The sequence below is a fragment of the Marinobacter denitrificans genome, from assembly GCF_008795955.1.
Classification (GTDB): Bacteria; Pseudomonadota; Gammaproteobacteria; order Pseudomonadales; family Oleiphilaceae; genus Marinobacter; species Marinobacter denitrificans.
This window is the reverse complement of sequence record NZ_VMHN01000002.1, coordinates 690,643-748,313: the sequence shown is the minus strand read 5'-3', so window position 1 is coordinate 748,313 and position 57,671 is coordinate 690,643. Positions and strand designations below refer to the sequence as shown.

At 56.7% G+C, this 57,671-nt stretch carries 50 protein-coding genes and 1 pseudogene (2 of these 51 only partly in view); 23 read left to right on the top strand and 28 right to left on the bottom strand.

The window, feature by feature from the left end; translation table 11 throughout:
• The 4 genes from FO268_RS11325 to FO268_RS11310 all read right to left on the bottom strand — a co-directional run.
• Nucleotides 1-463, bottom strand: partial view of a glycosyltransferase family 2 protein gene (locus FO268_RS11325; RefSeq protein ID WP_150992982.1) — the 5' portion only. 452 nt of this gene lie to the left of the window's left edge; only the first 463 of its 915 coding nucleotides appear in the window; its start codon is at nucleotides 461-463; its stop codon lies off the left edge, out of view.
• On the bottom strand, nucleotides 453-1,697 hold the full coding sequence (locus FO268_RS11320) for a hypothetical protein (RefSeq protein WP_202336611.1): 1,245 nt from the start codon (nucleotides 1,695-1,697) through the stop codon (nucleotides 453-455). Before FO268_RS11320 ends, FO268_RS11325 begins: the two co-directional genes overlap by 11 nt.
• Before the next feature lies 1 nt (nucleotide 1,698).
• Nucleotides 1,699-4,026 (bottom strand): HAD family hydrolase, encoded by a 2,328-nt coding sequence (locus FO268_RS11315; protein ID WP_150992980.1) that lies wholly within the window; start codon nucleotides 4,024-4,026, stop codon nucleotides 1,699-1,701.
• A 68-nt stretch (nucleotides 4,027-4,094) separates the two neighbouring features.
• Nucleotides 4,095-4,883, bottom strand: a complete 789-nt coding sequence (locus FO268_RS11310; protein ID WP_150992978.1) for a PIG-L deacetylase family protein — start codon at nucleotides 4,881-4,883, stop codon at nucleotides 4,095-4,097.
• A 372-nt stretch (nucleotides 4,884-5,255) separates the two neighbouring features.
• On the opposite strand from FO268_RS11310, the gene FO268_RS11305 reads away from it, so the two are divergent.
• Nucleotides 5,256-7,169: an alpha/beta fold hydrolase gene (locus FO268_RS11305; RefSeq protein ID WP_150992976.1), complete on the top strand. Its 1,914-nt coding sequence runs from the start codon at nucleotides 5,256-5,258 to the stop codon at nucleotides 7,167-7,169.
• 33 nt (nucleotides 7,170-7,202) lie between these two features.
• Here FO268_RS11305 and FO268_RS11300 read toward each other — a convergent pair whose 3' ends face one another.
• From FO268_RS11300 to FO268_RS11270, 7 genes are all read right to left on the bottom strand, one after another.
• The gene (locus tag FO268_RS11300; RefSeq protein ID WP_150992974.1) at nucleotides 7,203-7,826 is read right to left on the bottom strand and encodes an SCO family protein; all 624 of its coding nucleotides are present in this window, start codon (nucleotides 7,824-7,826) and stop codon (nucleotides 7,203-7,205) included.
• Nucleotides 7,823-8,665: a cytochrome c oxidase assembly protein gene (locus FO268_RS11295; RefSeq protein ID WP_150992972.1), complete on the bottom strand. Its 843-nt coding sequence runs from the start codon at nucleotides 8,663-8,665 to the stop codon at nucleotides 7,823-7,825. Before FO268_RS11295 ends, FO268_RS11300 begins: the two co-directional genes overlap by 4 nt.
• A gap of 107 nt (nucleotides 8,666-8,772) precedes the next feature.
• Entirely contained in the window at nucleotides 8,773-10,335 is a 1,563-nt protein-coding gene (locus tag FO268_RS11290) for an FGGY-family carbohydrate kinase (protein ID WP_150992970.1), read from the bottom strand.
• Nucleotides 10,332-11,939 (bottom strand): glycerol-3-phosphate dehydrogenase/oxidase, encoded by a 1,608-nt coding sequence (locus tag FO268_RS11285; protein WP_150992968.1) that lies wholly within the window; start codon nucleotides 11,937-11,939, stop codon nucleotides 10,332-10,334. The genes FO268_RS11290 and FO268_RS11285 overlap by 4 nt, the downstream gene beginning before the upstream one ends.
• Nucleotides 11,940-11,941: 2 nt before the next feature.
• On the bottom strand, nucleotides 11,942-13,534 hold the full coding sequence (locus FO268_RS11280) for an FAD-binding oxidoreductase (RefSeq protein WP_150992966.1): 1,593 nt from the start codon (nucleotides 13,532-13,534) through the stop codon (nucleotides 11,942-11,944).
• 100 nt (nucleotides 13,535-13,634) lie between these two features.
• Nucleotides 13,635-14,306, bottom strand: a complete 672-nt coding sequence (locus tag FO268_RS11275; RefSeq protein ID WP_150992964.1) for a transglutaminase-like cysteine peptidase — start codon at nucleotides 14,304-14,306, stop codon at nucleotides 13,635-13,637.
• 8 nt (nucleotides 14,307-14,314) lie between these two features.
• On the bottom strand, nucleotides 14,315-14,968 hold the full coding sequence (locus FO268_RS11270; RefSeq protein WP_150992962.1) for a type II secretion system protein N: 654 nt from the start codon (nucleotides 14,966-14,968) through the stop codon (nucleotides 14,315-14,317).
• 194 nt (nucleotides 14,969-15,162) lie between these two features.
• On the opposite strand from FO268_RS11270, the gene gspE reads away from it, so the two are divergent.
• The 11 genes from gspE (at nucleotide 15,163) to gorA (ending at nucleotide 25,105) form a co-directional block, all read left to right on the top strand.
• Nucleotides 15,163-16,671, top strand: a complete 1,509-nt coding sequence (gene gspE, locus FO268_RS11265; protein ID WP_150992960.1) for a type II secretion system ATPase GspE — start codon at nucleotides 15,163-15,165, stop codon at nucleotides 16,669-16,671.
• 4 nt (nucleotides 16,672-16,675) lie between these two features.
• Complete coding sequence (gspF, locus tag FO268_RS11260; RefSeq protein ID WP_150992958.1) at nucleotides 16,676-17,887, top strand: type II secretion system inner membrane protein GspF; 1,212 nt, start codon at nucleotides 16,676-16,678, stop codon at nucleotides 17,885-17,887.
• Between the two features lie 69 nt (nucleotides 17,888-17,956).
• A complete protein-coding gene (gspG, locus tag FO268_RS11255; RefSeq protein WP_225316628.1) occupies nucleotides 17,957-18,394 on the top strand; it encodes a type II secretion system major pseudopilin GspG in 438 nt (145 codons plus the stop codon).
• A 2-nt stretch (nucleotides 18,395-18,396) separates the two neighbouring features.
• A complete protein-coding gene (gspH, locus tag FO268_RS11250; protein ID WP_191966947.1) occupies nucleotides 18,397-18,930 on the top strand; it encodes a type II secretion system minor pseudopilin GspH in 534 nt (177 codons plus the stop codon).
• Nucleotides 18,927-19,301 (top strand): type II secretion system minor pseudopilin GspI, encoded by a 375-nt coding sequence (gene gspI / locus FO268_RS11245; protein WP_150992952.1) that lies wholly within the window; start codon nucleotides 18,927-18,929, stop codon nucleotides 19,299-19,301. The genes gspH and gspI overlap by 4 nt, the downstream gene beginning before the upstream one ends.
• Nucleotides 19,301-20,083, top strand: a complete 783-nt coding sequence (gene gspJ / locus FO268_RS11240; RefSeq protein WP_150992950.1) for a type II secretion system minor pseudopilin GspJ — start codon at nucleotides 19,301-19,303, stop codon at nucleotides 20,081-20,083. The genes gspI and gspJ overlap by 1 nt, the downstream gene beginning before the upstream one ends.
• Nucleotides 20,080-21,102, top strand: coding sequence for a type II secretion system minor pseudopilin GspK (gene gspK, locus FO268_RS11235; protein WP_225316625.1), 1,023 nt, complete (start codon nucleotides 20,080-20,082; stop codon nucleotides 21,100-21,102). The genes gspJ and gspK overlap by 4 nt, the downstream gene beginning before the upstream one ends.
• Nucleotides 21,103-21,171: 69 nt before the next feature.
• Nucleotides 21,172-22,488 carry a type II secretion system protein GspL gene (gspL, locus tag FO268_RS11230; RefSeq protein WP_150992948.1) on the top strand — a complete coding sequence of 439 codons (1,317 nt, stop codon included), beginning with the start codon at nucleotides 21,172-21,174 and terminating at the stop codon, nucleotides 22,486-22,488.
• Between the two features lie 4 nt (nucleotides 22,489-22,492).
• Nucleotides 22,493-23,023: a type II secretion system protein GspM gene (gene gspM / locus FO268_RS11225; protein WP_150992946.1), complete on the top strand. Its 531-nt coding sequence runs from the start codon at nucleotides 22,493-22,495 to the stop codon at nucleotides 23,021-23,023.
• A gap of 22 nt (nucleotides 23,024-23,045) precedes the next feature.
• Nucleotides 23,046-23,711, top strand: a complete 666-nt coding sequence (locus FO268_RS11220) for a GNAT family N-acetyltransferase (protein WP_150992944.1) — start codon at nucleotides 23,046-23,048, stop codon at nucleotides 23,709-23,711.
• Between the two features lie 32 nt (nucleotides 23,712-23,743).
• A complete protein-coding gene (gorA, locus tag FO268_RS11215) occupies nucleotides 23,744-25,105 on the top strand; it encodes a glutathione-disulfide reductase (protein ID WP_150992942.1) in 1,362 nt (453 codons plus the stop codon).
• A 19-nt stretch (nucleotides 25,106-25,124) separates the two neighbouring features.
• Here gorA and FO268_RS11210 read toward each other — a convergent pair whose 3' ends face one another.
• Genes FO268_RS11210 through FO268_RS11200 form a run of 3 tightly spaced genes read right to left on the bottom strand, consistent with a single transcriptional unit; the run spans nucleotide 25,125 to nucleotide 30,212 of the window.
• Complete coding sequence (locus FO268_RS11210; protein ID WP_150992940.1) at nucleotides 25,125-27,068, bottom strand: ATP-binding protein; 1,944 nt, start codon at nucleotides 27,066-27,068, stop codon at nucleotides 25,125-25,127.
• Entirely contained in the window at nucleotides 27,061-28,041 is a 981-nt protein-coding gene (locus FO268_RS11205) for an ABC transporter substrate-binding protein (RefSeq protein ID WP_150992938.1), read from the bottom strand. The genes FO268_RS11210 and FO268_RS11205 overlap by 8 nt, the downstream gene beginning before the upstream one ends.
• A 32-nt stretch (nucleotides 28,042-28,073) precedes the next feature.
• Entirely contained in the window at nucleotides 28,074-30,212 is a 2,139-nt protein-coding gene (locus FO268_RS11200) for a TonB-dependent receptor plug domain-containing protein (RefSeq protein ID WP_150992936.1), read from the bottom strand.
• 182 nt (nucleotides 30,213-30,394) lie between these two features.
• Here FO268_RS11200 and FO268_RS11195 point away from each other — a divergent pair, with 182 nt between their 5' ends.
• Nucleotides 30,395-31,060, top strand: a complete 666-nt coding sequence (locus FO268_RS11195; RefSeq protein ID WP_150992934.1) for a J domain-containing protein — start codon at nucleotides 30,395-30,397, stop codon at nucleotides 31,058-31,060.
• On the opposite strand, the gene FO268_RS11190 is transcribed toward FO268_RS11195, so the two are convergent.
• From FO268_RS11190 to FO268_RS11175, 4 genes are all read right to left on the bottom strand, one after another.
• On the bottom strand, nucleotides 31,031-32,035 hold the full coding sequence (locus FO268_RS11190) for a bile acid:sodium symporter family protein (protein ID WP_150992932.1): 1,005 nt from the start codon (nucleotides 32,033-32,035) through the stop codon (nucleotides 31,031-31,033). The two genes, FO268_RS11195 and FO268_RS11190, sit on opposite strands and share 30 nt — an antisense overlap.
• A complete protein-coding gene (locus FO268_RS11185) occupies nucleotides 32,032-32,712 on the bottom strand; it encodes a FadR/GntR family transcriptional regulator (RefSeq protein ID WP_150992930.1) in 681 nt (226 codons plus the stop codon). The genes FO268_RS11190 and FO268_RS11185 overlap by 4 nt, the downstream gene beginning before the upstream one ends.
• Nucleotides 32,713-32,790: 78 nt before the next feature.
• A complete protein-coding gene (locus FO268_RS11180) occupies nucleotides 32,791-34,272 on the bottom strand; it encodes a flavin-containing monooxygenase (protein ID WP_150992928.1) in 1,482 nt (493 codons plus the stop codon).
• 105 nt (nucleotides 34,273-34,377) lie between these two features.
• Nucleotides 34,378-35,346 carry a beta-ketoacyl-ACP synthase III gene (locus tag FO268_RS11175; protein WP_150992926.1) on the bottom strand — a complete coding sequence of 323 codons (969 nt, stop codon included), beginning with the start codon at nucleotides 35,344-35,346 and terminating at the stop codon, nucleotides 34,378-34,380.
• Nucleotides 35,347-35,533: 187 nt separating this feature from the next.
• Between FO268_RS11175 and FO268_RS11170 the strand changes: the two genes are divergently transcribed.
• On the top strand, nucleotides 35,534-36,316 hold the full coding sequence (locus FO268_RS11170) for a hypothetical protein (protein ID WP_150992924.1): 783 nt from the start codon (nucleotides 35,534-35,536) through the stop codon (nucleotides 36,314-36,316).
• A gap of 59 nt (nucleotides 36,317-36,375) precedes the next feature.
• Nucleotides 36,376-36,630, top strand: coding sequence for a YdcH family protein (locus tag FO268_RS11165; RefSeq protein ID WP_150992922.1), 255 nt, complete (start codon nucleotides 36,376-36,378; stop codon nucleotides 36,628-36,630).
• Between the two features lie 321 nt (nucleotides 36,631-36,951).
• On the opposite strand, the gene FO268_RS11160 is transcribed toward FO268_RS11165, so the two are convergent.
• Nucleotides 36,952-38,334 (bottom strand): aminotransferase-like domain-containing protein, encoded by a 1,383-nt coding sequence (locus tag FO268_RS11160; protein WP_150992920.1) that lies wholly within the window; start codon nucleotides 38,332-38,334, stop codon nucleotides 36,952-36,954.
• A 199-nt stretch (nucleotides 38,335-38,533) separates the two neighbouring features.
• Between FO268_RS11160 and dctP the strand changes: the two genes are divergently transcribed.
• From dctP to FO268_RS11140, 4 genes are all read left to right on the top strand, one after another.
• Entirely contained in the window at nucleotides 38,534-39,589 is a 1,056-nt protein-coding gene (gene dctP / locus FO268_RS11155) for a TRAP transporter substrate-binding protein DctP (protein WP_150992918.1), read from the top strand.
• A gap of 67 nt (nucleotides 39,590-39,656) precedes the next feature.
• Nucleotides 39,657-40,172 carry a TRAP transporter small permease subunit gene (locus tag FO268_RS11150; RefSeq protein WP_150992916.1) on the top strand — a complete coding sequence of 172 codons (516 nt, stop codon included), beginning with the start codon at nucleotides 39,657-39,659 and terminating at the stop codon, nucleotides 40,170-40,172.
• Entirely contained in the window at nucleotides 40,169-41,491 is a 1,323-nt protein-coding gene (locus FO268_RS11145; RefSeq protein ID WP_150992914.1) for a TRAP transporter large permease, read from the top strand. Before FO268_RS11150 ends, FO268_RS11145 begins: the two co-directional genes overlap by 4 nt.
• A gap of 22 nt (nucleotides 41,492-41,513) precedes the next feature.
• Nucleotides 41,514-42,785, top strand: a complete 1,272-nt coding sequence (locus FO268_RS11140; protein ID WP_150992912.1) for a hydroxymethylglutaryl-CoA reductase, degradative — start codon at nucleotides 41,514-41,516, stop codon at nucleotides 42,783-42,785.
• A 7-nt stretch (nucleotides 42,786-42,792) separates the two neighbouring features.
• Here the strand turns inward: FO268_RS11140 and FO268_RS11135 are convergent, their stop codons facing one another.
• Complete coding sequence (locus tag FO268_RS11135; protein WP_150992910.1) at nucleotides 42,793-43,680, bottom strand: LysR family transcriptional regulator; 888 nt, start codon at nucleotides 43,678-43,680, stop codon at nucleotides 42,793-42,795.
• An 89-nt stretch (nucleotides 43,681-43,769) separates the two neighbouring features.
• Nucleotides 43,770-44,402, bottom strand: a complete 633-nt coding sequence (locus FO268_RS11130) for a nitroreductase family protein (RefSeq protein WP_150992908.1) — start codon at nucleotides 44,400-44,402, stop codon at nucleotides 43,770-43,772.
• 163 nt (nucleotides 44,403-44,565) lie between these two features.
• On the opposite strand from FO268_RS11130, the gene FO268_RS11125 reads away from it, so the two are divergent.
• On the top strand, nucleotides 44,566-45,495 hold the full coding sequence (locus tag FO268_RS11125; RefSeq protein WP_150992906.1) for a DMT family transporter: 930 nt from the start codon (nucleotides 44,566-44,568) through the stop codon (nucleotides 45,493-45,495).
• On the opposite strand, the gene FO268_RS11120 is transcribed toward FO268_RS11125, so the two are convergent.
• From FO268_RS11120 to FO268_RS11105, 4 genes are all read right to left on the bottom strand, one after another.
• A complete protein-coding gene (locus FO268_RS11120; RefSeq protein ID WP_150992904.1) occupies nucleotides 45,492-46,712 on the bottom strand; it encodes an MFS transporter in 1,221 nt (406 codons plus the stop codon). The two genes, FO268_RS11125 and FO268_RS11120, sit on opposite strands and share 4 nt — an antisense overlap.
• A 125-nt stretch (nucleotides 46,713-46,837) precedes the next feature.
• A complete protein-coding gene (locus FO268_RS11115) occupies nucleotides 46,838-47,743 on the bottom strand; it encodes a peptidoglycan-binding domain-containing protein (RefSeq protein WP_150992902.1) in 906 nt (301 codons plus the stop codon).
• 106 nt (nucleotides 47,744-47,849) lie between these two features.
• Nucleotides 47,850-49,853, bottom strand: a complete 2,004-nt coding sequence (locus FO268_RS11110; protein ID WP_225316613.1) for a methyl-accepting chemotaxis protein — start codon at nucleotides 49,851-49,853, stop codon at nucleotides 47,850-47,852.
• Between the two features lie 77 nt (nucleotides 49,854-49,930).
• A complete protein-coding gene (locus tag FO268_RS11105; RefSeq protein WP_150992900.1) occupies nucleotides 49,931-50,896 on the bottom strand; it encodes an ABC transporter substrate-binding protein in 966 nt (321 codons plus the stop codon).
• A 508-nt stretch (nucleotides 50,897-51,404) separates the two neighbouring features.
• On the opposite strand from FO268_RS11105, the gene FO268_RS11100 reads away from it, so the two are divergent.
• Together FO268_RS11100 and FO268_RS11095 are read left to right on the top strand one after the other, a co-directional pair.
• Complete coding sequence (locus FO268_RS11100; RefSeq protein ID WP_150992898.1) at nucleotides 51,405-52,868, top strand: malate:quinone oxidoreductase; 1,464 nt, start codon at nucleotides 51,405-51,407, stop codon at nucleotides 52,866-52,868.
• Between the two features lie 80 nt (nucleotides 52,869-52,948).
• Nucleotides 52,949-55,057: a putative bifunctional diguanylate cyclase/phosphodiesterase gene (locus FO268_RS11095; protein WP_150992896.1), complete on the top strand. Its 2,109-nt coding sequence runs from the start codon at nucleotides 52,949-52,951 to the stop codon at nucleotides 55,055-55,057.
• A gap of 57 nt (nucleotides 55,058-55,114) precedes the next feature.
• Here the strand turns inward: FO268_RS11095 and FO268_RS11090 are convergent, their stop codons facing one another.
• Nucleotides 55,115-55,735, bottom strand: a complete 621-nt coding sequence (locus FO268_RS11090) for a LysR substrate-binding domain-containing protein (protein WP_225316661.1) — start codon at nucleotides 55,733-55,735, stop codon at nucleotides 55,115-55,117.
• Between the two features lie 116 nt (nucleotides 55,736-55,851).
• On the opposite strand from FO268_RS11090, the pseudogene FO268_RS11085 reads away from it, so the two are divergent.
• Nucleotides 55,852-56,766 (top strand): annotated as a pseudogene (locus FO268_RS11085) (LysR family transcriptional regulator).
• Between the two features lie 15 nt (nucleotides 56,767-56,781).
• On the opposite strand, the gene FO268_RS11080 reads toward FO268_RS11085, so the two are convergent.
• Entirely contained in the window at nucleotides 56,782-57,516 is a 735-nt protein-coding gene (locus FO268_RS11080; RefSeq protein ID WP_150992892.1) for a response regulator, read from the bottom strand.
• Nucleotides 57,513-57,671: the final stretch of a sensor histidine kinase gene (locus FO268_RS11075; protein ID WP_202336607.1), read on the bottom strand. It continues 2,493 nt past the right edge of the window; 159 of the gene's 2,652 nt are visible here — the last part of the coding sequence; the start codon falls outside the window, past its right edge; it ends in the stop codon at nucleotides 57,513-57,515. Before FO268_RS11075 ends, FO268_RS11080 begins: the two co-directional genes overlap by 4 nt.

The window sequence follows — 57,671 nt, the reverse complement described above, 5'->3', positions numbered from 1 at the left end:
GATGCTGTCTGGCATGCGTCACCAACTCGCTGAACGCGGCACTGGCTATCTGGGCGCGTGTGAGGGTTCCGGGCAGGTACCGTACTTCGCCGAGGAGGCAGCGCCCCGAGGCGTCCAGTTGCTCGACGAACTTTTCCACAAGGGTGGGCGACGGGATGCAGTCCACATCCAGAAATATGAGTCGCTCCGCCCGGGCGTTTGCGGCCGCGGCATTTCGTGCGGCGGCCAGCGGCAGTCTCGCGCCGGGTACCTCTACCACGGTCACTGGAAAAGGCACACGCTCCGAAATATGAGGGGGCTCCGGTTGCATGCTGGCTACGACCAGTTCGAAGTCCTGTCGGGTCTGGCGGGTCAGCCCCTCTACAAGCGCATCAAGATGTGCCTGGCGACCACGCACCAGGGTCAGTACGCTCGCCCTGGGTTCTGAACGGTCCCGGACTTTGGAAGAGCGGTCAGTCGGCATCGGGAAGCGGTTCCTCAACCTGGCTCTCAGGAAGCGCCACCGAGGCGGGTACGGACTGATATTTCCCGGTGTACCGTTCCCCGATCAGCTCATCCGGCGCACTTGTCTGCCACAGGTTCTGGATCAACCCTTCGAGGCATTCGGCTGCGCGTTTCGCTGCCTGGTTATCGACCAACTCGCGCTGGGCTGCGACATCGCACTGATAGGCCCTGTCCACCAGGGCGCGCCACTGGGCGAAGCTGGCCGGCCACCTGGGGGAGTAGACGGCCAGATTATGAGCGGCTAAAGCCTCGGCCTTGCACGCCTGTTCGTCGTAATAACACCACTCAGGAATGCAAATAAGGGGGCGGCCCACCCGGGCAATTTCATGGGTCAGCGTATCGCCGGGGGTGGCTATGACCACATCCGCAGCAGCGAGGTAGTCAGCGACATTGTCGACCCAGCCGATGTCTAACAGATTCGCAAAGTCTGTCTCGTGGCCGTACCGCACCGTTTTACCCACTGTTAGCCAGAGCGCATCCGGATAAGCACGAGCGGCGAGGGTAACGGGGGCTATGGGAACGCCAACCCCTCCGTTACCGGCTACCGCTACGAATATCTGCTGATCCTCTGGCAGCCCCAGCTGTTTTCGGGCGGCGGCCTTGTCTGGAACCGGTTTGCGCGTATCGATCAGCCCCCCGGTATAGAAAGTGCGCTTGCGGAAGTGTTCTGGCCAGTCCTGTTGTTCCAGTACCTCGCTATACGGTGCCAACATGGCGGCGCAGGCAGAGTAGGCAGCCTGATGGGCGGCGTCTTCACGATCCCCGTGCATACGGATCTTCACCACAGGGACGCTGCAGATACGGCCGAGCAACGCCAGCTCTGCCGACACATCGACAATGAAAAGCACCGGGTCTTCGCGCGCCAGCCAGGAAGCGATGATGCCTCCGCTGCCACGGATTGCCGACACCCCCACCGGTGCGCAATCCAGGGCCAGGCAGGCGGGTTCCTTATGCAGCTGTTCGGACCGCGCCTGTTTGCCATGGAAGTCCGGTAGCTGCACCACCTCGGCGTTATCGGGGAGATCGCGGAATATTTCCGGTTTGGCGCAGAAAATGGTGACCGGGCGCGGGTGCATTTCCTGTGCGATTGCCAGACAGCGTTTCGCATGGCCATGTCCGTGGTGGTGCACGAAGTATCCCACCGGTCGCCTGGAGAGCTCGGTGTCGTTCGCCAAAGTTTGCAGTGAAGACATGTCAGGCTCCTGCTTCTATTTCTGTTGGCCCATCCTTTAACGAAGCTCCGGACGGAGGATGTTGTGTGTAAGCATGAGCAGGGTGGCCTTGCAGGGGCTCCGCCAGCTCAGCTCCGGGCTGGGACTCGAAAATACGGTTACGGTAATACAGGCCTTCCAGGATGCCCGCTGCGCTCTCAGCCCGGGCCCAGTAAATATTGCTGCGACCGCGCAGGGGGGCCAGTTCCGCCGTATGGTTTGCAACGGCAATGCCGAAGGCAGCGTTGCGCAGGAGGTCAAGATCGTTACCTGAATCTCCGGCGCTCACGACACGGGAAGGTTCGATACCGTACTTCCTGCGAAGGAAGTTCACTGCCCGGGCTTTACCTCCCTTAGAGGGAAGCACATCAAGCAGGTTGCCGTGAGAGCAAACCACTCGGGCTGAAAGGCCCGCCGCTGAAAGGGCCTGCTCGAGTTCTTTTACCAGTGACCAGGTATCCAGCCCTGATTTTGCAAGAAGGCGTTCGCTGATGAAGTAGCTCAGCTTGTACGTTGACTGCGCAGGGCGTCCCTGGGGAACCAGAGCCCAGTGCGCGTCAAGCAACCGCTGGCATTGTGCCCGTTGCCAGCCTTCCTGAAGCATCGGGTGCCAGTCTTCCACCAGCCGGGGCGCGCCACGAGGGTCAAACTCGTACACCGAGGACCCCACATCCGCGATCAGGACATCGGGCCGCGGGGCGCCCCAGCTGTCCAGCTCACAGAGCGCATCGTGTACTGACCGGCCAGTGGCGATAACGAACAGGCATTGGCGATTGCGGTGGATCCAGCTTTTCAACTGTGCCAGTCCGTGATGGTGGCCCAGTAAAGTGCCGTCCATATCGGTGGCAAGCAATTGGTTGAAGCTTGTGGTTTTCCGAACGTTTGAGGGAGTTTGGGGGGGAGAAAACCCGTTATTCTCCACGTACTGGCGGGCGTGGCGCGTCCAGCTGTAGAAGTTGACGTTTCTGCGGCCCCGGGCGCTAAGGCGCTTCCACGCCAGGTCGTCCTCAAGCAGGTGGTGGCAGGCATCGGCTATGGCCTGAGTGTCGGTGGGTGGCACCAGCAGCCCGTGCTGACACCGGCGAACGATGTCGACCGGTCCGCCTTCCTGGGTCGCAACCACAGGTAGCCCAGCCGCTGCCGCTTCCAGCAGGGTAAGGCCAAAGGGCTCATTGAGCGCCGGATTTACAAAGACCCCGTGGCGCTGGGCAGCCCACTGGTAGATCGCCGGAACGTGCGACAAGTCATGGTGTTTGGGATAGGCGACGTCCCCATACAGGTCGTACTTGTCAATCAATCGGAGCAGTTGGTTCCAGACCTGGCGCGATTCCGCTTCCCCGCTGTCGATGTCTTTACGAGTGCCGGCATAGATCACCAGGTTGGCCTGTTCGCGGAGCCTGGGGTTTTCGCCGTAAGCTTTGACCAGCGCGCATAAGTTTTTCTTTTCCACCGGCCGCGCGATGGCGAGGAGGCAGGGCAGGTGGGGGCGACGCAGGAAGCGTTGCAGTTCGGCATCGACCTGTCGGCAGACCTCTGCCGGAGCCGGTGCGCTGAAAGCCTCCAGGTCGCATCCCGGCGGGTTAACCCGGGTTTTACGAAGGTTATGATGAAGGTACAGGCCATACTGGAACCTGGCTTCGTGTTCCGAACTGGCAATGACGCTATCAGCCCCTTTCAATGCAACCTCTTCCAGTCGCCGCCTGCGTCTCAGCTCTTTGTTGGCGCCGCCCCGGCTTGGCATGTGCTGTGCTTTGGTGGCTCCAAGGGAATGTGCCGTAAAAACGTAAGGGATTCCGAGAGCGCTCTTTAAGCGCATCGCCATGACGCCGGCATCGGCGTAATGGGCGTGGATCAGAGCCGGGCGTACGCCTTGCTGTCTCATCCGCTCCATCAGCGAATCCACCATCTGCGGCACCTCTCGCCACAGGGCTTCCTTCGGTAAATAATCCGATGTTGCCCCCTGGCAGCGCCAAAGGGTGACCTCCGGGCTGAGCTGCTCTTCAAGGCGCCGGTATTCGTCACCCAGGTGGGGCGCGTCGAACGCACGGGTAACAATAATCTGATGCGAGACTTCAGGGCGCCGGGCGAGCGCTTCTACGAGCTCCAGAAGATACCGGATATGGCCCCCGGTATCGGCGGTCAGGCCGTAGGGAATGGGGCCGGCCTTCAGGCACCCCTGAAGCGCAATGTGCATGATCACGCCGTTGGGTGCTGGTTCACTCCTATGGCGCCCGTCCCGGGGCCAGGCCCTGTTCAATACCTTGTGGTCGAGCGCTCCGTCGTATTCGGTACCCGTCTGGGGCATTCCCATTCGTCAGACTCCTTTCGTCGAGAGGGGCCGATTGCCCATGAGTGGTTCATATTATTGGTGCTGAGAATTTACTGACTCCATTCGGCGATATCCCGGATCCGGGCGAACGATTCCTGGTTCTTCAGCTTGGCCTCGAGCAATGCCTCGGGCATCTTGAAGCCCTCGCTGTGCGCCGGATCAATGGCGTTCAATTGCGAGCGATGCTGATACAGGGCATCACGCTTAAGGTTGACCAGGTCCGCAATGTCATTGAGATATTCGTCCTCACTGGCCACGACCCAGGGGGAGCGTTCTTCTGGAGGCCAGATCTGGTAACTGAAAAAATGATCGACAGGGCGCTTTAGTGCCACCGCAGCCAGCAGTCTTGCCGTCATGCGGTGGTCGGAATGGCAGTCGTCGACCGCTGGCACAAAAACCGTGCGGATTCCCCGGGCCTGCATCACCTCCCAAATTCGGGCCTCGATCAGCTCACACTGCTCCTTGCCAAGCCGTTCCAGCCCGCCGTCCGGAAGCCCCAGGGAGACAACATCAGGCTCTGCCAGGCCAAGGGCCTTCAATGCGCTGTATTGTTCGTTTTTTCGTATGTCGCCGAGCTTTTCCTGCCAGGCACGGTCGCCCGGATGGGAGGCCTCTCCATTGGTCATTGCAAGCACGGTGATGGAGCTGCCCAACATAGCGCAGCGCGCGATCAACCCGCCGCAGCCTAGGGTTTCATCATCTGGGTGGGGAGAGGCAATGAGGATGGGCCCCAATGACGTAAAGGGAATAGCCTCGCCGTGGCTGTGGGATCTGGCCAGCGCCAGAGTGGCATGACGAGTAAGCTGGTTCCTCTGCTGTGCGTATGCAATCCGTTCCATTGACGCTTCCTCCCTTCTTGCAGAACCATACGCTGGCGCTAAACCTTTCAAGAATCACATAAGTTAATTAGCTATTGGATATTAACCCTCCCTTGAACGGGATTAACAATCGGACACGTTCATAAAGGCTGCGTACCAGCACGTACGTGAGTTTCCGTAGCTCTTGTAAGAGAAAAAGCGGAGCAGGGCATTACGAATGCTTAATTAACCCAATTCCTGCCGCACAGCGCTTCTTTATGGCATGGCTGTTCGCACTTAATCACTGCCTTTTATGTCTTTTCAGGCCTGTTCGTGGTCAATTTGGAACAGATTCTCGTCTCATTACGTCGTTTTCCTTGAATTGCATAGACCCAATAACAAGGAGAACAACCCATGCCTTATCCCTTCCGAGCAGGCCCCTGTCGCTGGCGCCTGATTGCGTTTTTCCTAACTCTGTTTGTTGCAGGGTGTGGTGGTAGTGGTTCCGAGGAATCGGAATCAGATCAGGCCACCGCAAGTGCCAACTCCGCCCCGGAGCAAGCTTGTGATAACCCCGGCAGAGGTGCCTCTCCCAGGTGTGTCGAACCGGTCTCATGCACGGAAGGCACTCTCACTGAAGGCGCGCGCAGCTACGCTGTTGAGTTGCAATCCGCCAGCGGTGAAGTGATCGTTTTCCAGGTGCTCGAACCCATGGGCGGCATCAACTGCGCGACGGGCCACCCGTTGGTGTTACATGGTCATGGCTTCGGCGGCGCCCGTTCCACGGAAGGCTTCGCAAACTACCGTGAATCAGGATTCGTCGTCATTTCAATTGACCAACGGGGCTTCGGGGAAAGCACCGGTACGGTACGGGTAATGGACCCCGAGTTTGAGGGGCAGGATCTGGTACAGATTCTGGACTGGGCTGAGGACAACCTTGAGTACCTTCAGTACCGCAATGAACCCTCGCTTCCGAAGGAACTGAACCCGAACCTGGTGGTTGGTTCTATTGGCGGAAGCTACGGAGGCGGGTTTCAGCTTCTGTTGCACGGCCAGGATCCGCAACAGAGACTTGACGCCCTTGTGCCGGATATCACCTGGTACGACCTGCGCTATAGCCTTAACCCGGGCAACGTAATCAAGACCGGATGGGACCTGGTGCTTGTGGCCGGAGGTGAAGTCGGCTCGACCGGCAATGGTAATGACGGGCTGGACCCGATTATCCGCGAAATTCTAGCCCAGGGAGCAACGCTGAACCACTTTCCCGAAGAGGGGCTGGATTTTTTCTATTATCACAGCCCGGCTTATCGGTGCAGTGGAGAGCCTGTATCCGTCTCTGACGACACGGACCTTTTGAGTTACCAGATCAATCCGCCGGCGTTCGATGTCCAGCCGACGCCTTACCCCGAGGTTGATGTGCTGCTGACTCAGGGCATGAAGGACACCCTGTTCAACTTCAACGAAGCCTGGCGCAATTTTGAATGCCTGAAATCCCGTGGCGGTGACGTTCGTCTGCTGACCCATCAGAGCGGACATATCCTGCCTGTGGAAGCACCGGATGAGCTCCAGCCGGGGGAATATCTGGACCCGACGGCCGGGTTGCTTGAGGTGCCCGGTTTCCAGGGAGGGGCTGGTGAATTTGGCTGCGGTAATACTTCGATCGCCGATGCCACCTTGGACTGGCTGCGGCATCATTTGCACGGTGAGCCGCTGCCCCGGTATTTTGACGGCACCGACTCAGAGGTCTGTCTTTCTCTGGATACCGGAGAGTCCATAACGGTACCGGTTGAGTCATTTCCAGCCCCAGACCTTGAGGGAGGTACTCTGGAGGGCGACTACGCGGTGGAACGCATGGTGGCCACCGAGCTGCCGGTAGCTAATGGTTATGAAGCCGTGGCAGCCGCCCCGCAGCCGCCGGCGGCACTGCCACTTGGGCGTGCAGGGGAAGCCGGTGCAATACTGGGTGGTATTCCCACCGCCCGGTTGACCATTTCAGACCTGACCGGCCGTGCCTCGTGCGGCGAGGAGACCGATCCCTATGCTCCGGGCTGCGATTCCATCGTGTTTGTAGGCTTGGGTAAGCGCGCAGAAGGCGAAAGCCGGTGGCATCTGATTGACGATCAGATCAAGCCTGTACGTGGTTTGCAGGATCAGCAGATTGTCGAGCTGGTAGGGGTGGCTGAAGCACTGAAGGCTGGTGATGAGTTGGCGCTGTTGGTCTATGGATTCCACCCGCAATACCCGGCCAGCTGGTCAAGAGACGCTCTGATTCCGTATGTGAACTTGGAGGGCTCCGTGCAGTTACCCTTGCTGGAGGGGCAGCTGTAGCTCAGAGGCAAGCGCAATGGCAGGGCCTCTGAGTCAGGTCCTGCTCTCTTCGGCGAGGGTTACAAGATCTGCCCGGATGTCTTCAACACTCAGTTCCGGCCTGAACAGCAGGCGAGCATCGCCCTCGCGGTCGAACACATACACGGCTCCGCTGTGGGAGACGTTGTAGTTGCCCTCTTCATCAGGGTCGTCATAGCCGAAGGTAGTGCGGTAGCGTTTGCTCAGTTTCCGCAGCGCCTGTTCTTCGCCGGTCAGCCCTATGGCCCTTTCACTGAAGAAATCCACATAACTCCTGATGCGTTCAGGTGTATCCCTGCCGGGGTCGACGCTGATGAAGACAATCCGGGTTTCTTCCTGAAATTCTGCGGGCATATCTTTCACGGCACGGGACAGCTTCTGCAGCGTAGTAGGGCACACGTCCGGGCAGTGGGTGAAGCCGAAGAACACCATCCGGATTTCGCCGTCGGTTTCATCAGCGGTGATCGTCTCGCCCGAGGTGTCCGTCAGCTCGAACGCCAGCTCCGGCATCAGCCCGCTGATGTCCTTGCTGCGCCAGGACTGGTCATCACTGAAGCAGCCAGTCATTAGCACCGCCACCGCGATCAGGGTGGTAACGGGCAATAATATGGGCAAGGGGAGCCTGAATCTGTTGCTCATGAATGGGTTGCCTTCAGTTCTTCGGAATAGGGGGTTATTTTGCCGTCCTCGCGCATCGCGCGGCGAAGGATGATCAGTATGCCGAGAATGCTCATCATCGCTGGCGGAATCCAGGTGAGCAGTCCGCCCAGCAGCTGGTCGGTCTCCGGCGCCATTGGCCAGGCCCGGCCACACACCTCGTAAACGTCGTAGACCATGCCGCGCGAGAAAACGATGGTGGCGCCAAGGACCATCTGGGGTATGGCCACCAGCGCCAGCAACAGGATACGTTTGCCATAGCCCAGGGCATTGCTGTTCATCGGTGAACGGGGATCGAAGATCAGCCCCCAGAACAGCAGACCATCCAGCAGCATGCTCCAGTTCATGATCCAGTAAAGGTCACGGCTGAGCATGGCGTCGAAATGGATGGGCGGCCAGAGCCAGAAGTAGATCAACCCCACGAACAGGAACGAGGCGATGGCCGGGTGCTGCAGGAACCGGTATATCCATCCTAACGGTACCAGTGCCCGCCGGATACCGGGTTTGATGCGGCCATGGAGGAAACGCATGACCGGCAGGGGGTTGGACAGTGCAATCAGGAAGGGGCCGAGATGGTGAAGAATCAGGTGCTGGCCCCGGTGAACGAAGAACATGTACTGGGAGTAGTAATCAAAGCGGGTCTGCATAACGGCATAACACATCATCACACCGACCATGAAGACTAGTATGCGGCCACTGCCGGGTCGATCTTCCTCGGGCATGTTTAGCAGCCCATAGCCGTAAAACCCCAGCACGAGCATAAAACCCGCTATCGTCACGGGCGAGAAATCATAAGGTATCAGGTACTCTGCGACGGACATGGGGTGTGCCTTAATGCGCTGTGGCGAAACCAGGGAATTATTGTTGTGGCAGGTTCAGAGTTTTACCGGACTGGCGGCTAAATTCAAGCGATTGTTGGGGTGGGGTATTATCGGGGGTAGCCGGTGATCTCCCGTATTTTTTGGTACAGGGGCTGGAGTTGCGGGTACATCTTCAGATACACCTCGCGGTAGAGGCGCTCGTACAGCTGTCGGGTGTCGTCAGCGGGATAAAAGACATCGCCAACGCGGGTCATGGCGGTGACTGCGGTTTCAAAGTCCGGGTGAAGTCCCAGCCCCACGGCAGCATCGATAGCAGCGCCCAGACCAGAGGTTTCGTAGGTATGGGGCCGCTCGGCGGGTAATCCGAAAACGTCGGCGGTCAACTGCATGGCCGCGTCGCTCTGCGAGCCACCGCCAGCCACCCGTAACCGGCGGATAGGCACACCGCTGCGTTTCTCGATGCGCTCCTTGCCTTCCCGAAGCGCGTAGGCCAGCCCTTCCAGAATGGCACGATAGATGTGGGACCGGGTGTGTACATCCCCAAAACCGATGATGGACCCTTTTGCCTCCGGCCCTGGCTGGCGCACTCCGGGTGACCAATAGGGTTGAAGCATCAGGCCCATGGAGCCTGGCGGTACGGCACGGACCAGCTCATCGAACAGGGCCTCCGGTTCGATGCCTTTCTGTTCTGCCAGTTTCTGTTCCCGCAGGCCGAACTCCCGTTTGAACCAGCTCACCATCCAGAACCCGCGGTAGATCATGACTTCTGTGGAATAGTGTCCGGGCAGGGCAGAGGGATAGGGCGGCATCATGCGAACCGGTTCAATATAGCGCTTGCTGGTGGTGTTGATGGTGGCCGTGGTGCCGTAGCTCATGCAGCCGGTGTCCGGGCTGAGGCCGCCGGAACCCAGAATCTCACAGGCTTTGTCCGAGGCTGCCGCAATGACAGGCACGGATGATGGGAGACCAAGGTGGGCAGCGGCATCGCCCGTCAGTTCGCCAATGCGATCACCCGGCTTGACCAGCTCCGGCAGCATCTCCGGTTTGACCGGCATGGTCTGCCATTTGAAATCCCGTTTGCCGGCCCAGCGGTGGCGCTTGTAATCAAAAGGGATGTAGCCCACCTGGCTGCCCACAGAATCCCGGAACTGGCCGGTGAGGCGGTAATTCAGGTAACCGGAAAGCAACAGGAAATGCCGCGTTTCAGCCCAGATCTCCGGCTGGTTCTGTGCAATCCAGTTGGCCTGGGTTTTCTCCCGGAAGCGGTCGACCGTGGGTTCCAGGCGCAGCAGTTTGAACAGCCAGCCCCAGGGGCCGGAAACCGGCCCTTCTACTTTGGCATGGCGCTGGTCGAGCCAGATGATGGCCGGTCGCAGGGGGGCGCCATGTTGATCGAGATTGATGACCGTTCCACGCTGGGTGGTCACCGTAACGCCTGCAACCTGCCCAGGATTGGCTGTCGTGTTCTGCCACAGCAGGTCACACGCCTTGCCAAGAGCCTCCCAGAAGTACTCCGGGTGCTGTTCGGCCCAGCCGGGTTGCTCGGAGAAGTAGGGTTCTATGTCCTGTTTCCCTTTGCCCACCAGGTTTCCCCGGGTGTCAAAAAGCAGGGCGCGAACACTCTGGGTGCCGTTGTCGATGGCCAGAATCAGCGGGTCTTTGGTATTCATGCAGCATCCCCGCCACCGGCCGGCAGGGAATAGCTGGATTGCCATATGCCAAGATAGCGGTTCTGCTCATGTTCCCAGGTGTCATCATTCCAGCCAAGGATGGGCTGGCATACCTTGCGGATGTCCGGCAGAACCTCACTGGCCCCGGACGGCAACGTCAGCCCCAATCGGGTCCGGCGAAGCAACAGATCATCCAGGTGAACAACGCCCGTGTTGGCCGCGGCCCAGGCCAGTTCCGCCCAAAGGGTTTCCGAGTGGGGCACCGTCTCATGGGTGCCGGCGTTCAGAACACTGGCCAGCGCGGGCCCATAGAAGCCCTGAAGGCGTTTCCAGTTGCGATGGCTGATGCTATCCGGCCGTTCTACGTCTGCAACTGGGGAAAATACGCGGGCGGCGTTATCCCTGAGTGAGAAATCCGGCATCAAATGCTGTGCTTTTTCAAGCACTTCCCGGGCTATAAGCCGGAAGGTCGTCAGCTTGCCACCGGCAATACTGATCAGCCCGCTGTCGTACCAGATCACATGCTCCCGGTTTTCCTTGGAGGGTTTTATAGGCTTTCCGCTTGAGCTCTGTTCGGTGACCACTGGCCGCACTCCCGCCCAGGTTGCGATGATGTCGCTCTCGGTGATACCGCTGGCCGGGAACAGCGTTTGTGAGATTTGCAGCAGGTAATCAAGCTCTTCCCTGGTAATTGCAGGTTCACAAGAAAGCGCGTTCTCATGGTCAAGATCTGTGGTGCCCAGCACGGTTGTGCCCTGCCAGGGAAACGCGAAAACCGGGCGGCGGTCTTGTGGATGAAACAGTGAAACCGAGCACGATACCGGGAGCCTGCTGAATGGCAGAACCAGATGGCTCCCACGAAGTGGCCGGATGCGGCTACCATCCTTCTCCGTCTTTTGAAGGGCCTGAGCCCATGCCCCGGTGGCGTTGGCTACCAGCCGGGTATTGACGGTGAATGCCTGCCCGCCAGTTACGTTGTCACGAAGCTGGACGCCGGTTACCGCGGAGCTGTCTTCGTCCCAAACGATCGCATCCGCCTGCAGGTAATTCAGGCACAGGGCGCCGTCTGCTTCGGCTTCTTCAATCACCCGCTGGACCAGCCGAGAATCGTCGGTGACAGCATCGGTAAACCCACTGGCTGCTACCAGGTTGTCGGTCGCCAGCCCGGGCACCCATTGGAGGGTTTCAGCAGGAGTCAGCCGTTGTCTCGACGGGTTCCGGGCTATCCGGTCGTATACCTGTAACAGGATCTGGAACAAACGGGGGCCGGGGAACTGTTTTCGGTAATGGGGCATGATGAAGCGCAGAGGGTCGATCAGCCCCGGAGCCTCTGCCATCAAACGCTCCCGCTCCCGTACGGCGTCTCTTGTCAGGTTGAACTGGCCACTGCCCAGATAACGAAGGCCACCGTGAACCATTTTTGAGGAGCGGCTGGAAGTGCCCCAGGAGAAGTCACTCTGTTCCACCAGCAATGTGCGCAGGCCGCTGCCTGCCGCCTCCCGGGCAACACCGGCACCGGTGATACCGCCCCCAATCACCACAATGTCAAACTCCTGGTGGCCGTTCCTGAGCGGGTCCAGTTTCTGTGCGCGGGTCTGTGGCATTGTTATTCAACCAGTGTTTTGGGATTCAGCAGCCCTGCCGGGTCGAAGGTATGGCACAGCGTGCCAATCGCCAGCATGCCCAGCTCACCTTTCTCGACCGGGAGGTAGGGGGCATGATCTTTACCGACGCCGTGCTGGTGGCTGATGGTGCCGCGATTATTGACGATAACGGCAGACGTACTGTCTTTGAGGGCCTTCCAGCGGGCCAGGGTCTTGTCATAGCTGTCAGCAACCCGGAACACGTAGGTGGTGTAGATGCTGCAGCCCTGGGGGTAAAAATGCGAAAGGTGAGTGAATACGTGGACTGACTCTTTCTCTTCATTCAATTGGTTACGCAGGTTTTCTTCAATTCGGCTCAAGAGATGATCAACGTTATCCCAGTCGGTGGCCGTCTCCAGGGTGTCGACGGCATAGCCTAACTGCCACAGAGCTTCTCTCAGGTAGGGCATGGTGAAGCGTTTGGCGGCCCATTTGTCCCCCAGCTTTCTGCCGGTGTAAATGCCGTCGTATTCGCTGCAGATGGAACGGGTTTCTTTCAGGGCATTGCTGCACTGGCGTTTACTGCCGGTGATGCCGAAGGTCATCATGCACTTGCCGTCTTTTGTTCCGCGCAGGGAGAGGTAGGATTCGAGCATGCCGATCAGAGCGGGATGCCCTGCGAGTGCAAGCTGGGTTTCGGTCTCGGTGGCGTTACTCAGTCGCAGCATGGAAAGCTGGGTGCGGTTCTGGACCAGCTTACGGCAGGCCGTCCTGGCTTTGTCCCAGGAGGGGAAAAACACCACGTGAAAGCTCTCATGGGCGGGCAGGGGTGTAACCCTTACCTTTACTTCCGTGATCAGACCTATGCGGCCCTCGGAGCCCAGAATCAATTCGCGGATATCGGGGCCAGCACTGGAGGCAGGGAAGGTAGGGATCTGCAGTGTGCCCTTGAGTGTTTCAATGCGTCCTCCCGCGAATAACTGCTCAATACGCCCATAGCGCAGCGACTGTTGGCCGCTGGAACGGCTGGCTACCCAGCCTCCGATAGTGGACAGCTCGAACGACTGGGGGAAGTGACCGAGGGTATAGCCCTGCGCCCGTAGCTGGGATTCCACCAGCGGGCCGGGAGTGCCGGCCCCAAAGGTGGCAATCTGGCTTTCGCGGTCCAGATCTATCAGCCGGTTCATGCGGCCCATATCGACGGTCAACACCGGTTTCTCGCCCTCAACCGGGTTGATATGCCCGGCAACGCTGGTTCCGCCGCCGTAGGGAATCACGGCAAGACCATGTTCCCCGGCGTAGCGAAGCAGCGTTGCGACAGCCTGGGATGATTCGGGGTAAGCCACCCCATCCGGGAAAACACCGAAGTCACCACTGCGCATGGCAAGCCAGTCAGCCAGGCTCTGGCCACGGGCGTGGCGTACCCGGTCTTCCGGCGTTGTGACCACCTCAGGATGCTCTGGCAAACGGCTGGCCGGCACCTGTGCACAGGCAGCGTCAAGGGAAGTGTCACTGAGTGGGGTGGCAGTACCGATGCGATCTTCAAGGAACTGGCGCCCGCCATCCGGTAATTCGAGGTTGAACTGGTCGTCGCCCCAGCCGTTCCAGCGTCGCATATTGGTCATCCTTCCACAGTGGTTTCAGTATGCCCTGGATTGTACCGGCAATTTTTGCGGCGGCTATGTCACTTGGCGACAAGTGTTGTGTCTTATGACGTCACCGGAGGCTGTCCATAAGCCGTGAGTTCAGATCCTGCCAGTGGGAGAGTTTCTCGGCTTCGCCAATGCGCTTGTTGTCACCGCCGGATTGATTCAGCCACAGGCCATCGCCGTTGAAGCTGTAGACCGGCTCAAGGTCCGGGCGCTGGGATGCGGGTTTGATAGCGTTGATGAGGTTATCGAGTATCAGCGGGTCCGCGTCGGGCTCTGGATACCATGCCAGCACCATATGGGCCTGGTTGAGCTCCAGGGCTTTGACATACACGATGCGCAGCTGTTCATCCGGCACCCCCATGGATTTCAGTGTCAGGTACTTGGCGATGGAGAAATCCTCACAGTCGCCACCGTTGGTAGTGAGCAATTCTACGGGCGTGGCCCAGTAGTCTTCCTCGCCCCAGTGTTCCATGTCGGTTACAAAACGGGCGCGGTTGAAGAAGGAGTTGACCAGCCGGAGCTGCCGGTCGACGGGGGCATTTGAGGCCATGTTGTGGAGGTTTTGCCAGGTTTTGAGGCGGCCGTGGGCTTCATCACCGAATTCGGAGCGGACATAGTCCATCAGTTTCTCGCCCAGCTCGAAAGCGGCCACCGTCAGTGTGGTAACCATCATGAACACCGAGATCAAAGAGAGTAGGGAGCAGCGGCGTGGGGGTATCAGTATGGCCGTCTCCATGGATGTCCTCAGTTGTTGGTTCTCAGGCGTTCACGAAGTTGCTCCAGTCGCCGGCGGATTTCTTCCCGGCGTTGCTCACTGTTGTCACCGGCGTTGGAGGACGACTGATCTGTATTGGCTGGTCGGGCCTGGGCCTGCGGCTCCTGCTGATCATCGGCGGTTTGAGTGGATGCCAGGGATACGCCCGACCGGTCTTCATCTTCCGGGAAATACAGATTTTCGAGTTTGCCACCTCTCTCAATGATGACCCGGTTTGACCGCACGGAACGAAGCGTGGCGTTTCCGGGCAGCTCGTCACCAACAAGATAGGCTTCGGTTTTGCTTTTGTCGTCTTCGATCAGCGCACTGCCCGGAAAATCTCCGGAAGCGGCCAATACACCCCGGAGGAATAGCCGCAGATTGGTTTCCGGCAGATTCTCGGTGTCTGCTTCTGCCTCAGTCGCTACCTCGCCGGGTTTGCCAAACAGGTCAAGAGAGGCCAGATTGATGTTCGGCTCCTGCGGGACATTGGTCGTTGTCTGCGTAGGCATGGCCGGGGTGGAGGTGGTGGTATCGGTTTCGTTCTGCCAGAAACGATATCCCTGCCAGGCTGTCACAGTGATCATGGTAATGCCTGCGACGGTGGCGAGTAACAGTGGTAACCTCGAGCTGGTTAAAAGCATGGATTGTCCCGAAAAGCGCTGATGAGAGCCGGCAAAAGGCTCACAGGTTATCAGACTGAAACGTTTTATTGGCAGTATAGTGTATAGAGTTATTCAGCGGTTCCATATCCTATGGTAGCCTTTCTGAATTAATTGAATAAAAAGGGATTCTGGAACTCTCGCCTTCCGGCCCCGGCAACAAAACGAGGACGATCGTGGACACAGACACAGAACTTCAGCCGCAGGATGCTCCGCTGGGCCGTCTTCCATTTACGTTCGCCAAGCGCAACGGCGTGATTCTGACCCGCGACGACCACGGCGAGCCCGTTATCCTGGTGCGCCCGGGTGCCGGTCATTCTGCACTGGCCGAAGCCAATCGCATCAGTGGTGGCCGGGCCAGATTTTCCACCATTGAGCCGGCGAGATTTGATGCGGCCCTGAACGCGGCCTATCAGAACGACTCCGCCGAGGCCATGCAAATGGTGGAAGGTATCGGCGATGACATGGATCTGGCCTCGTTGGCAGACTCGGTACCGGAAACGGAAGATCTGCTGGAACAGGAAGACGACGCCCCGATAATCCGGCTGATCAATGCAATTCTCACAGAGGCGGTCAAATCCAGCGCCTCCGATGTTCATATTGAAACCTACGAAACCCGCCTCGTTGTCCGCTTCCGGGTAGATGGTGTGTTGCGGGAAGTGGTTCAGCCGAAAAGGGCCCTGGCACCGTTGCTGGTATCCCGTATCAAGGTTATGGCCAAGCTGGACATTGCTGAAAAGCGTGTACCACAGGACGGCCGTATCGCCCTTCGTGTCGCCGGCCGGGAAGTGGATATCCGGGTCTCGACCATGCCGTCCTCCAGTGGTGAACGGGTGGTGCTGCGTCTGCTCGACAAGCAGGCTGGCAGTATCCGCCTGGAATCTCTGGGCATGGCCGGCAACGACCTGAAGATACTGCGCAAGCTGATTTACCGTCCTTACGGCATCCTGCTGGTAACCGGCCCGACCGGCTCCGGTAAGTCCACAACCCTGTACGCATCGCTGCAGGAGATTAACGACCGCAGCCGCAACATCCTGACGGTTGAGGATCCTATCGAGTACAATCTGCCCGGTATCGGCCAGACCCAGGTGAACACCAAGGTGGACATGACCTTTGCCCGGGGCCTGAGGGCGATTTTGCGCCAGGATCCGGACGTGGTGATGATTGGTGAGATCCGGGATCTTGAAACGGCTGAAATAGCAGTCCAGGCCAGCCTGACGGGCCACCTTGTACTGTCCACCCTGCACACCAACACGGCCGTAGGCGCCATCACTCGCCTTATGGATATGGGCATCGAGCCATTCCTGATTTCTTCCAGTCTGGTGGGCATTGTTGCCCAGAGGCTGGTGCGGGTGCTCTGCAAGGACTGCCGCGAGCCCTACGAGCCCAGTGAGGAACATTGCGAGTTTCTGCAGCAGGATCCGTCCCGGCCGCCAACCATCTATCGGGCCAAAGGATGCGAGCACTGCAACCAGTTGGGCTACCGCGGCCGTATAGGTATCTATGAAGTGGTTGAAGTGAACGAAGAGATCAGCTCTCTGATCCACAAACGGGCAGGGGAGCTGGATCTCGAACATGAAGCCCGGCTCCATGGCCCGAGTATCCACTCCGATGGCGTTCAGAAGATCCTGGATGGGGTGACCACGGTTGAAGAGGTCCTTCGTGTGACCCACCGGAGCAGGTAGATTCATGCCAGCGTTCGAATACAAAGCTCTCGATAGTCGTGGCAAGCAGAAACAGGGTGTGGTTGAAGCGGATGCACCCCGTGCAGTACGCCAGCAACTGCGTGAAAGGGGCCTGACGCCCCTGGCGGTTGAGCCGGCCACCGAAAAGCAGACCCGCAGCAACCCACTGAGCAGTCGGGGTGGTCTTGCAACCGCCGATCTTGCGCTTGTCACCCGACAACTGGCGACACTGATACAATCCGGCATCCCCATCGAGCAGGCGCTCTCTGCGGCAGCCCAGCAGTCATCGAGTCCGCGGATTCGCAGCATGCTGATTGCTATACGCGCGAAAGTCATGGAAGGGTATAGCCTGGCGGACAGTCTTGGTGAATTTCCCCGGGCTTTCCCCCGCTTGTATCGTTCCACCGTCGCAGCCGGTGAACACGCAGGGCACCTTGATCTGGTGCTCAACCGTCTGGCGGACTACACCGAAGCCCGGCAGGAGTCACGCCAGAAGATCCAGCTGGCAGCCATTTACCCGATTATCCTCAGTGTGGTGGCCATCGCCATCGTGGTTTTCCTGCTGACCTACGTGGTGCCGGATATCATCGAAGTATTTGTGAAGCAGGGCCAGGAATTACCCGCACTGACATCCGCCATGCTGGCGGTATCGGATTTCCTGGGAGATTACGGTATCTATCTTCTGATACTGATTATTCTCGGTATCGCGGCATTTCGTTGGTCCCTGCGCAAGCCGGCATTCAGGCTGCAGTTTCACAAAAGCTTGCTGAATATGCCGCTGTTCGCCGGCATGGTTCGTGGCGTTAACACCGCCCGATATGCAAGCACACTCAGCATCCTGACCACCAGTGGCGTTCCCCTGGTGGATGCCATGCGAATTGCAGGCGAGGTATTATCCAATGACTACCTGCGCCAGGAACTGAGGGACGCAGCAAGGAAAGTGAGCGAGGGCGGTTCACTGCATCGCTCACTGGACCAGACCGGGTATTTCCCGCCGATGATGCTGCACATGATTGCCAGCGGTGAGGCCAGCGGCGAACTGGACAGTATGCTGGAGCGGACCGCCTCCATGCAGGAGAACACCCTGCAGTCGAAAATCGCGGCCATCGTGGGTTTGTTTGAGCCCATGATGTTGCTGGTAATGGGCGTAGTGGTGCTGATAATTGTGTTGGCCATCATGCTCCCGATTCTGAATATGAGTAACCTGGTTGGATAGCCCGTATAGCGGCTATTGACGCCGGCCCATTTCGAAACCCAGAGACATGGAACGATGAAGAGCAAGACAATGAAAAACCAGACTGAACAACGGGGTTTTACCCTGATCGAGATCATGGTGGTGATGGTCATCCTGGGCCTGCTGGTAGCCATCGTGGCGCCAAACATCATGGGGCGAAGCGACCAGGCCAGGGTAACGGTTGCCGAGACCCAAATGAGCAATATTGCCAACGCTCTTGACCTTTACCGTCTGGACAACAGTAACTATCCCTCCACCCAGCAGGGGCTTGAAGCACTCGTTTCCAAACCCAGTGGCAGCCCCGAGCCTCGGAACTGGAACCCCGAGGGTTACCTGAACAGTGTTCCTGAAGACCCATGGGGCAACGAGTATCAATACATCAGTCCCGGTACTGAAGGTCCGTATGACCTCTTTTCTTACGGTGCCGATGGCCGCGAAGGCGGTGACGGCGACGACGCTGACATCAGTGTGTGGAACGTCAGGGACTGATTGTGCAAACCAGGGCGCGACATTCAGGCTTTACGCTGATCGAGATTCTCGTTGTCCTGGTAGTGGTAGGGTTACTGGCCTCCCTGGCTGTGATGACGATGGGGGGCAGTTCCCGGGATCGCGAAATGGAGAACGAGGTACGCGAACTGTATCTGTTGATGCAGACCGCCTCAGAGCAGGCAGTGCTTAACAACACCGAACTGGGCCTGATCCTCGATGATGAAGGGTATCGCTTTGTGGCCTGGGAGGATCGCAGCGGTGAGTGGAAGGAGCCGGGCGAGCCGATGTTCCGGTTACGGGGCTTTCCGGAGTGGATAACAGTCACTGAATACATCGAGAATGATACGCCCAGGCTGGCCTCCGAAGAGGATCGCCTGCGCCCGGATGTCGTGTTCTTTTCCAGTGGCGAAACAACGCCGTTCGAACTGGAGTTCACTCTCGGCCGGGATGATTCCAGAATGCACACCATCGCCTCGGACGGCTTTTCTCCGATGGAGTGGCGCTACCCGGGAAGTGAAGTAGGCGACGAGGCATGAATACCCAGCGCGGCTTTACACTGATAGAGGTTCTGGTTGCGCTGCTGGTGTTTGGCCTGATTGCAACGGCCGCGGCGGAAGTGGGTAGCCAATACATTTCCAGTTACGAGCGCATACGGGATAAAACCCTTGCCGGCTGGATTGCGGACAACCGGATCAATGAGCTCCGGTTGCAGGAAAACGCTCCCGAGATTTCTGAGAATACCGACGACCTGGATTACGGCCCCTCCCGCTGGCAAGTCACAACGGCCGTCCTTGGCACGGAGGACCCGGCCATTTTGCGAGTGGAGGTGACCGTTGCACGCTTTCGTGGCAATGAATCCGATCCGCCGCCGATACACACACTGTCTGCCTTTATGGGTGGCAATTGATGCCGGTCTCCGTGCGTAAGCGATTCCGAAGCGGGCCGCCCGTTGCGCGCAACGGCTTCACGCTGATGGAAATGCTGATTGCGGTCACCATCACTGCGGTCATTGGCCTTGGTGTCTGGCAGGTACTGGGTAGCGTGGTGGCGTCAAGGGACCGGGTAAACGAAGTCGCTGAACAGTTTGACTCAATTCAACGCACCATGCTCCTGCTCGAGCGGGATATCACCCAGATTGTCAATCGCCCCGGCCGCGATGTCTACGGCGACTTCAAGCCGGCATTGACCAGTCGCGAGGATGACTTTGCCTTGATGCTTACTCGCCAGGGGTGGCGTAATCCGCTGGGTACGCGTCGCAGCACCATGCAACGGGTTGCCTGGGAATACACCGGTGATGAACTGCATCGTCGCTACTGGGTTTCTGTCGATCAGGGCCAGGAAGACAACAGCCAGGACATGATGCTGCTGGCGGATGTGACGGACTTCGCGGTCCGCTTTCTGGACGACCAGCGTAACTGGCGTGACGACTGGCCCGACGAAGCCAGTATGGCAAACATGAATCCCGGTACCCGTCCGAACGTTCCCTTGCCGCTGGGGATCGAAATTACCCTGGAGCATGAGCGGTTTGGTGAGCTGGTGCGGACGTTCGCGCTGCCGGATTTCGATACCAGCCAGGCCCAGGGAATTATTAATGCCGCCAACGAAGCGCAAGCTGATCAGGATGACACTGATACCCAGCAGCAGGATGACGATGCCCCGCAGGATAACTCCCAGACCGGGGGCCAATGATGCCTGAGAATCAGCCCCTGATACTTCGCTCGCCCGCCCATCGCCAGAGCGGGGTGGCACTGATCATGGTGTTGCTGGCCATGGCGCTGGTGGTCATGCTTGCCAGTGGGATGACACAGCAACAAAGTGTGCGGGTGTTTCGTGCCAGCCACTACCTGGCGCAACAGCAGGGCCATAGCGTTGCCCTGGGGGCAGAAGCCTTTGCGCGGCAGATCCTTGTACGGGATTTCGAGGAGGATAAAAAAAATAACACCATGGTGGATAGCCCCGACGAGTTCTGGGCCCAGAACGCCGCGATCCTGCCCCTGGACGATAATGGTGTGGCGGAAGTTCAGATTGATGACCTGGGCGGAAAGATCAATCTGAATGATCTGGTAAGCGGTAACGGCCAGGTTAATCCGCTGGTTCGGGACCGGGTAACACGGCTGTTCCAGGTGCTGGAAATCACGGCATTGAATGTCGACGCCCTGATTGACTGGATTGACCCGGATGACCAGACAATTAGTGCCTACGGCGCCGAAGACGGCCAGTATCTGATGCAGGAGCCTGCCTACCGGGCAGGGAACCAGCCCTTTGTCACGGTCTCGGAGCTGCGACTGATCGATGGAATGACCGAAGAGGCTTACCAGGCATTGCGGCCTCATGTAACAACCTTGCCGGTGGCGGGTCTGGGTATTAACGTCAATACCGCTTCGGCGGCTGTGCTGCGGTCTCTGCATGAAGAACTGACACAGGCTCAGGCAGACGCTATTCTGGAGAGGCGTCAGGAAGAGCGTTTCGAGACCGTTCAGGACTTCCTCGCCTTGCCAGAATTCGCAGGCCTGGGTCTGAAATCGACAGGGCTGGGGGTTCAAACACGTTTTTTTGAAGTGGTATCCCGGATTACCTACGATGAGCGGGTTGCCAATCTGGTAAGCACTGTTTACCGCAGTCCCGAGGGCGAAATGCAGACAGTGCACCGGGACACCGGCCAGAAACACCGGATAACCAAAGAACCATTCAGCGTCTCCGAAGAATAGCGGGAGCCCTGGAACACAATCAGTACCGACAATAAACGCCCGGAAGGGTTGAAAAGGAAACTGCTCAGAATGTCATATCGCCTTTATGTCAGGCCCCTGCCGCCCTTTGAGGCACCTGATCCCGGTCTCGATATCACCGGGGGAACCCAGTTATACAACTGGGTTCTGCTCGATGCCAGCGGGGATGCCCAGGCCCGCGGCACGGCGGACCCGAAAGAAGATATCGAACAGACGCTGGCACAGAATAATCTCGAAAACGTTCTGATGGTGGGCCTGCTCCCGGGCGAAGAGGCACTTTTCTGTATAGCGGACATCCCGGCGAAGCAGACGCGGTTCGTGTACCAGGCGTTGCCTTATGCGGTGGAAGAACAGATAGCCCAGGATATTGAGAGCGTTCATCTTGCCCTCGGTAACCGCACTGAAAAAGGCTTCCGGGTAGCTGCAGTCGACCGTCGCCGCATGGCGGAGTGGGTTGCGATGTTCAGTGGGTGGGAACATCTGAAACTGGAAGCGATTTACCCCGACGCAGGCCTGCTTCCAGTCACCGAAGGAGGTTGGTCGATCTGCCTGGACGGCGAGACGGCCATGTTGCTGAGCGATCATGGGGAGTGGCTCAGTGTTCAGGCACGCAACCTTGCCATGTTTGCCCAGACCCTTGCGCTACCACCATCCGATGAAGTTGTCGCGGAAGTGCCGGTTACAGTTTACGGGATCGAACAGGAATTTGAGCATCAGCAGGCCGATCTCGCCGAGCTCAAGTCCTCCGGTCGCCTGACTGTCAGGGAAGAGACTCTGGAACTGATGCCGCTGGAATTGCTGGCTCACGCTCATCATCACCATCTCTGCCAGCCGATCAATCTGTGCCAGGGTGAGTACGCCATCCGTTCCCGTAAATCCAGTGCGCTGGCGGCGTGGAAACCATTGATTGCGGTTGCCAGTGTCTGGTTCGTTATCCAGATCGGTGTTGAGGTTGGTATGGGCCTTTATCACCAGCAAAAGGCAGACGAACTTCAGGATCAGGCCATGACTGTTTATCGTCAGGCGTTTCCGGACGATGCAAGAACCGATGCGCGTAATGTGCGCCGGGTGGTTGAAGGCCAGTTGCGCCAGCTGCAGGCAAATGGCCCGGCTACCGGGTTTATCACTCTTATGAAGTACACCGGCGAACAGTATTCAAAAATTCCGGAGACGGGTTCGGTGGTCTTCAACTCAGTCAATTACAGCCGCAATCGGGGAGAGCTGGCGGTGGATGTCAGGGCGGACAGCTACAACAAACTGAGCGCCCTGCGCAATGGCCTCACCAACCAGGGGCTGAAGGCAGAAATCGGTTCAGTGGTGAACGAATCCGACGGCGCCCGCGGTCGGTTGACGGTCTCAGGAGGATAACGTCATGTTGAACAGAATCAGGGAACAGCCAGCGGTGGGCAAACTGATTGCCCAGTATGACCAGTTACCCCGCAGGGACCAGCAGGCTTTGACCGTCCTGGCGATTGCCGTGTTGCTGGGTATTCTTTATTTTGCGGTCTGGACACCTGCAGTAAGTTTCCACGACGACGCCCTCAGTGAGCGGGAACGGTCGGCTGAGCTATTGGCCTGGATGGAAGCCAATAACGATGCCCTGAAGAGGCTGTCTGGCGCCAGCGGCAGTCAGGGCAACTCCCCGGTTGATGCCCCGGAAGACGGCCGTGAGCTGATGTCACTGGTTACCCGCAGTGCTGGCGAAGCAGGGTTGTCGCTGCAGCGTTTTGAACCCAGCGGCGACAGTGCTATACGGGTCTGGCTTGATGGCGCTCCGTTTACCGAGGTGGCCAGCTGGCTTGAACAGCTGAATACCGGGCACGGTGTTCAGATAGACCAGGCCTCGATGGATCGACAGAACGATCCGGGCATGGTATCCGTACGTCTTACTTTAACAATCTGAGACCAATGCTGGAGAACACAGGATGACTGACGGCACAGACAACAGGACCAGCTCGGAACCGGCTATTGTCCGTCTCGACACAAGTGCCCGTAACGAGGCCATATCGATACTGGTCAGCGCCTATCGGAACGAACCTACGTTCCAGTATCTGTTTGACCATCGTCGCCCGGGGTACGAACAGCGGGTAAGAGCCACAGTGCGGGAACTGATTGACCTGTATTTCGAGCTGGATCAGGACGCCATTGGGGTGATGGCAGATGATACCCTGGTAGCCGTCGCATTTATTGGCGAACCTGAACTCCGCCTGAACCTGGCAGAGCAGATCAGCTGGCGGATTCGCATGGTCCTTACCGCCGGCTTTGCCTGTACCCGTCGTTATCTCGATTACCACGAAAAAATCAAGGAAATGCTGCCGCAACCCCTGGCGCATCAGTTGCCATTGATGGGGGTCAATCCCAAATACCAGAACAAGGGCTATGGTCGGATGCTGCTCTCCACGGTGGAAAAACTGTGCGCAGAGAACCCTCGCGGCAGTGGGCTGGTGCTGGATACCGGTAATAGCCGATATCTGCCGTTCTATGAATCCGAAGGCTTTCGCAGCCTTGGTACCATCCGGCTGGGTGATTTTGAAGACCACATACTGTTTCGCGAGGTCCGTGCCGGAGAGGCCGCAATGGCCCCCGGATAAGCGAGCAGGTTTTTTGCATTACAGGAGACGCTGTGTCTGACAAACAGGATTTCGATCTGATCATTATTGGTGCCGGTTCCGGCGGTGTGCGGCTGGCGCGGATGTCCGCCGCCAAGGGCGCCCGCGTAGCGGTAGTCGAGTCACGTTACCTCGGCGGCACCTGCGTGAACGTGGGCTGTGTACCGAAAAAACTGTTCGTCTATGGCTCTCATGCTGGCGAGGACATCGAGGATGCCGCCGGTTATGGCTGGAGCGTACCTCACGACCAGGTCACCTTTGACTGGACCCGGCTGGTGGCTAACAAGAATGCCGAGATAGAACGGCTCAACGGCATTTACGGGCGCATGCTGGAGAACGCCGGTGTCACCGTGATCGAGGGCACTGCCTCGCTGGCAGATGCCAACACAGTGGTTGTAGGAGAACGGACCTTCACCAGCAAACACATTACTATTGCAACCGGCAGCTGGCCCGTAGTGCCTGAAGTGCCCGGCAAGGAATGTGTTCTTACCTCCAACGAGATGTTTTACCTTCCGCAATTGCCAAAGCAGGCCGTGGTCTGGGGGGGCGGTTATATTGCAGTGGAGTTTGCGGGCATTCTTGCGGGACTCGGAGTGGACACAACTCTGCTGTACCGGGGAGAGCTCTTCCTGCGGGGATTTGATGATGATGTTCGGGAATTTACTGCCGCGGAAATGCGCAAGAAGGGCATCAACCTGCGTTTTGGCGTCAATATTGAATCCATCGAGACGGACAACGCCCACTATGCTGTCAACCTGACTGACGGCTCTCGCCTGAATACCGGGCTGGTCATGGCGGCTACGGGCCGCCGGGCGCTGGTAGATGGGCTTGGCCTGGAGGAACTTGGGGTTCAACTAAGTGCGTCCGGGCACGTGGTAGTGGATGACTATTTCCAGACCGCGGTCCCCTCCATCACGGCCCTGGGTGACGTGATCGGCACGCCCCAGCTGACACCGGTAGCGCTGGCCCAGGGTATGGTGCTCTCACGGCGCCTGTTCGGGGATGGTAAGGGGGAGATGGATTACAGCAGTATCCCCACCGCGGTATTCTGCCAGCCTAACATCGGCACCGTCGGGCTAACCGAAGCCGAGGCAAGGGAAGCCGGCCATAAGCTGCGCATCTACCGCTCCGAATTCAAACCCATGAAGCACACCCTCAGCGGGCGGGACGAGCGAGCACTGATGAAACTGGTGGTAGATGACGAGTCAGACAGAGTGCTGGGTGCGCATATGGTAGGACCGGATGCCGGGGAGATAACCCAGGGTATTGCTGTTGCGATCAAGGCCGGTGCGACCAAGGCCCAGTTCGACAGCACCATAGGTATTCATCCGACGTCTGCTGAAGAATTCGTCACCATGCGTGACCCGGTGGCGTGATCTGAAATCCGGCCGCTGGTTACACCCGTATCCAGCGGCTGAGTACCTGTCTCAGGTTTTCTTTTCTAACCGGTTTTGACAGATAGTCGTTCATTCCCGCTTCGCGACAGGTTGATTCCGTTCCTGGTAGCGCGTCAGCGGTCAGAGCGATGATCGGCGTGCCACCCTGGCCGTTACTCTTTTCCCATTCCCGGATGCAGCGCGTGGTTTCGTAGCCGTCCATTAACGGCATCTGGCAATCCATCAGAATCACGTCGTAACCAGCGTGATTGGTCCTTACCAGTTCCAGCGCCTCCTCTCCGTTTAGCGCAGCATCGGCATCAAATCCCAGGCGCCTGAGAAGCGCTGTCGCCACCCTCTGGTTAACGATATTGTCTTCGACGACCAGCGCCCGTGCCTTGGCCTGACCGGCTTCAGCGGGTGCCTGATCTCTGGCGATGTGGGGCGCGGCCGGCGTTGCTCGCTCAAAAGGCAACTCGAAACGGAAGGAGGACCCTTTGCCGAGATCGGTTTCCACCTTCACATGGCCGCCCATCAGTTCGACCAGCCGTTGAACAAGGGAAAGGCCCATCCCGGTCCCGCCGTACTGTCTGGAATTTCCGCTTTCAACCTGCTCGAAGGAATTGAAAATGTCATGAATCCGTTCAACCGGAATGCCGCAACCGGAATCGCTTACGGTGCATTTCAACAGAACGCAGTTTTCCTCCAGAGAGAACCACTCGGCTTGAACACTGATGTAGCCGTCGCCGGTAAATTTGATAGCGTTATCAACCAGGCCGGCGAGGATCTGTCGCAGCCTGGAGGCATCGCCTAGTACCAGAGGGTGCGTCGGCCATTCCCCCACGAATTTGGAAGATAGCGTCAGGCCGTGTTGTTCGGCAGTGTGGCGAAAGCTTGCAGTGCAGTTGGTTATCAGCTGCTGCAGGTCAAACTCGCGGTTTTCCAGCTCCAGGGTGCCACGGTCGATGTGGGAGTAGTCCAGAATATCGTTGATAACTGTCAGCAGGTCCTCTGTCGAGTGCCGGGCCGTTTGCAGGTAATCGATCTGCCGCGGGGTGAGGGGTTCCTCGGTGACCAGTTCAATCATGCCTAGCACACCGTTGAGTGGCGTGCGCAATTCGTGGCTCATGGTTGCCAGAAATTCCGACTTTGCCCGGTTGGCCTGCTCCGCCCGCTCCCTGGCTTTCTCTGAGGAGGCGAGGGTGTCATCCCTGGACTTTTTCAGTGTTCTGAGATGGGTAGCAAGCGAGTTCAGGCTTTCTTCCAGTTCCCGGATTTCCCGGGTGGTGCCCGTGCGGCTGACGGGAACTTCTTCATACTCCGTGTTGGTCAGCTTCGTCACCCGACGGGAAAGAGCGCGAATCGGGGAAATGATGCTGTTCAGGGAGTGATTGACTATTAGCAGGGTAAACAGCAGGAGTGAAAAGCCTACGGCAAGGGAGGTCCAGAGTATGTCCTGACGACGTGCAGCCAGTTGTTCCTTGTTGACGCCAACCTGAACGGTTCCCACTCTGAGTGCGCCGGCGCCGAACCCGTAATCCGGTTCAAACCATTCTGTCTGTCGGTCTCCGCCCAGATCCACGGGCTGTTGCAGAATTTCCGATTCAAACACGTCGAAGCTTTCGTCAGGCAAGGTTTGTGGTGGCTGCTCGCTGGATACAAAGCCGACTTCCTCGCCCATCAGGTTAGATACCCTGATCCATTGCGCCCGGCTGCGGCGCAGGGATTGGGAGAGAATTTGTTGCAAGGCTGCGTTATTGCCGGAGACCACAGCGTATTCAACGGCTGGCGCAAGGCTGTCTGCCAGCATCTGGCTGCTGTCGGCCAGATCCTTCCGTGCATCATCAAGCCGGGCAGAGGTGAAAAACACCATCAGCACAACGAACATGACAATCGCTGGAGCGGCCCCCAACAGCAGGAGCTTCCGGGAAAGCGGAGCCTGAACGTCTGTCAGATTACTCATTGGCAGCCTCCTCAGGCGCGACAAGCTGCTCCATCACCGAATTGATAATGTCCTGGTTGTCGGGTAAGGGAATATTCAGGGACCTGGCAACCTGATGGTTCAGGTCGATACTGAAGTTATCCGGGTAGGCGGGCGCTGGAAATTGGCCACTTGCCCGGTATTCGTTGACAAAGTCCGCGGCCAGTTTCGCAATCTGGGTGAGGGGCGTGTAGGTAGAGGCCAGTGATCCCGCCTTTACATAAGCCTGACTCGGCCCGATGACAATCCGATTACGCCGGTATGCGGTCAGCAGGATATGTTTGATGGTTCTTGGATTGTAGATGGTGCTGTCGGGTGCTGCGAGGAGGAAGTCACCGTAGTTCAGGGCACGGATCAGGGTTGGTATCAGCCTGTCGTCGGACGTGACCACAAATATTTTCCCCTCGAGCCCGTAGTCAGGGAGCTGTTCCGTTAAGGGCTCATACAACTCAACTGTGTCAGGGCGCGCCAACATCGCAACCCGGGTGGCTTGCGGCAGAATGGCCCGGCCCGCGATGGCTTGCCGAAGAAGAGGAGGATTATAGAGAATACCGGAGACCGAACCACCGGAGCGTTCGGCGTAGCCGTCGATGAACGATTCATCTACCAGAAGCGCCAGCACAGGCACGTTTCTGTCTTCCTGGCGAACGCGGGTAAAGGCTTCCGGACCCAGGGCAATAACGGGCGTTTCGCTATCCTGGGATGTCTGCCCGGGGCTGAATGACCGGACCACCGTTGTACGTCCCAGCGCTTCTTCGAGCAGGGATAGCATGCGACGGTTTAACGCAGAATTCTCGGAACCGGCAAGGTAAACCAGTGAGCCCGTGGCGGATTGAGCTGCAGCAGGATGAAGTGACTGGGTGACAACCAGAAACAGGGCAAGGACAACCAGAAGCCATCTGGTTGCAGGCGAACCTGTTCTTGCCGGAATGTTCGGGTAGTTTGTGTCTTTCATACCGTCCGGGGTCTGATGTCGTCCTTGGTGTTTCAGAATCGCACGCCAGCTTCAACGAAGAACTGGTTATGGTCACTGATAATATTGTCGGGGCTGAGAGTCGGATCCCTGTTCAGATAGTGTTGCATGGTTAGCGCCAGTTCGTAACTGTAGCCTGTTCTGAATACCTGTCGGGCCAGCCGGAAATCGGCCCGCTCAAACTGGGAGCGGCGGAACTCGTCGGCGAAATAGAAGGCGGTTGAGGAAACCAGGTCAAACGGTAAGTCCTGAATCCACGCAACGCTTCCTGAATGTCTTACGGAGAGCCGGCCCAAAAGCTCGACGGCGTATCGTTTGTCTCCGGCATCACGATCATTTTCTCCGGTGTAACGTCCGTTCTGGTCAAGATAAGCATAGCTGATTCGAAGCTTGGTGCCGGGATAATCCAGAGTACCTTCCACTTCAAAGCCTTCCTGATCAAGGGCAACGTTATTGTCAATGGTCCATTCTTCCTCGTTAATAATGCCGCTGATCATGTCCCGGAGCTGGTCGTTAAAATATCTCACTTCCAGCGAAAGGATGGAGGCATCAAGATAATACTGACCAAAATAGCTTATTTCCCTGGAAGTTATACGCTCTTCTTCAAGTGTTTTCCCGAACGTGGAGGTGGTTGGGTCGACCAGGTCTTCCACCGGGAATCTCTGTCCTTCAGCAGCCTCGAACGGCGGCGCTACATCTCTGGGACGATAGGACCAGTCGGGATTCTGCTCGAAAGCATCAGGTGTGCGAACTGCCCTGGAGTATACGAACCGCAGGGTATGGTTATTGGCAAGTATAAAGTTTGCTGCAAGGCGGGGAGAAAAATACCCCTCGTCCGTTGTGGTTGTTCTTTCCCAGTTGCCGCCAGAGTTCAGTGTCAACCAGCCGAAGGGCGAATACTCCAGATTACCGAACACTCGGGATTGGTAGTTGTTGCCACGACCATTGAAAAATGTCTCGGACCGGTACGTATCTTTGCGATAACCCAGACCAGAGACCAGTTTCAGGTCCGGGTTGAACAGAATGGTGTCCTGCAGTTCGAATTCCAGGCGTGATTCTTCGGTATCTTCATTCAGGTTGGCCCTGAAGGGATTGGTATCACCCGGCGCACACGCTCTCAGATCAGGAGTTGCCGTATTCGGATCAAGAATGTCCACGAACTGGTCCTGGGGAATACAGATGGTCCACCTTTGCCTGCGGTCGTAATTCTGGAACGATGCTTGGACATGGTAGAAGTGGCGCTCCGAGGTGGTAACGTTCAGACGGGTCTGAAGATAGTAGTCGTCCACCAGAATATTGGGGTCCTGATCGGCGCCCAGTTTTCCGTTTTTGCGCGCGTCTTCCTCATCAATTCCGTCTACAAGCCCGGCGCGTAGGTCGAGGTTGTAATCTCTGCTGAGGAGGAGATTGCTGTCGTAGTTGAATGTGTTCATATCGTACCCGTCGTTAAACGGGTAGAACCTGTCGTCATCTTCCTGTTTATCAAAGCCATCCGATCTGCGCTTTTCATAGGCCAGGCGCCACTTGTAGTCTTCGCCGGTATCGCCAACAGAGCCGAAGGCCCGGCGGTAACCCCGCGCGCCCGATATTGCCCGCAACTCAACGCCGGCCGTATCTTCCGGGGCGCGGGTGATGATATTGATGGTGCCCAGGAAAGCGTTGATGCCATAGGCTGCGCTGTTGGGGCCGCGGCTGACTTCGATTCGTTCGATCAGGTCCAGCGGCACCGGCATGGTGTTCCAGTCCATGTCGGACAGGCTGGCCTGATAGGAAGTGCGACCATCCACCTGAACCTGAAGCCGGCGCTGCTCGTAATGCACTGTGCCATGGTAGCTGGTCACCGGCTGGTTACTGCCAACGGCATCAACCGTCATGCCGGGTACCAGGCGGAAGACTTCCACCAGGTTCATGATGCCCAGATCCCGGATCATGTCTCCGGTAATGATGGTGGTTGTACCCGGCACCCGTGATTTCGGTTGTCTGAGACGAGTAGTGGTCAGCACTTCGGGAATAGCGGAACCAGAGTCAAACGCGTCCGGCGCATCGCCAAGAGCGGCCAGGTCGTAACTATAAGGGGAATCTTCTGCTGCTTTCGCTGTTCCAGCCACAGCAAATACACCAGTGAGAAGGGTGGCCACCAAACGGTGGCGCATCCGGCGGCTTCCGCGAAACTCCGGATTATTAACGGGATAGTTCGTAACGGGCATGGGTGTCGTTTTATACTTTGCCGAGAGTGGGAGTTTTTTTATTAACTGCTTGCCCATTATCCTAAGTGAGAAGATTACATTTGTCTCTCAAAAATGTAATGTTTATACGCTAACCGAGTTGTAACACTATGAATTGTTGGGAAATACTTGGAATTGAGCCCACCCGTGACCGGGCTCTTATTGATGCTGCCTACGAGCGACAGGAAAAGTTTGCTTCCGATGAGGAGCGCGAGCGTTTGCGCCAGGCCTATCGTGAAGCTACTGGCGGCGACCGTATCGAAGCGGAAGAGCCGAGTCCAGCTAGCCCCACGCCGGCAAATAATGCTGTAACAGAAGCTGAAGAACAGGGCGAGCCGGCGGAGTTGAATGCGTCCGAGCAGCAAATTGTGCGAGAAGTCATTATTCAGATTAACGCGCTGCTCAATGATTCCCGCCGCAGCGGCGACCCACAGATCTGGAAAGCTATTCTCGGTGAGCCACCAGCGGACCAGCCGCGACTCAGGAAAGAAATTGGTCGCTCTCTCGAGCCCCAGGTACGCCCAATGGCGGAGAACGGTACCTTCCCGGCACCAGTAACGCAGTTCCTGGCGGGCTGGTTCGACTGGTACAGCCTGCGCGATGCGCCTGAACTCCAGGAAGAGGATGAAACCTTTTCAGAAAAATCGAGCGTCGATCGGGAGCCTCAGGAAGAGTCACCCCCCCAGATGGTCAACTTCTGGCCAGCGGTTGTCGGCTGGATCGTCGGGTTGGCCATTCTGGCCACGCTATTCAGTGGGATGGGCGGCGGAGGCTGACGCTGCCTCGATCTTGCTACGGTACTTCTGTGCCAACATGGCGCCAACAATGACCTGAATCTGGTTGTAGCACATGATGGGCAGCACGATCATCCCGAATCCCGGATGCCCGGAAAACAACACCTTGGCCATGGGCAGACCCGACGCCAGGCTTTTCTTGGAGCCGCAGAACACCACGGCGGCTTCATCTTCCAGACTGAACCCAAGCCTGCGCACGACAAACATCGCCATCACCATAAAGAATCCGAGCAGCGCGAAGCACAGCGCTATCGCCAGCAGAATGGCGTTCAGTGGCAGGTTCTGCCAAAGACCGCTGGCGACCGAGTGAGAGAAGGCGGAATAGACGATCAGCCAGATCACACACTGGTGATAACGGGACGTGAGGGATTCGTTGCGCGCCAGGAAGCCTCCGAGCCAGGGCCGCAGCCCATGACCCACCGCGAAGGGCAACAGAAGCTGAAGCACAATGTCCCTGAGCGCTTCAGCCACCGAGAAATTGCCATCCCCAGAGGTACTTACCAGCAAAAGTAACAGGAACGGGGTTAGCATCATTCCGAAAACGTTGGATGCCGCGGCGCTGCAGATTGCTGCCGGAACGTTGCCCCGTGCCATGGCGGTATAGGCGATGGAAGAAGACACCGCGGAGGGCAATACCCCCAGATAGAGAAACCCGAGCCCCAGATCCGGCGGCATCCAGCTCGGCGCAAACCGGCTTATCTCGTTAATCGGCAGCACGACCAGCGGAAAAAATACGAAAGTGAAAGCGGTAATAATGATGTGCAGCCGCCAATGGGTGGCGCCAGCGACAATCTGCTCGCGGGACAGCGCTGCACCATGGAGGAAGAACAGCAGGGCAACGGCTATTGTGCCAGTGGTGGCCAGTGCTTCGGCGGCCTCGCCGCGTACCGGCAGGAATGTCGCAAGAACAATGGCGCCCAGCAACAATATTGTGAAGGTATCGAGGCGGAGTTTCATGCAAGCCTGCTCCCCAGTGCATTGAGGCTTGGCTGGAGCAGGGCTTTTGCAAGTGCTTCAGCTTTGGCTTCGTCCTGGCGCCGAATGGCCGCCAGCAGCAGCTCATGGTCTTCCTGGGAAGGTTCGGGAAGATCAGAATCGAGCTCTGTCTGCTCAATGGTCATCGCAACGGCATGGGCAAAATAATCGTACAGTTCGGTGAGGGCAGGGTTGTGGGATGCGGCAACCAGTGCCGTGTGGAACGCCTGATCATAACGGATCCGCTCTGCAATGTTGTCACCGGCTTTCCCCCGGTTATCCAGGGCCAGGGTCATTCTTTCCATATCTGCGGCATCACGTCGCTTTGCAGCAAGCTTCGCCGCTTCCGTTTCCAGCATGATGCGCACTTCGAGCTTGTCTCTCAGCTCTGAACGGCCAATTCGTCGCAGGGTTTCTCCGGCGTCTTTTGTAGCCCGAACGTAGGTACCGTCTCCCTGACGGGTTTCCAGCATGCCCACATGGGCCAGCACGCGGACAGCTTCCCGAACCGTGTTTCTGCTGACCCCCAGTGATTCTGACAGGTCTGCTTCTACCGGCAACCGGTCGCCAATGGCCCAGTGGCCCTTTTCGATAGCGAGGCGAAGGCTCTCTATAGCGGTCTCTACCAGGGAGCCTCTGGTAATTCTCTGGAGTTTCATGTTGAAGATCCTGACAGATGATGAACCAATCATCCTATGAATTATCTGCTACTGTCAAACACTGCGCTGGAGCGGGCATTATCGCGAAGGTTCGAGAAACTCGTAGTCGTCCGGATCTACCTGGCGCGTGGCCTTACGGTAGGTGAAGGTAAAGCCCGGCCAGTTCACGGTATTCTTCCCGTTCTTGTCCAGGTACCAGGACTGACAGCCAGACTCCCAGACGCTGTGTTGCAGTTTTTGCTGAAGGGTGGCTGAAAAATCCCGTAGCCGGTCCGCTTTTACATCCATGGCACTGCCTGGCTGGGCTCGCAGCGCCTCGATACAACTGAGCACGTATCGAACCTGGGACTCCAGCATATAAACAATGCTGTTATGGGCGAGATTGGTATTCGGGCCATAGAGCATGAACAGGTTTGGGAAACCCGACACGGTGATCCCTTTATAGGCCTCTGACCCGTCGGCCCAGGCTCTGTTCAATGACACGCCTTTGCGCCCGAGGATCTCCATGGGTGAAAGGAACTCGGAGGCTGCGAACCCGGTGCCGACTATAATCGCATCCGCTTTATGCAAACCGCCGTCTTCGGTAACAACGCCGTCTTCCACAACCCGTTCAATGCCTTTGGTGACCAGATCCACGTGGGGTTGGTCTACGGCCGGGTACCAGTCGTTGGAGATCAGAATACGTTTACAGCCAATCCTGTAGTCCGGGATCAGGTGCTGGAGTTTTTGTGGGTTCTGAACTTCGCTTCTGGCAAAACGCTTCGCTTGCCAGGCAAATATCTCCAGCAGGCTGTTGAAGCGGGTAAAGGCCAGGGCTCGGGTCTCGTTCTTCCAGTAGATCAGGTAGCGGTATAGGCGGTCCCATGCCGGAATCGTGCGGAATAGCGTCTGCTCCCAGCGGTAAAATCGTCGGTCCGGTTTGGGCAGCACCCAGGCTGCGGAGCGCTGGAACAGGCTGAGAGATTGCACCTGCGGCACGATCTCCGGTACAAACTGGATAGCACTGGCGCCGGTGCCGATCACTGCCACCTTCTTCCCGGTCAGGTCATAATCGTGATCCCAGCGGGCGGAGTGAAATATCTTGCCGGTATAACTTTCCAAACCGGGGAGGCGGGGCCAGGCGGGCTGGTTCAACTGTCCGGTAGCGGTTATCACGATGTCGGCTTCAAAGGCGTCGCCGTCAGTTGTCGCTAGCGCCCAGGTGTTGGTGGTTTCATCAAAGGCAGCGCGGGCAACTTCCTTATTGAAACGAATGTGCTCTGCCAGCTCGTATTTTTCCACGCAGTGCTGCATATAGCCGAGAATTTCCGGCTGTAAACCAAACTTCCTCGACCAGTCGTGCTTGGGCTCAAACGAAAACGAGTAGAAGTGGGACTGAACATCGCAGGCGGCGCCAGGGTAGGTGTTGTCCCGCCATGTGCCGCCGACCCCCGGGGCTTTTTCCAGCATGGTAAACCGGTTGATTCCGGCCTTTTTCAGCTGAATGGCCATGCACAGGCCGCCGAAGCCTGTGCCGATAATGATTATGGAGGGTGTTTTGCCACTGGCGCTGTCAGCCATGAACGCTTCCCTTTAGCAGGTTTCAGGGTTCTGACAGAGTATACGGGTGGTTTTCCCTCGGGTAGATGGCTTTACTCGCCAATGGGAGTAGTCAGAATGATCATTCTAGAAACGGATCAGCGCTGAGCCCCAGGTGAAGCCGCCACCAAATGCCTCCAGCAGAATCACCTCGTTCTTCCTGATGCGGCCGTCACGTACGGCCACGTCCAGTGCCAGCGGGATGGAGGCAGCGGAGGTGTTGCCATGCTTGTTGACTGTCACCACCACCTGATCCATGGACATATTCAGCTTGCGGGCCGTGGCTGAAATAATCCGGAGGTTGGCCTGGTGGGGAACCAGCCAATCGACGTCGGATTTCTTCATCTGGTTGGCTTCCAGGGTTTCATCAACGATCCGTCCCAGAGTATTCACCGCAATCTTGAACACTTCATTGCCTTTCATGTGCACGTGGCCCTTGCCAGCGCGAACCTGATCGAAGCCATCACCGATGCCACAGGGAACGTGGAGCAGGTCTTCGTACTTGCCATCTGCGTGAATGTGAGTGGACAGGATGCCGGTTTCTTCACTGGCTTCCAGAACCACTGCACCGGCGCCATCGCCGAAAAGCACGCAGGTTCCGCGGTCTTCCCAGTCCAGAATGCGGGAAAACAATTCTGCACCCACCACCAGCACCCGCTTGCTGCTACCGGTTTTGATGAACTTGTCGGCCACCGACAGGGCATACACGAAGCCACTGCATACTGCCTGAATGTCAAAGGCCGGGCAGCCATGAATGTCCAGCCGCGCCTGAAGGATGCACGCCGAGCTCGGGAAAATTTTGTCCGGTGTGGAGGTGGCGAAAATGATCAGGTCGATGTCATCAGGCTTCAGGCCGGCTGCTTCAATTGCCAGGCGTGACGCTTTTTCCGCCAGATCAACGGTGGTTTCACCTTCCACGGCAATATGGCGCTGCTCGATGCCGGTACGCTCACGAATCCATTGGTCGCTGGTGTCGACAATTTTTTCCATGTCTTCGTTTGTCATGACATTCTCGGGCAGGTAAGAGCCCGTGCCGACAATTCGCGCGTACGTCATGTGAAATGTTCCTTAGGTAAACTGGTCAATGCTGAGATTCTTTCAATCATCCTATACCTTATTGATCGCTCCCAGCTATTAGCGGTTTGTCAAAGGTGGGGGCTACAGGCTGCCCGCTAAGCTGGTACTCAGGCCATAATCAGCTATACCTATAGACAGGCACCTTTGTTGTGAAGGAGTGTTGCTGGTGACAGACCTTCCCCTCGGCATGAAGTATTACCTGCTAATCCTCACCTCTAGCCTGATTGAAGACCTCAATGACTACGGCGTCAAATGGATTGCGAGCGAGCCCGGCATCGCTGTCCGCGACGTAGAGAAAGCGTTTTTCAGCGCCCGGGCTATCGAGACCAGACTTCCGGATGAGCCCGATGAGGCCGACCCCCGGCTCTGGCCAGAGCTGATGAAGTCCATTCACACAATTCGAAGGGTGCTAGACGTGGTGGAAAAGACCACCTTTGACGCCGTTGTTGCCGAAGCCATGGAGGCCACCTCCAGCAGCGCCCGGGCGGACATCCAGCAGGTCTTTGACAGAAAGCGCGCTGCAGGGGAGGTCGACTTCCGTTTGCACGGCATTCTCAATACCCGGCCAGAGGGTGACGAACCGGACCCGGCCGTGAAGGAAGCGTTTATGCTGAAGCGGGCCAGGCGTTACCAAAGCTTCATGGTGTTTGATGGCGTAAGCCTGAATGAAGATGAGAAAGTGATCGTGGGCGACGCAAAGGCGCTGGCCCGCCACATCATGGACGGCGACCGTGACAACCGGCGAATTGACGCATTGCTTGTTATGGGGGCCGTACTGATTGAGACAGCCAGCGTCCGCCTGAAAACACACATACCCGGCCTTATCCGTGATAGCTTTGATCGTATGGCTACCAAGGCCGCCATGGCGTTAGGTGCCATTGTGTACCGCGATGAGTACCGGAACCTCAAAGAATCCCTGGGTCTTGAGCTACTGGATTCCGATTTGTAGGTTTGCCGGCAGGAATGGCATCCTGACCATCCACTCTGCGACAAGAAGGAGACGAGGTAATGGGCATTTCCAACCACGAGCTTCACAACGAATTCCCGCAATTCAAAGAACTGATCGACGAGTTGAAAACGAACGACCTGAAATTCAAAGAACATTTTCAGCAGTACGCAGAGCTGGACCAGGAAATTGAGGGGCTTGAGCTCAGAGATTCCCCGATCGGTGATGACAAATTGCACCGGATGAAACAAAAGCGCCTCCAACTGAAAGATGACCTCTATAAAACGCTCGTGAGAAAGTCCAACGGGGCAGGATAAGTACAAGTCACTAGCCCTCCGGGCCCTGAAAAGGGGCCGCGTAGTGGTTTCCAAGTATGGGGCCGGGAAGGCGTCATCCATAAAATAGGTTACTAACAAAGACCGGTTACGGTTTACCCCTTTTGTTGTTACCTATGAATGGATGATCGAAATGAGCAGAGCAGTATCACTATACAAAGGGTGGAGAATGAAGCGTAACTTCCTCCACCTGGTCCTGACTATGGAACCGCGCCTTCTCAAAGACGTTGGCTATCCACCTGAAGTTGTTGAACAGCGTTTGAGAACGCCGTTCTGGAAGTTCTCAGCAACGGCTTGAAGATCTCAGTTCAACACCGAATCCTGCAGAAAACGCAGGAGCTTCCGGTTGTTGGCGTGGGCAATATTGATTCGCAGGGCCGAATCTCCATTATGATCGGCCAATTCGAAGAGCTGGCTGGGCGCCAGGAAGATTCCCTCTGCGGCGGCCTTTCGGGTTAACGCCATCACATCTACGCCATCCGGAAGCGGACACCACAGATAGTAGCCTCCCGTTGGGCTTTCAATGTTATCCAGGGCAATGCCGCGCAAGGCAGACACGGCGTCAATGCTGGCGTTGGCAACCCGGTCGCGGAGTCGCTTCAGATGTCGACGATAGCGGCCCCGCACGATCATTTCGTGGACAATACGTTCGGTAGTACCGGAACTGTTCACAATGGTCAGCATCTTGATGTCCGTCAGAGACGTTATCAGGGCAGGGTTCGCCGCGATATACCCGCATCGCAGGCTCGCTGACAGCGTTTTCGAAAAAGTTCCCACGTAGATCACCCGGTTCAGTGCATCCAGCGAAGCGAGGTGAGGCGTGGCCTTTGGCAGAATGTCTGCGAAGGGGTCGTCCTCAATCACTACCAGGTCATAACGCTCTGCCAGCGTCAGTAACCGGTGCATTTTCTGCAGCGACATGGAGGTGCCCGTGGGGTTATGGGCCATAGGCTGCACGAAAAACAGCTTCGGCCTGAACTGCCGTATCTTGTCCTCCAGCATGCCCATGTCCGGGCCATCCGCTTCCCGCTTCACACCAATGACGTTAGCTTTCTGAAGCTTGAGCTTGCCAAACATGGGATAGTAACCGGGGGTTTCCACCAATACCGCATCATTGGGCTGTACGAAGTGGCGAACGATCAGGTCAAGGGCATGGTTTGCACCAAAGGTCATGAGAACCTGATCGGGGCTGGTGCTGATTGCCCGATCGGTTAGTGCCCTGGCGATATCCTCTCTCAGCGCCTGCAGCCCCTGCGGACGGCCATACTCAAAGTCGTCGGCATTGTCCGATATGCCGGAGTGCCGTTTCAGGTAGCGTCCTATTTCGGAGCTTTCCATCCAGGTGGCGGGTAAGCGGCCATCACCAGCCCGGATTTCGTAGTGCTGGTTCAGTTGTTCCCGTAGCAGCGAGACAAGATCCAGAGCTTCAGTGACGTGTTCGGAATAGGGGACTGGCTGTGCGGGGTTCGCGGCCTCGACATAAAATCCGGAGCCCCGGCGCGGGCTGATATATCCGGTTGCCACCAGCCGGTCATAGGCATCCGTTACCGTATTCTTAGAGACCCCGTGGCTTTCAGCCGCCACACGAATGGACGGCAATCGTGCGCCTGGCATGAGCTGTCCGGACTCTATCTGCTGAATCAGACTGTCGGCGATATGCTGCGCCCGGGATAGTTTGCCTGCCATATCAACTCCAAATTGTACCAGCATATTGACTGGTACAGTCCGTGGTACACATCAGCCAAGTGTCACTTGTTCATTCTAATCGACTGTCCTAATTTGTACAGGTACGCCGAGCAGGAGAACGACGCCCCCTGAATGCGCGAATTGCGGTGTACGCGGCAATAACAAACACAAAAACGACCACCAGTCGATGGAGAACACTATGAATAAAACCATAAGCCAAAGGGCTGTTGTTGGCCTTCGTCATGTCTGCACAAGCCTGGTTGCAGCGGCTGCCCTTTTTACCAGTGTGAGCTCAGCCGCGGAACTTCCGGAAGTAAACTGGCGCATGCAGGCGCTATGGGATGGCGGCACCACTCCTTATGAGTTCGAGAAGCGTTTCGTTAACCGGGTCTCCGAACTGACCGACGGCAAGTTCACAATCCGGCTTTTCGCAGGTGGTCAACTGGCCCCGTCGGCGCAGGCTTTTGAAGCGGTCCGTGGCGGTGCCTTTGAAATGATGAAAACCTTTGACGGTTACGAGGCCGGCTCCATTCCTGCATTTGCCTTTACCAGCACAATCCCATTTGGCTTCCCTGAATCCGATCAGTACGAAGCCTGGTTCTATGAGCGGGGTGGACTGGAGTTCGCCCGTGAAGCCTATGCAAAGGCGGGGCTCTTTTACATCGCCCCGACGGTGTATGGACAGGAGCCGATCCACTCGAAGTTTCCAATCAACACCCTGGAAGATGTAGAAGGTAAGAAAGGTCGATTTGTCGGGCTCGCCAGCACGGTGATGGCTGAATTTGGCGTATCGACTACGCCACTGCCAACGGCCGAGGTTTACCAGGCACTCGAAAAAGGCGTCATCGACTTTGCCGACCGGGGGGACCTGACGGCGAACCTGGAAGCTGGCCTGGGCGAAGTGGCCAAGTACGTCATTGTTCCCGGTTTTCACCAGCCAACCACCGCTACAAGTTACGTGGCCAATCAGCGCGCGTACGACAAGCTGCCGGATTCGTACAAAGCCGCGCTGGAAAGCGCCGCTCGTGAAATTTCCGCCGCCCTCAGGCAACACAATGTCGCGCAGGATGCCGTAGCCCTCCAGAAGTTTGAAGAGCAGGGTGCGGAGATTATTCACCTGGATGCCGACATGGTTGCCGAGGCCCGCCCCGCCGCGATGAAAGCCTGGGAAAAGGCCGCCGGCGATGATGAACTTGCCAATAAAGTCCTCGATAGCCAGATCGAGTTCATGAAAGAACTCGGACTGCTGGAATAACACCGACCCTGCATCAAACGAAGCCAGCCCGGTCAGCCGGGCTGAGACCTCAGGTTGAGGAGAGTCTATGTCTATTGTTCAGGGCTACTGTAAGGCGGTAACCGGGTTGAACCGATGGCTTGCAGTGATGGCCTCCCTGTTGGTCTTCATTATGGTGGCCGTCATTTCATACGAAGTTGTGGCCCGGTATTTCTTTGACGCACCCACTGTCTGGGCGCTGGAACTGTCCACGCTCCTGTTGGGGCCCTACTTTATGCTGGCTGGCCCCTATCTGCTCCATACTGCGGGCCACGTCAATGTCGATATTGTCTACGGCAAGTTGTCCCCCAGAACCGCTGCCATGGTGGATACGGTTATCTATCCGGTGATCGGGGCGATTGCCTGCGTATTGATCTATCAGAGCATTCCCGTTGCTCTGAATTCGATTGAATCCGGCGAGACTTCGTTCTCATCCTGGAACCCTGCCATATGGCCGGCGAAAACCCTGATACCGGTAGCTTTTACTCTTCTGTTGCTCCAGTCGATCGCTGAAACGCTACAGGCGGTCCTGCGTATCCAGAGCGGCGGGGAGAGTGCTGTATGAGTTCGACCTTCGTTCTGTCGGCCATGTTTATTTCCCTGCTGGTGCTATTGCTCAGCGGAATGCCACTCGCCTTCGTGCTCATATCCCTGGCGGTGCTGTTTACGATCACCCTCTGGGGCACGGACGCGCTGGTGTTGTCGGTGCTGCAGACGTTTGATGTGATGACGTCGGACGTGTTGCTCGCCATACCGCTCTATGTACTGATGGCCAGTATTCTGCAGCGCTCGGGAATCATCGAGGCTTTGTACAAGGCTATGGAGTTATGGTTCCGCAGGCTCCCCGGTGGCCTCGCTGTGGGAACCATCGCCATCTGTACCGTGATGGCTGCGATGACGGGCATAGTGGGCGCAGCTGTGGCTGCCATGGGCATCCTGGCGCTGCCGTCCATGCTTCGCCGTGGTTATGATGAAAAGCTTGCCCTTGGCACCATTTGTGCCGGCGGCACCCTGGGCATTCTAATTCCTCCTTCCATCATTACCATTGTGTACGCGGCAACCGCCCAGGTGTCGGTCGGCAAGATGTTCGCAGCGGGTATCGTGCCGGGAATGGTACTGGCAGGCCTCTATGTGGCTTATGTGGTTATTCGTACGCTGTTAAAGCCCAGTGTCGCCCCAAGGCCGGAGCAGGTGGACGTCTCGGTGCGGGAGATGTTTGCCTCCCTCAAGTCCCTGATCCTTCCAACCCTGATTGTCTTCAGCGTGCTCGGGAGTATTTATGCGGGTATCGCAACGCCTACCGAAGCCGCTGCGGTCGGAGTGGTAGGTGCGATGGTCTCGGCGGCGTTACAGGGCAAATTCACACCGACCAATCTCAGTGACGCGGCGATGGACACCCTGCGTGTCACTACCATGATCATGTGGATCACCATCGGGGCGAAGATCTTTGTGTCCATCTTTACCGGAACCGGAGGCGCGGATTCCCTGCTGATGTTTATCCAGGATCTGGAGCTGAATCGCTGGCTGGTGTTGCTGGCCATGATGGGCATTCTCGTGCTGCTAGGGCTGTTCCTCGATGAGATCGGCATCATCCTGCTCTGTGTACCGGTGTTCCTTCCGATCATCAATGCGTTTGATTTCGACCCTATCTGGTTTGGTGTGCTGTTCCTGATTACGGCGCAAATGGCCTACATAACCCCGCCGTTCGGATACACGCTGTTCTACATCAAGGGCGTACTGCCGCCAGGCATCGGTATGGAGACTGTGTACCGGGCCATCGTTCCGTTCCTTGTGCTGCAGCTGTTTGCCCTGGTGCTGTTCATGATATTCCCGGACCTGGTGACATGGCTGCCCAATCAGCTTTCCCAGCGCCTGGCGTCCTGACAATCCAATGGAGACCCTATCAATGCCTATTCAAAGCTCCCGCATATCCGGCTTCCACAAGCTGTCCATGTCAGACCGGCTCAACAAAGTTATCGAAGTGGCAGGTCTCGACAGGGAAGTGGAAGCTCAACTGTCCAATACCGGCAACATGGATGCTGCCGTTGTCGACTCCATGATTGAAAATGCCATCGGGAGCATGAACATCCCCCTTGGCATCGCCACCAATATGATTGTGGATGGTGAAGATGTTCTCATTCCAATGGCAACGGAAGAATCGTCCGTGGTGGCTGCGGTTTGTAACGCAGCGCGACAGTGCCGCGATTCAGGGGGATTTTTGACCTCGCTTTCCGGCTCCCTGATGATCGCCCAGGTCCAGCTTGTTGGTGTAAAGAATCCGGAGTTCGCCCGCCTGCAGATTCTTGAGAACAAGGACAGGGTCAGGGAAGTGTGTGACGAGACCGACCCTGTGCTTTTAAAGCACGGCGGCGGTTACCGCGACATTGAGGTGCGGGTTCTTGAAGGCGGGCGTACCGGTTCCATGGTGATTACACATCTGGTTGTGGATACGCGGGATGCCATGGGTGCCAATGCTGTGAACTCCATGGCAGAAGCTGTGGCGCCGCTGATTGAAGAGTGGACCGGCGGCAGGACCTATCTGCGGATACTCTCGAACCTTGCGGACAGACGCCTTGCAAGGGCCAGGGCGACCTGGTCCCTGGACGCCATTGGTGGTGAATCGGTACGGGACGGTATTCTTTCCGCCTTTGATTTTGCTGACATTGATCCCTACCGGGCTGCGACACATAACAAGGGCGTGATGAACGGTGTCAGTGCTGTGGTGTTGGCCACCGGCAACGATACCCGCGCCGTGGAAGCTGGCGCTCACGCCTACGCCGCCAGGTCGGGGCAGTATCGGTCACTGACACGCTGGGAAGTGGACCAGGCTGGTAATCTCACCGGAACGATAGAGATGCCCATGGCGGTGGGGTTGATAGGCGGCGCGACAAAATCCCATCCCACAGCCCGTGTTGCCCTCGATATTCTGAAAATCACGACGGCCGAAAAGCTGGCCAGAACCATTGCGGCCGTTGGCCTGGCCCAGAATTTCTCGGCACTCAAAGCGCTTGCTACCACGGGTATCCAGAAAGGACACATGGCGCTTCACGCCAAGAACATTGCCGTCATGGCCGGAGCGCAAGGCCCGGAGATTGATGCAGTCGCCAGGGAGATGGTCCAGGGAGGCAAGGTACGTGTGGACATTGCGGAAGAGATACTTTCACGGCTGAGAGGGTAAGCCTCCGCTACAGAGATTGCCTGATGAAATCGATAAATTTTCGGGCTCGCCTTGGCAGATACCGCCGGTCTGAGTACATTGCATAAATCGAGCGCGGCACCGGCTCGGCGTCCATCTTCAACTGTTGAAGTGAGCCGTTGCTGAGTTCAGACTCAATATAGGCCCGAGGCAGCATGGCGATGCCCAAATCGGCCTTTGCCGCCTCTACCAGTATCATGGAGTTGTCTGCTACCAGAGGGCCTGTAACCTCAACGGATACCGGTTCTTCTGAGCCGTCTGGCGCCATGAATTCCCATCGGTTGGCGTCCAGACTGAGGCTGTAAACCAGGCATTTGTGTGATTGCAGTTGCTCAATATCAGTGGGTATCCCTGCGCTTTTCAGATAACCGGGTGATGCCGCCAGGACGCGATCAAGCGCGCCCAATCTCGTCGCGATGAGGGATGAATCGGCCGGTGCCCCTATGCCCCGTATGGCCACATCAACTCCGCTGCCAACAAGGTCTGTAAGCTGATCGCTCATCTGCAAGCGAAGGGACAACGAGGGATTTTCTTTCTGGAAGCGGATAAACAGCGGCCCGAGAACTGCAATGGCCAGGGAAACGGGGCTGGCGACCACCAGCTCACCTGAGAGCTCGTCGGAATCCGCAACAGCGTCCAGTAGCTCGTTTGTCTGCCCGGTGACCGACACACAATAGCGGTAGAACCGTTCACCTTCTTCGGTGAAGCTGATGGTGCGGGTGTTGCGATTGATCAGCCTGGAACCGGTCCAGCTCTCCAGAAACCGGACGTATTTGGAGATGACTGCATTTGAGCACTGGAGCTCGTTGGCCGCAGCTGTAAACGAGCCCAGCTCATAGATTCGCTTGAAATACTCCACACCCTTGAGGCGGTCCATGCCTGTTCCCCACGCCACACCATTGATTGATGGCTGCATTATACAGGGCAGGAACCGGGGCGTGGCAGAATTACGCCGGCCACTATTTCTCACACGGTCTGAATCAGTCGGGAGTAGGGCTTTCGAACCTTTGCCATCTGCGACATTGGGTCCTGTGCGGGGTCACGGTAGCCCAGTGCAACAATAACCACGCTGCTAAGATTCTCTTTGTCGAGCCCCAGCGTGCGATCCAGCGCGGCAGGATCAAAACCTTCCATTGGCGACGCGTCGATACGCTCAACGGCTGCGGCCGCCAGTGTGAATCCAAGCGCAATATACGCTTGCTTTGCCGCCCATGCGTGTTTCTTTTCAGTGGTAGCGAAGCCATTGATGGTCCCCTTGATGGCCTCGGAAAAGCCGTTAAGGGCCGCAACGTCAAGACCTCGCTCGCTTGCCGTCAGTTGCATGTATTGGTCCACCGTTGATGCATCCAGATCGGTCATGGTTGCAAAAACCAGCAGGTGTGAGCATTCCTTTACCTGGGGCTGTGGTGCGGCTTCTTCGTGGATACGGGCAAGTTCTGCCCGGTCGCTTATAACCTTGATAGTGTAGGGCTGTAGCCCGTAGGAGGAAGGCGCCAGCCGCGTAGCTTCAAGAATTCGTGAGAGAACTGGCTCAGGAATTGATTCACCAGTCATCCGTTTTGCGGCGTACCGCCACTCCAATGCTGTCAGAAAATCCATAACAATTTACCTTCTGTGTTTGCGTGAGTGATTTGCTTGCAAGACTGTACGATTTGCCCGCTGGTATCGAGTCACGATTGGGCAAAGGAGTTTTCACGGAACGTGTGCTGATCCATAACGACGGTTCGCGGAAGATGGAGCGACATCCGATGGAGAACACGTTATGAATAACCAATCCTCAACTCGAGCCCACCAGCCCGGTATCAAGGCCGCATTCTTGTTGCTGGGCGTAGGTGTGGTCATCGCCTTGATGCTGCCATTGTCCAGGGCCGCCATGGACAATGGCATGACACCACTGGCCTATGCGTTCTGGCAGGCGCTTGGTGGCGGGGTGATCCTGGCTGTGTGGCTTCGCCGGCGCTCGCTGATCCGTCTGGACGGTAAACTTGTCCGCTACTTCGGAATCAGCGGGCTTACCGCGATTGCGGTCCCCAATGCCCTGGCGTTTGCCGTTGTTTCCAACATCGGGGCGGGCCTGACGGCGACACTTTATGCCCTGCCATCCCTCGCCACTTACGCCATCGCGGTAACACTGGGCATGGAGTCCCTGAGCAGGAAGAAGGCCATTGGCCTCAGTTTCGGAGTCGCCGGTTGCGTCTGGATACTTTCACCGAATCCAGCTGGGGTCAGCCCGGACACTTTCCCCTGGCTTCTGCTCGGATTGCTCGTTCCGTTATCCCTCGCTATTGGCAATATTTATCGCACTTGCCACTGGCCAACTGGTGCCACGCCGGAACAGCTGGCTGTCGGTATGCTCCTCGGCGGGGCCGTCCTTATATTCATGACAGTCCTTATGTCAGGCGACGCAGAGACGCTGCTGGTTGATGGTGCCCGTCTGTGGGGAATCCTGGCCGTTCAGTCAATCCTGACGGCTATCGGGTACCGTGGATTCTTCCATCTGCAACGGCTAACCTCTCCAACCTTTCTTAGCCAGCTGGGTTTCGTCATTACACCTGCAGGCATGTTGTTCGGGATTCTGTTTTATGGTGAATCCTATGGCTGGGCCGTATGGGGCGGGGTAGTGCTACTTCTGACTGGCGTTGTGCTTGCCAATCTGCCCAACTACCACCGCATTAGTTGCAGTGCGGATTAACTATCGCGACTGAACGCGACCGCTGCTTCCTCGCCTGTAGTTGCCTGCTGTCGCCAGGCCAGCATGAATATGGCCAGGCCCGCGACTGCCGTCGCCGCACCCACATAGCCGGTTGACTGCCACCCCAGACCAGCGCTGATGGCCATGCCCCCAAGCCATGGCCCCAGCGCATTAGCAACATTGAAGGCCGCGTGGTGGGAAGCAGCAGCAAGGGTTTGTGCGCCGTGCGCCACATCCATCAGGTGAGTTTGCAGAGCAGGGCCAAGGCCCACCATCAGGGCCACCAGGAAACACATCAACAGCATTGTCCAGATGTTCTCGGTGGCGTAGGGGTAGAGCAGCAGCATGGCGATACTCCAGAGCAACATCCCGCCGATGCTGCGGAACCCTAATCGGTCGAACGCCCATCCTCCCAGGATATTACCGACGAACCCTCCGAGCCCGAACACCGCGAGAGCGATCGGAATCCAGAACTGACTGACGCCGGTGACTTCCAACAGTGTCGGCGCCATGTAGCTGAACACACAGAACATCCCGGCAAAGCCGATGGACCCGATGGCCAATGGGTACCATATTTCCGGTCGGTTGAAGGCGCGTATCTCCGAGAAAGGACTCTGACGCACCTCGTCACGATTGAGGGGCAGAAAAACAATAATCATCACGGCGGTAAGGGCGGCGATCGTGCCGACAAAACCAAAGGCATAACGCCAGTCCAGGCTCTGGCCGAGTATTGTCGCGAGCGGGTTACCGATCAGTAGCGCGAGTGTCAGCCCCATCATGACCAGGCTGACGACTTTCGCCCGCCGGTTAAGCGGAACCAGGGAAGCGGCTACCAACGCCGCAACACCAAAATAGGCGCCATGGGGCAGGCCGGCTATAAAGCGGAACACCAGCAGTGACTCGTAACCGGGCGCCAGGGCGCTGGCAAGGTTGCCCAGGGCATAGAAGCCCATCAGCATAATCAGCAGGTGACGGCGGTACAGCCGGGCGCCGCCAATGGCCAGCAGTGGAGCCCCAACCACAACCCCCAGCGCGTAGGCGCTGATGAGATGGCCTACCTGTGGCTCGGTAACGCCCAGATCCTGAGCGACATTGGGCATCAGGCCCATGATGGCGAACTCGCCGGTGCCAATGCCAAACCCGCCCATCGCAAGGGAAAACACGATCAGTATGATCCTGGCAGCGGAGTAGGGAGCTTCCTGCAAAGGAGAGGACATTGAATAGCCGGCCTTGGTAGATGTGAGCGGGTTTGAAACAAGGCCAGCTATTCTGAGCTATTTCGAGGCACTTCTGAATAAGAGGATGCCCCGACTCTTAAGTCGGGGGTTTACATGGCTGGGTTTCAGATTATCCAGCCGAACAGGAAATCAAACAGGGAGCTGAAAAAACCGCCGCTGCTCTGTGTTGTGGGTTGTTGAGCTTTGGGAGGGGGCGACGACTCGGCCACCGCCGAAGGGCCTGAAACCTCTGGGGGGCCGGCTGATGTTGGCTCTTCCGGCAGCTCAAAATCGGGATCGGATTGCTGTTCGGCAACCTCGACTTCGACGGATGCTATCGCCTCGGGCTCCGTTGTCTGCTCAGGCTCCGGTATAGGTGTCGGTGCGGGCTCGGGCTCCGTTGTTGCTACCTCCGGGGCGGTGGCCGGTTCCTCAATCGTTGCTTTTTCGGTTTTATCCGGAGCGGGGGCCGCTACTTCCGGGTTGTCTGTAACCGGTTCACTTTGAAGGGTGTCCTGCTCGCTTACGCTAGTGCCATCGGATGAGGGCTCTGGTTGTGTTTCCACCTCATTCTGGGAGACTACTTCTGGCTCTGGCTCTGGCTCTGGCTCTGGCTCTGGTTTTGCTTCGGGTTCCGCCACAGCAACAACCGTTCGTGGGGCACTGGCCGTTGCAAAGTGCTCTGTGCTCAATCCCAAAGCAGCCATAGCTGACTCGCGATCTGGAACAGCGTTGTTGCTGATGGTTTCGCTGCCTTCAGTGGAGATTCCCAATGATGACAGCGTTTGCGGGTCCAGGTTACCGGTCGTTTGCAGCTCGTCGTTACCGGACTGATAACGCCGGATTGCTGAACGCAACGTGTTATCGATCCAGCCATCGGCCTTACCGATATCATGCCCAGCCCCATAGAGGGCGTTTTCTGCGGAATAAATCGTCTCCACAGGGCCGGCTTGAGCACCAACTGCAAAGAAAGAAGCCAACACTGCGACTGCGGTAATACCGGGCGCCCGGCTAAAGCGTGACTGGCTCATGGGTGGATCTCTCCCTGATACTCTTCGTTACTTTTTGTTGAGTATTGAAAGTATCAGTAATTCGAGATGCCGCCCATGACGCAGTTAACACCGTGGAACATGAATATTACGTTGATGTCTTGAAGCGACGCACCACACTACCCAGGTCTTCCGCCATATCCGCCAATGATCTGCTGGACCTGTTCACGTGGGAGATGTCGTCGGTCAGCTTATCAATCGCAGTGCTGCTGGCCTCAACGTTCTGAGTCATTTCAGCTGCAGTGGCACGTTGTTGTTCGGTAGCGCTCGCAACCTGTGTGGTCATATCCACAATCCGGTTCACAGCGGCAATTATCTCGGACAGCGCTTCGCCGGATTTAGTGGCTTCTTCGCTGGCCTCGCCGGCCATCTGTTTGGCCCTGCTCATATCAACCACGGCCCCGGCCGCACCACTCTGGAGATTGGACACAATCCGCTCGATATCACCGGTTGAGTCCTGAACCCGCTTCGCTAGCCCCCGGACTTCGTCGGCCACCACCGAGAAGCCACGGCCCGCCTCACCAGCCCGAGCAGCCTCGATAGCCGCGTTCAGGGCCAGGAGGTTGGTTTGTGCGGCGATGGCCTGAATCACTTCCAGTACGTTGCCGATTTCTCCCGATTCCTGCTCAAGGCGCTGAATGCGTTTTGAGCCTTCCTCTACCTGCTCCGCAAGCCTGGTGACGGATTTAACGGCCGTTGTTACGGTTTCTTGCCCGGAGCCGGCGAGCTCAGCTGCCTGCCGCGCAGACTCATCTGTGTCGCTGGTATTGGAGGCAATCTCATCGGAAGTCGAGACCATCTCCTGCATCGCCGCCGATACCTGGGTTACCTGATCCCGTTGCTGTTCCGCATTGGCGGTTGTGCTGTCGGTAATACCGGAGAGTGATTCGGATTCGGTGCTGAGCTTCCTGGATGAAATGACAATCTTTGAAATGATGTCTTCCAGGGTTTCCAGAAACGAGTTAACGGCGGATATGAAGTCGCCGATTTCGTCGGGCCGCCCTTTTGTCAGGCGGGTGGAAACGTCGCCTTCGTTATTGCCGATGCTCTCCAGATACGTAAGGATTTCTGTCCGCGCACGTTTAACGCTGGCGCCCATCATCCGGCTCATCAGAACTGCCACCACCAGCCCGAGAACCATGGAGGTAATAAACGCACCGAGCGTGAGATTCAGTGCGGTGTCTGTTTCTGCTTCTGCCTCGTCGGCCACGGTTTCCAGTGAGGCGAACACCTTCTGCTCAAGATCCCTTGCCAATGCGGTGATGCGCGGGCCCAGAATATCGAGCTTCTCTTCTTTGGCACGGATCATTGTTTTCTGATGGACCAGCAACTCTTTGACCGAGGCCTGGTAGGCCTGCAGGGATTCAATGGACGTATCAAAGTACTGGCTGACGTAATCAGGCACAGAGTCCATATCCAGAAACTCCAGGGCGTCTGCCACGTCTTCCATGGCATAACCCAGAGCCTTTTCCGATGCCGGGTCGCCGTCTGCGAAGAAACGTTGTGCGGCCATGCGCATGAGGAGTGTGTCGTGGATCAACTGTTCCAGAACCACACGCAATCGGCTGTCAGGTTCCCTGTTCGTCACCCCATCGATGGCCCGGCGCAGTGCTTCGGATGCGGTGGGCCCGTGTTGGTCGAGTTCATTAGCAATGATATTGAGAACCTGCTGTTTTGCGGGCACCAATTCGGTCTTGAAAATCTTTGCGAATTGCAGAGTAGCCTGTTCGATCTCGCCGACAAGCTGTGTTCGGTCTGCACTGTGGATTTCCAGCCGGGCCGCTGACAGTTCGCTGAAGAACTCTGATTCGAGTTCCTCGAAACGAGACAAAACTTCGTCCTCTCCGGCGTCGTAATAGTCAAAAACGCTCAATCTCATGTTGTAAAGATTGATCAGGACACTTGTGGCAATCGACGTTTCCGGTGCCAGGTCTCTGGCAACGGTAGCCATTCTTTTGTCCAGACTTTGAAATTCCCGGACACTGTAGAAGGTGACCAGGGCAAACAGTAAAAGAATGAAAACCGGAGCTATCAGGAGTTTTCCGCTCACGCCGAGCCGGCGTTCAATCGCTTCGAAGGTAGTTACAGCCACTGGTCTGCCTCTTTTCCTGTACTCGATGTATGGCTTAACGACTGGCCGGGGATAATCTGGAGCCAGCTGTCTGATTTTTATTCAACAAAGTTTGCCTGGCTGGCAATCATCGGTGAGAGCTTCAGGTTCCAGTGTTTCATGCCGCTATCGCTGTAGACATAATGCCCGCTCAGCGACTTCATTTTCGGAATCCGGTGTGGCTTGACGCCATTCAGGATCAACGACGCCAGGCGTGAGGCGGTAAGCCCTTCCTGATGGGCAGAGATGGTAAAACCTCCAATGGCCTGCTGTTCCCCGATAAAAATATCCCAGAACGAAAAGATGGGAACCTGGCTGCGTGTAAATGCCTGGCCTATCAGGTCGAGCGGCTCGATGTAGGTACCCTCTGCATCGCGGATTGTATGGTGGGTGCCTACAACAATGGCATCGTATTGTTCGTGGGCAGTGAAAACGGACTGCAACCAGGTGTCTTTGTCGTTGGTGAGAACAATGTCCAGTTGCGAGCCGTACACCTCGGCGCTTCTTTTCTCACCAAAGTATTCATTGACTGCATTACGCATGGTGGGGGAGTCGTCCATCAGCACCAGGAAGCGTTCATCCACCCGGAGAACCTTCTGCAAGTGCCGAATGCTTTCTGCAAAGAAGGGGCGCTCGAGAATGCCGGCAACCAGTTCATGTTCCAGTACAGGGTGTTGAACGGGGCCGCCATTAACCCCCAGGAACACCACCGGAATCTTCTTTTCAACCAGGTGGCTGGCCATCAGCGTAAACGCATTATCATCACCGAGGATGGCGACATCAGGCTTTAGCCGGGAAATGGATTGCTCAATGCTGGCCACCTTCTGTGGCCATTCGGCTTTCGGCAGGCGTTTGGTATCGAGTTCAAAGATATGGATCTCGTGGTCATCGCCAAGTACCGACTGGACGGCATCGACGTAATCCGCATCCCATTTGTATCCCAGATGGTAGCTTTGAATGACGACAACAGTTTTCGCAAAACACAGGGGGCTTACCAGCAAAAGAGCCAGGAGGAAGAAGCGCATGGATGTACCTTATTGTTATCTTAACGACGGATTTACACCCGTTCTTTCTTGTTGGTGACGCTTTTTTTGTAGTTATGGAAGTCGGATAAACAGAAACCGTGCCACAATTTCAGGCTATTGTTTTAATTACTATATTTTGATTCACCACTTGCTGCCATGGCCAGTATTGGCAGCAAGTGTCCGAAGAGCAGGACAGAAAAAACGTTATTCAGCAAAAATTGTCATTGTTTTCGGACAGTCGTGTCCTGACAGGCGGACATGATCGAGAGACGTTGCACTAATTGATTGCCATTTCTGTTTAAGAGATCATCATAACGGCCACTCAATAAACGACTTCCGTGGACACACCCGTAAACCCTGAAACGCATTGGGCAGGGCAGGGAGCCAGGCTGGCAAGAGAGAAAGCAACTGCCGATCTGGTTAACGGGCTGTTGGATGAAATGCAGGAAACGCAGAGCAGATATCTGTCCACGAGTATCTGAAAATCTCAGGCTGACGAGTAGACTCTATGAACGTAATCATCATCGGCGCAGGCATTATGGGGACCACTTTTGCCATCCTGGCAAAAGAGTTGGCACCGGATCTGGATATCACCATCCTGGAGCGGCTGGACAGTGCCGGGGAGGGGAACTCCTGGGCGTTCAACAACGCCGGAACAGGACATGAGGCGAACTGTGAGCTTAACTATACCCCGGTCGATGAAGAGGTCATTTCGGTTGAAAAAGCCCTGAAGATCCACGCCCAGTTCAATGTTGCCAAGCAGTTCTGGGCCTACCTGATCAAAAAAGGCGCCATCAAGAACCCTGCAACGTTTATAAACCAGACCAAACACTGCACCATTGTTTCCGAATCGGCGATTGAAGAATTGCGATTACGCTTCAAGGAAATGTCGGCCCATCATTTTTTCGAGCACATGCGTTATTCGGAAGACTTTGATGAAATCAAGAGCTGGATTCCGTACACCATGGAGGGGCGTCCTCGCCATGAGAAAATGGCGGCTACCGTTATTGAAACAGGTACGGACATTAACTTTGGTTCCTTGACGGAACAAATGGCTGCGCATGCTGCGCAGGATTTGGGCGTAAAGATTGAATACGGCACCCATGTAAAGCGCGTGCACCGAAGCCCGACCGGGCGGTGGGTTGTTGAAGCCCAGAGCAGGGGGGCTCCGGTCCAATATAAGACCGATGTGCTCTTTGTAGGTGCCGGTGGTGGCGCATTTCCTTTGTTGAAAAAAAGCCACTTGCCATTTCGCAGTCGATTTACCGGTTTTCCTGTGGGGGGACGTTTTCTGCAGGCGCCGATCACCCCGGAGCAGGCGGAACAATACCGTGCAAAAACCTATGGCAAAGCGAAAGTCGGCGCGCCTCCCATGTCCGTACCGCACCTGGATCTACGGGTTGTCGATGGCAAGCACTATCTGCTGTTCGGTCCTTTTGCATCCTTTAAACCGATTCTCGAAAAAGGCCGCGGCTTTTTCGATTACCTAAAATCGATTCGGCTGCACGACCTTCCGGGGTTGCTGAACGTCGCGCTGGAACACTTCCCCCTGGTCAAATATCTGGTTTCCGAGACCTTCAAAGGCGAAAAAAGCATGTTCGAGGAGCTTGATAGCTTTGCTCCGGGCCTGAGTACAAAGTTTGACTGGAAGCCGGTTCATGCCGGGCAGCGGGTGCAGATCATCAAGGACGGCGACCTGCAAATGGGCACAGAGATCCTCGTGTCCACCGACAAAACCTACGCGACGTTACTGGGGGCATCTCCCGGGGCATCGGTGTCGCCCGAAGTCATGTTGCGCTGTCTTGAACAATTATTTCCGGCTACACTTTCTAAACAAGAAGCTCTTGAGAAAAAGAGGGAAATATTTCCCGAAGATGATCTCGATGGATTAATCAACAATCCTGACCGTTACCGGGAGATTCGCGATGAAGTCAACGGACTGCTGGGGATAACACGGCCCGGGACCCAATGAAGTCGGCGAGTCAGCTTTGCAAGTTTGCGTTAAATAACTCACAGTAAAAGCTTAACCCTTAAACCCGAGGTGATCCAGGGATGAGGCTGCCGGAGTTCATTCGCGCATACATGGAAGAAATCCTGCGGATTTGGGAATACGACGCCAAAGACATTCTGCCGGTTCAGCGTCTGTCCAGAGAAACTCTGCGCGACCACGTGGAGGAGATACTCTTGGGCATTGCCGTTGAGCTTGAGAGGCCCCCCGTCGGGCATGATCGTTTTTGCGATTTCGGCCCCCAACATCCCGACTGTGAGGACTCCGCCCGCATCCATGGTTCCGAAAGGCACGACCTGGGGGCAGACATTGTCCATGTGGCCGCGGAATTCCGTGCCCTGCGTCTTACGGTTATCGAGCTATGGGTTCAATATAATGGTCCTCCTGACAAAGACGGAACCGCGGAACTTATAAGGTTCGACAACGAGATCGATGTCGCCCTGGCGCAATCCATTGAGCACTATGCGTTGAGAAAGCAAAGGCAGGGGCGACTGTTCGAAACCATGCTGTCCTCACTGCCAGACCCCTGCTATATCCTGAATCTCGAAGGCAACTTCCTGTATGCCAACGCAGCCATGGCGGAGCTTTGCCAGCTTCCGGTCGAAGAAATTGTTGGTCGGTCTTTTTCAGAAATGCCGCTGCCAGCTCAATACAATGGTAAGGATAAGCTGCAGGAGGTCATCCGCTCCAAAGAGCAGTACAAAAGTGAAGTTCAGGTAAAGAGCCCTTCCGGCGAAACTCGTTATTTTGAGTGCGTCTATGCTCCGGTCCTCGACTACCGTGGGGATGTAGAAGCCGTCGCCGGTATCGGCCACGACATTACCCACCGCAAGGAGGCGGAATCGAGGATATGGCGCCACGCCAACTACGACCTTTTAACAGGGCTGCCCAACCGTCGGCTGTTCATGGACCGCCTCAGCCAGCATGCGACCCATTCCGAGCGCACCGGCGACCCTTTTGCCTTGCTTTTTGTTGATCTTGACCATTTCAAAGGCATCAATGACAGGCTCGGGCACGATGCCGGGGACGACTTGCTAAAGATGATCGCACAGAGAGTGGATAGCTGCGTGCGACAATCAGACACTGTTGCTCGCATCGGCGGCGATGAATTTACGGTACTCTTGCTGGACACCGGCGACCGTGAGCTCATCCACGGCATCGCCAGTAATATCCTCGCCGAGCTGGAAAGGCCCTTCCAGTTGGGAGAGAACGAAGCCAGCATATCGTGCAGTATTGGTATAACACTGTTTCCAGAGGATGCAGGCACAGCCCACCAGTTGTTGAATGATGCGGATCAGGCCATGTATGTGGCCAAGCATTCCGGCCGCAACCGGCTGTGCTACTTTACTGACGTCATGAAAAGTGATCGCACCGGGCGTCGGCAGATGATCAATGACCTGCGTGAGGCACCACTGAGTGGCCAGCTCAGGCTTTTCTATCAACCCATCATTGATCTTACCAGCGGCCGTATCGTCAAAGCCGAAGCGCTGTTGCGATGGCAGCACCCTGAACAGGGGCTCAAGTTGCCGGTAGAATTTCTCGACCTGGCCGAGGAATCCGGTCTCATGTCTGCGCTTGAGCACTGGGTGTTTTCTGAAGCGGCCTCCCAGTCGGTAAAATGGTCAGAGCTGTTGGACGACACCTTCCAGCTCACGATAAATTCATCGCCCCTGCAATTTACCCAGAACATACACAGCAAACCCTGGGAGGCTCATCTGGATACCTTCCAGCAAGCTAACACCGGCATCGCCATTGAGCTCACGGAGAATGTCTTCCTCAGCGATTCAGACCAGCTGGCGAGAAATTTTTCGGAGTTAAAGGAGGCAGGTGTGCAGTTGGCGCTGGATGATTTCGGAACCGGTTATTCATCACTGGCGTACCTGAAGCGCTTCGATGTTAACTATCTCAAGATTGACCAGAGCTTTGTACGGGACGACGGGGTAGGGTCGAACAGCCATGCAATCGCCGAAACGATCATTATGATGGCCCACAAACTCGGGCTGCAGGTGGTCGCAGAAGGAGTGGAAACATCCGAACAGCGGGACTGGCTCATGGAAGCGGGTTGCGATTTTGCCCAGGGATTCTTCTTTTCAAAGCCAATGCCCGCAGTGGAGTTTGAACAATTGCTCCGTACGGGGCCAATAATTCACTGACTATTGGTCTTTAGTTGTTCGTTGTCCAACCGTGCCAGATTCGTTTGATCATCGTTTCTATCTGGTCTCGCTCAACATCCATTCACGAAACGCCTGCAAACCGGACTGTTCGGCACTGCTCGTCGGATAGACCAGATGATAGGCGTATTCCTCCGCTACGCTCACACCGATATCGAACAATTTCACCAGCCGTCCCTCGGCCAGGTCGTTCTCAACCATCTCCAATTCAACCAGGCCGATGGCATTTCCGTCCGTTACCGCTTGAACCACATGGCTTGAATCAGTGAAAGCCATACATCGACTGTCGTCGAAGTCGTCGATACCCGCTGCGGCCATCCACATCGACCAGTTCGGCCAGACCATGCCACCGGTTTGGCAATCGACATAGCAGAGGGTGTGGTGGAAGAGGTCTTGCGGCAATTCGGGTTTGACGCCGGTTTCAATCAGTCTCGGGCTGCAGACGGGGACCACAACGGTATCGAACAGGCGCTCTGATTGCGTACCCGCGTATTTGCCGTTGTCGAATCGAATTGCAGCGTCCACATCATCCACACCGAACTCCCGTACCTGATCAGTAATATCAAATGTGAGCTCCAGATCCGGATTTGACTCCCGAAAACGGGGAAGGCGGGGGAGAAGCCAATGGGTGGCAAATCTCGCACCGAGAGAAAGGCGCAGGTGGGTAGCCCCACGGGCGGTTCTTCGTGCCCGGCCAGCAGTAATTCGACGATACAGCGAGATTTATCTATGATATAGACGCTCTGTACTCACAATATTTGTGAATTGAATTCACTATGCCTCAATCCTCGACCAACCGCCTGGCGGCCATGGAAATCTTCAGCGCTGTGGTAGAGCAAGGCAGTTTTTCGGCGGCCGCCAGGGCCTGCCGGTTGACTCCATCTGCTGCCAGCAAGGCGATTACGCGCCTGGAACAGCGGTTGGGTACCAAACTGATACATCGCTCCACCCGGCAGATGCAGTTGACCGCCGAGGGTCGATGGTTCTACGAGCGTTGCCGCCATATCCTCAGCGACCTGGAAGAGGCGGAGCGGTGAGCGAGTAGGGCGGTAGCGCCTACGGGGCACTTGAGGGTGACCGCTAGTTTTCCTGTCGGCCATGGTTTTCTACTGCCGATGGTGCCCAGGTTTCTGGCACGGTACCCCGGTATTACACTGGAGCTGTCGTTGACTGATCAGGTTGTCAATCTGCTGGGCGAGGATACCGATGTGGCTATTCGTAGTGGCCCCCTCAAGAGTTCCAGTCTGGTAGCCCGAAAGCTTGGCGAAACTGCCATGGTGATAGTCGGCGCCCCGGACTATCTCGAACAGCATGGCCTGCCCACCACCGTAAAAGAACTCAGCACACACAATCGTCTGGGATTCAGTTTTTCGCGGCATGCAGTTGCCTGGCCGCTCACGTTCCAGGGTGAGCATGCTGAGCTTATGCCCCAGGGAAATCTGTTGGTCAGTGATGGGGAGACCATGCGCAAAATGGCGGTAGAAGGAGTCGGGTTAGCACGTATGACACGTTTCCTGGTTGATGACGACATACGCGAGGGCCGACTTGTGCCGGTAATGGAAGACCACAATCCCGGAGACAGGGAAGAAATCCATGCGGTTTTTCTAGGGCAGGGGCGTTTGATGCCTGGTCGGGTGCGTGCTTTCCTAGATTTTCTGTACGACAACATCCAGATAACGTCTGGTTTCTGAAAGCAATGCGTGGGTTCAAGCCTTATCCGACGTCTCGATAAAACGGTATCCGACCCCTGGCTCTGTCTGAATAAATCGTTGTTCCGTGGGGTCATCACCCAGCTTCTGTCTAAGTCTACCAATTAGAATCCGCAGGTAGTGGGTATCATTGGTGTGTGTCGGCCCCCAGATATCCTTGAGCAGTTGGGTCTGCGTTACGATTTTTCCAGAGGCGAGCAGTAGCACCTTGAGCACTTCGAACTCCTTTGGCGTCAGCCTCACAGGCGAACCGTCAACCGTGATGGCTCGCCTGGCAAGGTCAATATGCAGCGCGCCATTATCAAAAATGGCCGGGGTTTTGGTGGCAGATGAGTTTTGCTCTCTTTCGTGGCTGCGCAACTGTGTTCGGACCCGCGCCAGCAATTCATCGACGCCGAAGGGTTTGGTGACATAATCGTTGGCACCCAGGTCCAGGGCTTTTACTTTCTCCACTTCTCTGTCGCGTACCGAAAGAATAATCACAGGAGCCGACGACCACTCCCTTAACGCTGCAAGCACGTCGGAACCGTCCATATCTGGCAGCCCAAGATCCAGAATTAGAAGGTCCGGCGCATGCCTGGCACAAAGTCCCAACCCGGTCTCACCGTCTTCCGCTTCCAGTACCTCGTACCCTTCGGTTTTAAGGCTGATGCGCAGAAAATGCCGAATCTGCGGCTCATCATCGATAATCAGAATGCTGGGCTTTTCCCGGCCTTGTGATGAAAGAGTCATTCAATGGATTCCCGATTGAACTCTTGTTCAGGTGATTCTGTCAGGGGCAGGGCCATTTCGATGGTGGCTCCGTGCCCATTCGGACCAGCCAACGCGTGAATTCGGCCGCCATGGGCTGCGACCATACCGTGACAAATGGCCAGTCCTAGTCCGCT

What these genes read in the sequence shown, in the direction of transcription:
- FO268_RS11320 (WP_202336611.1), bottom strand. Translation starts at nt 1,697, where the DNA reads ATGTCTTCACTGCAAACTTTGGCGAACGACACCGAGCTCTCCAGGCGA.
- FO268_RS11315 (WP_150992980.1), bottom strand. Translation starts at nt 4,026, where the DNA reads ATGGGAATGCCCCAGACGGGTACCGAATACGACGGAGCGCTCGACCAC.
- FO268_RS11310 (WP_150992978.1), bottom strand. Translation starts at nt 4,883, where the DNA reads ATGGAACGGATTGCATACGCACAGCAGAGGAACCAGCTTACTCGTCAT.
- FO268_RS11305 (WP_150992976.1), top strand. Translation starts at nt 5,256, where the DNA reads ATGCCTTATCCCTTCCGAGCAGGCCCCTGTCGCTGGCGCCTGATTGCG.
- FO268_RS11300 (WP_150992974.1), bottom strand. Translation starts at nt 7,826, where the DNA reads ATGAGCAACAGATTCAGGCTCCCCTTGCCCATATTATTGCCCGTTACC.
- FO268_RS11295 (WP_150992972.1), bottom strand. Translation starts at nt 8,665, where the DNA reads ATGTCCGTCGCAGAGTACCTGATACCTTATGATTTCTCGCCCGTGACG.
- FO268_RS11290 (WP_150992970.1), bottom strand. Translation starts at nt 10,335, where the DNA reads ATGAATACCAAAGACCCGCTGATTCTGGCCATCGACAACGGCACCCAG.
- FO268_RS11285 (WP_150992968.1), bottom strand. Translation starts at nt 11,939, where the DNA reads ATGCCACAGACCCGCGCACAGAAACTGGACCCGCTCAGGAACGGCCAC.
- FO268_RS11280 (WP_150992966.1), bottom strand. Translation starts at nt 13,534, where the DNA reads ATGCGACGCTGGAACGGCTGGGGCGACGACCAGTTCAACCTCGAATTA.
- FO268_RS11275 (WP_150992964.1), bottom strand. Translation starts at nt 14,306, where the DNA reads ATGGAGACGGCCATACTGATACCCCCACGCCGCTGCTCCCTACTCTCT.
- FO268_RS11270 (WP_150992962.1), bottom strand. Translation starts at nt 14,968, where the DNA reads ATGCTTTTAACCAGCTCGAGGTTACCACTGTTACTCGCCACCGTCGCA.
- gspF (WP_150992958.1), top strand. Translation starts at nt 16,676, where the DNA reads ATGCCAGCGTTCGAATACAAAGCTCTCGATAGTCGTGGCAAGCAGAAA.
- gspG (WP_225316628.1), top strand. Translation starts at nt 17,957, where the DNA reads ATGAAAAACCAGACTGAACAACGGGGTTTTACCCTGATCGAGATCATG.
- gspI (WP_150992952.1), top strand. Translation starts at nt 18,927, where the DNA reads ATGAATACCCAGCGCGGCTTTACACTGATAGAGGTTCTGGTTGCGCTG.
- gspJ (WP_150992950.1), top strand. Translation starts at nt 19,301, where the DNA reads ATGCCGGTCTCCGTGCGTAAGCGATTCCGAAGCGGGCCGCCCGTTGCG.
- gspK (WP_225316625.1), top strand. Translation starts at nt 20,080, where the DNA reads ATGATGCCTGAGAATCAGCCCCTGATACTTCGCTCGCCCGCCCATCGC.
- gspL (WP_150992948.1), top strand. Translation starts at nt 21,172, where the DNA reads ATGTCATATCGCCTTTATGTCAGGCCCCTGCCGCCCTTTGAGGCACCT.
- gspM (WP_150992946.1), top strand. Translation starts at nt 22,493, where the DNA reads ATGTTGAACAGAATCAGGGAACAGCCAGCGGTGGGCAAACTGATTGCC.
- FO268_RS11220 (WP_150992944.1), top strand. Translation starts at nt 23,046, where the DNA reads ATGACTGACGGCACAGACAACAGGACCAGCTCGGAACCGGCTATTGTC.
- FO268_RS11210 (WP_150992940.1), bottom strand. Translation starts at nt 27,068, where the DNA reads ATGAGTAATCTGACAGACGTTCAGGCTCCGCTTTCCCGGAAGCTCCTG.
- FO268_RS11205 (WP_150992938.1), bottom strand. Translation starts at nt 28,041, where the DNA reads ATGAAAGACACAAACTACCCGAACATTCCGGCAAGAACAGGTTCGCCT.
- FO268_RS11200 (WP_150992936.1), bottom strand. Translation starts at nt 30,212, where the DNA reads ATGCGCCACCGTTTGGTGGCCACCCTTCTCACTGGTGTATTTGCTGTG.
- FO268_RS11195 (WP_150992934.1), top strand. Translation starts at nt 30,395, where the DNA reads ATGAATTGTTGGGAAATACTTGGAATTGAGCCCACCCGTGACCGGGCT.
- FO268_RS11190 (WP_150992932.1), bottom strand. Translation starts at nt 32,035, where the DNA reads ATGAAACTCCGCCTCGATACCTTCACAATATTGTTGCTGGGCGCCATT.
- FO268_RS11185 (WP_150992930.1), bottom strand. Translation starts at nt 32,712, where the DNA reads ATGAAACTCCAGAGAATTACCAGAGGCTCCCTGGTAGAGACCGCTATA.
- FO268_RS11180 (WP_150992928.1), bottom strand. Translation starts at nt 34,272, where the DNA reads ATGGCTGACAGCGCCAGTGGCAAAACACCCTCCATAATCATTATCGGC.
- FO268_RS11175 (WP_150992926.1), bottom strand. Translation starts at nt 35,346, where the DNA reads ATGACGTACGCGCGAATTGTCGGCACGGGCTCTTACCTGCCCGAGAAT.
- FO268_RS11165 (WP_150992922.1), top strand. Translation starts at nt 36,376, where the DNA reads ATGGGCATTTCCAACCACGAGCTTCACAACGAATTCCCGCAATTCAAA.
- FO268_RS11160 (WP_150992920.1), bottom strand. Translation starts at nt 38,334, where the DNA reads ATGGCAGGCAAACTATCCCGGGCGCAGCATATCGCCGACAGTCTGATT.
- dctP (WP_150992918.1), top strand. Translation starts at nt 38,534, where the DNA reads ATGAATAAAACCATAAGCCAAAGGGCTGTTGTTGGCCTTCGTCATGTC.
- FO268_RS11150 (WP_150992916.1), top strand. Translation starts at nt 39,657, where the DNA reads ATGTCTATTGTTCAGGGCTACTGTAAGGCGGTAACCGGGTTGAACCGA.
- FO268_RS11145 (WP_150992914.1), top strand. Translation starts at nt 40,169, where the DNA reads ATGAGTTCGACCTTCGTTCTGTCGGCCATGTTTATTTCCCTGCTGGTG.
- FO268_RS11140 (WP_150992912.1), top strand. Translation starts at nt 41,514, where the DNA reads ATGCCTATTCAAAGCTCCCGCATATCCGGCTTCCACAAGCTGTCCATG.
- FO268_RS11135 (WP_150992910.1), bottom strand. Translation starts at nt 43,680, where the DNA reads ATGGACCGCCTCAAGGGTGTGGAGTATTTCAAGCGAATCTATGAGCTG.
- FO268_RS11130 (WP_150992908.1), bottom strand. Translation starts at nt 44,402, where the DNA reads ATGGATTTTCTGACAGCATTGGAGTGGCGGTACGCCGCAAAACGGATG.
- FO268_RS11125 (WP_150992906.1), top strand. Translation starts at nt 44,566, where the DNA reads ATGAATAACCAATCCTCAACTCGAGCCCACCAGCCCGGTATCAAGGCC.
- FO268_RS11120 (WP_150992904.1), bottom strand. Translation starts at nt 46,712, where the DNA reads ATGTCCTCTCCTTTGCAGGAAGCTCCCTACTCCGCTGCCAGGATCATA.
- FO268_RS11115 (WP_150992902.1), bottom strand. Translation starts at nt 47,743, where the DNA reads ATGAGCCAGTCACGCTTTAGCCGGGCGCCCGGTATTACCGCAGTCGCA.
- FO268_RS11105 (WP_150992900.1), bottom strand. Translation starts at nt 50,896, where the DNA reads ATGCGCTTCTTCCTCCTGGCTCTTTTGCTGGTAAGCCCCCTGTGTTTT.
- FO268_RS11100 (WP_150992898.1), top strand. Translation starts at nt 51,405, where the DNA reads ATGAACGTAATCATCATCGGCGCAGGCATTATGGGGACCACTTTTGCC.
- FO268_RS11095 (WP_150992896.1), top strand. Translation starts at nt 52,949, where the DNA reads ATGAGGCTGCCGGAGTTCATTCGCGCATACATGGAAGAAATCCTGCGG.
- FO268_RS11080 (WP_150992892.1), bottom strand. Translation starts at nt 57,516, where the DNA reads ATGACTCTTTCATCACAAGGCCGGGAAAAGCCCAGCATTCTGATTATC.